This window comes from [Phormidium] sp. LEGE 05292, from assembly GCF_015207735.1.
In the GTDB taxonomy this organism is placed as follows: domain Bacteria; phylum Cyanobacteriota; class Cyanobacteriia; order Cyanobacteriales; family Aerosakkonemataceae; genus Floridanema.
Genome location: NZ_JADEWG010000024.1, coordinates 1 through 57,671 on the forward strand (window position 1 = coordinate 1; position 57,671 = coordinate 57,671).

47 protein-coding genes (1 of these 47 running past the window's edge) are annotated in these 57,671 nt (G+C 40.0%); 27 read left to right on the top strand and 20 right to left on the bottom strand.

What is annotated here, in order from left to right; genetic code table 11:
• Positions 1-91: 91 nt before the first annotated feature.
• Both IQ264_RS09475 and IQ264_RS09480 read right to left on the bottom strand, forming a co-directional pair.
• Positions 92-997, bottom strand: coding sequence for a calcium-binding protein (locus IQ264_RS09475; RefSeq protein ID WP_193980509.1), 906 nt, complete (start codon positions 995-997; stop codon positions 92-94).
• A 143-nt stretch (positions 998-1,140) separates the two neighbouring features.
• Positions 1,141-1,518 (bottom strand): histidine kinase, encoded by a 378-nt coding sequence (locus IQ264_RS09480; RefSeq protein ID WP_193980510.1) that lies wholly within the window; start codon positions 1,516-1,518, stop codon positions 1,141-1,143.
• A gap of 235 nt (positions 1,519-1,753) precedes the next feature.
• Here IQ264_RS09480 and IQ264_RS09485 point away from each other — a divergent pair, with 235 nt between their 5' ends.
• The 4 genes from IQ264_RS09485 (at position 1,754) to IQ264_RS09500 (ending at position 9,827) form a co-directional block, all read left to right on the top strand.
• Positions 1,754-1,951 carry a hypothetical protein gene (locus IQ264_RS09485; RefSeq protein WP_193980511.1) on the top strand — a complete coding sequence of 66 codons (198 nt, stop codon included), beginning with the start codon at positions 1,754-1,756 and terminating at the stop codon, positions 1,949-1,951.
• Between the two features lie 704 nt (positions 1,952-2,655).
• Complete coding sequence (locus tag IQ264_RS09490) at positions 2,656-4,857, top strand: SLBB domain-containing protein (RefSeq protein WP_193980512.1); 2,202 nt, start codon at positions 2,656-2,658, stop codon at positions 4,855-4,857.
• 135 nt (positions 4,858-4,992) lie between these two features.
• Positions 4,993-7,305: a GumC family protein gene (locus IQ264_RS09495; RefSeq protein WP_193980513.1), complete on the top strand. Its 2,313-nt coding sequence runs from the start codon at positions 4,993-4,995 to the stop codon at positions 7,303-7,305.
• Between the two features lie 104 nt (positions 7,306-7,409).
• Entirely contained in the window at positions 7,410-9,827 is a 2,418-nt protein-coding gene (locus IQ264_RS09500) for a GH116 family glycosyl hydrolase (RefSeq protein WP_193980514.1), read from the top strand.
• A gap of 64 nt (positions 9,828-9,891) precedes the next feature.
• Here IQ264_RS09500 and IQ264_RS09505 read toward each other — a convergent pair whose 3' ends face one another.
• The 3 genes from IQ264_RS09505 to IQ264_RS09515 form a co-directional block, all read right to left on the bottom strand.
• Positions 9,892-13,698: a DUF4347 domain-containing protein gene (locus IQ264_RS09505; protein WP_193980515.1), complete on the bottom strand. Its 3,807-nt coding sequence runs from the start codon at positions 13,696-13,698 to the stop codon at positions 9,892-9,894.
• A gap of 431 nt (positions 13,699-14,129) precedes the next feature.
• Positions 14,130-15,587 (bottom strand): M16 family metallopeptidase, encoded by a 1,458-nt coding sequence (locus IQ264_RS09510; RefSeq protein ID WP_413470343.1) that lies wholly within the window; start codon positions 15,585-15,587, stop codon positions 14,130-14,132.
• A 119-nt stretch (positions 15,588-15,706) separates the two neighbouring features.
• Positions 15,707-17,206: a M16 family metallopeptidase gene (locus tag IQ264_RS09515; protein ID WP_413470342.1), complete on the bottom strand. Its 1,500-nt coding sequence runs from the start codon at positions 17,204-17,206 to the stop codon at positions 15,707-15,709.
• 504 nt (positions 17,207-17,710) lie between these two features.
• Here IQ264_RS09515 and IQ264_RS09520 point away from each other — a divergent pair.
• The 5 genes from IQ264_RS09520 to IQ264_RS09540 all read left to right on the top strand — a co-directional run bounded on the left by IQ264_RS09520 (position 17,711) and on the right by IQ264_RS09540 (position 22,042).
• The gene (locus IQ264_RS09520; RefSeq protein ID WP_193980517.1) at positions 17,711-18,331 is read left to right on the top strand and encodes a TetR/AcrR family transcriptional regulator; all 621 of its coding nucleotides are present in this window, start codon (positions 17,711-17,713) and stop codon (positions 18,329-18,331) included.
• Between the two features lie 42 nt (positions 18,332-18,373).
• Complete coding sequence (locus IQ264_RS09525) at positions 18,374-19,255, top strand: hypothetical protein (protein WP_193980518.1); 882 nt, start codon at positions 18,374-18,376, stop codon at positions 19,253-19,255.
• A 141-nt stretch (positions 19,256-19,396) separates the two neighbouring features.
• Entirely contained in the window at positions 19,397-20,506 is a 1,110-nt protein-coding gene (locus tag IQ264_RS09530; RefSeq protein ID WP_193980519.1) for a VWA domain-containing protein, read from the top strand.
• Between the two features lie 27 nt (positions 20,507-20,533).
• Entirely contained in the window at positions 20,534-20,725 is a 192-nt protein-coding gene (locus IQ264_RS09535; RefSeq protein WP_193980521.1) for a hypothetical protein, read from the top strand.
• Positions 20,726-22,042, top strand: coding sequence for a site-specific DNA-methyltransferase (locus IQ264_RS09540; protein ID WP_193980523.1), 1,317 nt, complete (start codon positions 20,726-20,728; stop codon positions 22,040-22,042). It begins immediately after the preceding gene.
• On the opposite strand, the gene IQ264_RS09545 is transcribed toward IQ264_RS09540, so the two are convergent.
• Together IQ264_RS09545 and IQ264_RS09550 are read right to left on the bottom strand one after the other, a co-directional pair.
• Entirely contained in the window at positions 22,017-22,877 is an 861-nt protein-coding gene (locus tag IQ264_RS09545) for a hypothetical protein (protein ID WP_193980524.1), read from the bottom strand. The genes IQ264_RS09540 and IQ264_RS09545 overlap by 26 nt on opposite strands.
• Before the next feature lie 30 nt (positions 22,878-22,907).
• Positions 22,908-23,351 carry a DUF4332 domain-containing protein gene (locus IQ264_RS09550; RefSeq protein ID WP_193980526.1) on the bottom strand — a complete coding sequence of 148 codons (444 nt, stop codon included), beginning with the start codon at positions 23,349-23,351 and terminating at the stop codon, positions 22,908-22,910.
• 128 nt (positions 23,352-23,479) lie between these two features.
• On the opposite strand from IQ264_RS09550, the gene IQ264_RS09555 reads away from it, so the two are divergent.
• From IQ264_RS09555 to IQ264_RS09565, 3 genes are all read left to right on the top strand, one after another.
• Positions 23,480-24,889 (top strand): aminopeptidase P family protein, encoded by a 1,410-nt coding sequence (locus IQ264_RS09555; RefSeq protein ID WP_193980527.1) that lies wholly within the window; start codon positions 23,480-23,482, stop codon positions 24,887-24,889.
• Positions 24,890-25,297: 408 nt separating this feature from the next.
• Positions 25,298-25,804, top strand: coding sequence for a hypothetical protein (locus IQ264_RS09560; RefSeq protein ID WP_193980528.1), 507 nt, complete (start codon positions 25,298-25,300; stop codon positions 25,802-25,804).
• A gap of 195 nt (positions 25,805-25,999) precedes the next feature.
• Positions 26,000-26,356: a hypothetical protein gene (locus tag IQ264_RS09565; protein ID WP_193980530.1), complete on the top strand. Its 357-nt coding sequence runs from the start codon at positions 26,000-26,002 to the stop codon at positions 26,354-26,356.
• Positions 26,357-26,482: 126 nt separating this feature from the next.
• On the opposite strand, the gene IQ264_RS09570 is transcribed toward IQ264_RS09565, so the two are convergent.
• From IQ264_RS09570 to IQ264_RS09580, 3 genes are all read right to left on the bottom strand, one after another.
• Positions 26,483-26,671 (bottom strand): hypothetical protein, encoded by a 189-nt coding sequence (locus IQ264_RS09570; RefSeq protein WP_193980531.1) that lies wholly within the window; start codon positions 26,669-26,671, stop codon positions 26,483-26,485.
• A gap of 119 nt (positions 26,672-26,790) precedes the next feature.
• Positions 26,791-28,188, bottom strand: a complete 1,398-nt coding sequence (locus IQ264_RS09575) for a hybrid sensor histidine kinase/response regulator (protein ID WP_193980532.1) — start codon at positions 28,186-28,188, stop codon at positions 26,791-26,793.
• Positions 28,189-28,315: 127 nt separating this feature from the next.
• Positions 28,316-33,691, bottom strand: a complete 5,376-nt coding sequence (locus IQ264_RS09580) for a trifunctional serine/threonine-protein kinase/ATP-binding protein/sensor histidine kinase (RefSeq protein ID WP_193980534.1) — start codon at positions 33,689-33,691, stop codon at positions 28,316-28,318.
• A gap of 117 nt (positions 33,692-33,808) precedes the next feature.
• On the opposite strand from IQ264_RS09580, the gene IQ264_RS09585 reads away from it, so the two are divergent.
• The gene (locus IQ264_RS09585; protein WP_193980535.1) at positions 33,809-35,155 is read left to right on the top strand and encodes an amidohydrolase family protein; all 1,347 of its coding nucleotides are present in this window, start codon (positions 33,809-33,811) and stop codon (positions 35,153-35,155) included.
• 171 nt (positions 35,156-35,326) lie between these two features.
• On the opposite strand, the gene IQ264_RS09590 is transcribed toward IQ264_RS09585, so the two are convergent.
• The 3 genes from IQ264_RS09590 to IQ264_RS09600 all read right to left on the bottom strand — a co-directional run bounded on the left by IQ264_RS09590 (position 35,327) and on the right by IQ264_RS09600 (position 38,068).
• A complete protein-coding gene (locus tag IQ264_RS09590; RefSeq protein ID WP_193980537.1) occupies positions 35,327-36,715 on the bottom strand; it encodes an AtzE family amidohydrolase in 1,389 nt (462 codons plus the stop codon).
• A gap of 65 nt (positions 36,716-36,780) precedes the next feature.
• Positions 36,781-36,969, bottom strand: coding sequence for a DUF4089 domain-containing protein (locus tag IQ264_RS09595; protein WP_193980538.1), 189 nt, complete (start codon positions 36,967-36,969; stop codon positions 36,781-36,783).
• A gap of 301 nt (positions 36,970-37,270) precedes the next feature.
• Entirely contained in the window at positions 37,271-38,068 is a 798-nt protein-coding gene (locus tag IQ264_RS09600; RefSeq protein WP_193980539.1) for a choice-of-anchor W domain-containing protein, read from the bottom strand.
• 267 nt (positions 38,069-38,335) lie between these two features.
• On the opposite strand from IQ264_RS09600, the gene IQ264_RS09605 reads away from it, so the two are divergent.
• Both IQ264_RS09605 and IQ264_RS09610 read left to right on the top strand, forming a co-directional pair.
• Positions 38,336-39,535: a hypothetical protein gene (locus tag IQ264_RS09605; RefSeq protein ID WP_193980540.1), complete on the top strand. Its 1,200-nt coding sequence runs from the start codon at positions 38,336-38,338 to the stop codon at positions 39,533-39,535.
• A gap of 10 nt (positions 39,536-39,545) precedes the next feature.
• Positions 39,546-39,779 carry a hypothetical protein gene (locus IQ264_RS09610; RefSeq protein WP_193980541.1) on the top strand — a complete coding sequence of 78 codons (234 nt, stop codon included), beginning with the start codon at positions 39,546-39,548 and terminating at the stop codon, positions 39,777-39,779.
• A 206-nt stretch (positions 39,780-39,985) separates the two neighbouring features.
• Here the strand turns inward: IQ264_RS09610 and IQ264_RS09615 are convergent, their stop codons facing one another.
• A complete protein-coding gene (locus IQ264_RS09615) occupies positions 39,986-40,480 on the bottom strand; it encodes an ureidoglycolate lyase (RefSeq protein WP_193980573.1) in 495 nt (164 codons plus the stop codon).
• A 118-nt stretch (positions 40,481-40,598) separates the two neighbouring features.
• On the opposite strand from IQ264_RS09615, the gene IQ264_RS09620 reads away from it, so the two are divergent.
• The 3 genes from IQ264_RS09620 (at position 40,599) to IQ264_RS09630 (ending at position 43,723) form a co-directional block, all read left to right on the top strand.
• Entirely contained in the window at positions 40,599-41,678 is a 1,080-nt protein-coding gene (locus tag IQ264_RS09620) for a BMP family protein (RefSeq protein ID WP_193980543.1), read from the top strand.
• A 153-nt stretch (positions 41,679-41,831) separates the two neighbouring features.
• Positions 41,832-43,310: an ABC transporter ATP-binding protein gene (locus tag IQ264_RS09625; RefSeq protein ID WP_193980544.1), complete on the top strand. Its 1,479-nt coding sequence runs from the start codon at positions 41,832-41,834 to the stop codon at positions 43,308-43,310.
• Positions 43,311-43,327: 17 nt separating this feature from the next.
• Positions 43,328-43,723 carry a hypothetical protein gene (locus IQ264_RS09630; protein ID WP_193980545.1) on the top strand — a complete coding sequence of 132 codons (396 nt, stop codon included), beginning with the start codon at positions 43,328-43,330 and terminating at the stop codon, positions 43,721-43,723.
• A gap of 91 nt (positions 43,724-43,814) precedes the next feature.
• Here IQ264_RS09630 and IQ264_RS09635 read toward each other — a convergent pair whose 3' ends face one another.
• Positions 43,815-44,522: a hypothetical protein gene (locus IQ264_RS09635; protein WP_193980547.1), complete on the bottom strand. Its 708-nt coding sequence runs from the start codon at positions 44,520-44,522 to the stop codon at positions 43,815-43,817.
• 86 nt (positions 44,523-44,608) lie between these two features.
• Between IQ264_RS09635 and IQ264_RS09640 the strand changes: the two genes are divergently transcribed.
• A complete protein-coding gene (locus IQ264_RS09640) occupies positions 44,609-45,673 on the top strand; it encodes an ABC transporter permease (protein WP_193980548.1) in 1,065 nt (354 codons plus the stop codon).
• Positions 45,674-45,937: 264 nt separating this feature from the next.
• On the top strand, positions 45,938-46,873 hold the full coding sequence (locus IQ264_RS09645; protein WP_193980549.1) for an ABC transporter permease: 936 nt from the start codon (positions 45,938-45,940) through the stop codon (positions 46,871-46,873).
• A 199-nt stretch (positions 46,874-47,072) separates the two neighbouring features.
• Here IQ264_RS09645 and IQ264_RS09650 read toward each other — a convergent pair whose 3' ends face one another.
• The 3 genes from IQ264_RS09650 to IQ264_RS09660 all read right to left on the bottom strand — a co-directional run bounded on the left by IQ264_RS09650 (position 47,073) and on the right by IQ264_RS09660 (position 48,728).
• A complete protein-coding gene (locus tag IQ264_RS09650) occupies positions 47,073-47,498 on the bottom strand; it encodes an HNH endonuclease (RefSeq protein WP_193980550.1) in 426 nt (141 codons plus the stop codon).
• 6 nt (positions 47,499-47,504) lie between these two features.
• Complete coding sequence (locus IQ264_RS09655; RefSeq protein WP_193980551.1) at positions 47,505-47,909, bottom strand: hypothetical protein; 405 nt, start codon at positions 47,907-47,909, stop codon at positions 47,505-47,507.
• A 63-nt stretch (positions 47,910-47,972) separates the two neighbouring features.
• Complete coding sequence (locus tag IQ264_RS09660; protein WP_193980552.1) at positions 47,973-48,728, bottom strand: hypothetical protein; 756 nt, start codon at positions 48,726-48,728, stop codon at positions 47,973-47,975.
• A gap of 164 nt (positions 48,729-48,892) precedes the next feature.
• Here IQ264_RS09660 and IQ264_RS09665 point away from each other — a divergent pair, with 164 nt between their 5' ends.
• From IQ264_RS09665 to IQ264_RS09690, 6 genes are all read left to right on the top strand, one after another.
• On the top strand, positions 48,893-50,227 hold the full coding sequence (locus IQ264_RS09665; RefSeq protein ID WP_193980553.1) for an adenylosuccinate synthase: 1,335 nt from the start codon (positions 48,893-48,895) through the stop codon (positions 50,225-50,227).
• Between the two features lie 122 nt (positions 50,228-50,349).
• Positions 50,350-50,934 (top strand): 50S ribosomal protein L25/general stress protein Ctc, encoded by a 585-nt coding sequence (locus tag IQ264_RS09670; RefSeq protein ID WP_193980555.1) that lies wholly within the window; start codon positions 50,350-50,352, stop codon positions 50,932-50,934.
• Between the two features lie 226 nt (positions 50,935-51,160).
• Positions 51,161-52,690 carry an AAA family ATPase gene (locus IQ264_RS09675; RefSeq protein ID WP_193980557.1) on the top strand — a complete coding sequence of 510 codons (1,530 nt, stop codon included), beginning with the start codon at positions 51,161-51,163 and terminating at the stop codon, positions 52,688-52,690.
• Between the two features lie 60 nt (positions 52,691-52,750).
• Entirely contained in the window at positions 52,751-53,119 is a 369-nt protein-coding gene (locus IQ264_RS09680; RefSeq protein ID WP_193980558.1) for a hypothetical protein, read from the top strand.
• 13 nt (positions 53,120-53,132) lie between these two features.
• Entirely contained in the window at positions 53,133-53,921 is a 789-nt protein-coding gene (locus IQ264_RS09685) for a YdcF family protein (RefSeq protein ID WP_193980560.1), read from the top strand.
• Between the two features lie 130 nt (positions 53,922-54,051).
• Positions 54,052-54,279, top strand: a complete 228-nt coding sequence (locus tag IQ264_RS09690; protein WP_193980561.1) for a hypothetical protein — start codon at positions 54,052-54,054, stop codon at positions 54,277-54,279.
• A 122-nt stretch (positions 54,280-54,401) separates the two neighbouring features.
• On the opposite strand, the gene IQ264_RS09695 is transcribed toward IQ264_RS09690, so the two are convergent.
• Entirely contained in the window at positions 54,402-54,626 is a 225-nt protein-coding gene (locus tag IQ264_RS09695) for a ferredoxin-thioredoxin reductase variable chain (RefSeq protein ID WP_193980575.1), read from the bottom strand.
• A 453-nt stretch (positions 54,627-55,079) separates the two neighbouring features.
• Complete coding sequence (locus tag IQ264_RS09700; protein ID WP_193980562.1) at positions 55,080-56,195, bottom strand: sulfate ABC transporter substrate-binding protein; 1,116 nt, start codon at positions 56,193-56,195, stop codon at positions 55,080-55,082.
• Between the two features lie 286 nt (positions 56,196-56,481).
• Between IQ264_RS09700 and IQ264_RS09705 the strand changes: the two genes are divergently transcribed.
• Positions 56,482-57,671, top strand: partial view of a hypothetical protein gene (locus IQ264_RS09705; RefSeq protein ID WP_193980563.1) — the 5' portion only. It continues 217 nt past the right edge of the window; 1,190 of the gene's 1,407 nt are visible here — the first part of the coding sequence; its start codon is at positions 56,482-56,484; the stop codon falls past the right edge of the window.

The window sequence follows — 57,671 nt, forward strand, 5'->3', positions numbered from 1 at the left end:
AAGGGGACAAGGGGATGGGGAGAAATAATTTAATTTAACTATTTCTTCTATTCACCTTATCTCCCCACCTCCCCATCTCCTCTGCCTTTAACTAGCCTTCAGTAATAAACAAAGCGTTACTGACTTGCACGGCGCTTTGATTGAGGACAACACCAATAAAAGAGCTATTGGTACTGAGACTAATTGCTGTACCTTGAATGAGACCGTTAAAAGCAAATTTATTCAAGTCGATTAAGCCAGATTTTTGGGCTGCTTGTAGTTCAGGGGATAATTGATTGATAAAGTCACTAACCGGAGTTGGAACAATTTCTTGTAGGGCTAGCGATCCAATGTTGCCTGTAAAATTGGTAATGCCAATTTTTTCGCCAAGGGCGAAATCTAATATTAAATCTGATTGAGATAATTTATTTGTTGCCCCATCTCCTCGCAGAACAAATACATCAACATCTAGTACGCCTACGTCTGCAATACCTCCATTGAGAGCATCTTGACCGAGATCTCCAAATAGAGTATCTGAACCTTGATTACCAAGAAGGACATCACCACCTTTTCCACCACGAATGATGTCGTCTCCTAAGCCTCCTTCAACATAGTCGTTGTCCTGATTACCGTTGATGAAGTCATTTCCTTCCTGTCCAAAGATGGTGTCGTTACCTTCTCCACCGTAGATTATGTCGGCTAAATCTAATAATTGGTTGTTGATACTGCCGCCGTAGATTATGTCATTCCCAAGATCGCCGGAAATGAAGTCTTTGCCTTGTTCCCCAGCTATAGTATCGTTTCCTTGGCCTCCAAAGATGGTGTCGTCGCCTTTTCTCAAGATTAAGAGATCGTCTCCTTGGTTGCCGTAAACAATGTCTGCTTGGTCTGAGCCAGTTATTGTATCGTTTCCAGCTAAAGCTTGTAAACCACCAGGTAATGTAGCTAGCAAACCTGGGGTGATTGTAAAATTATCTGCCTGGTCTGTTAAGTTAAAAAATGGTGGGTTGGCTGGCATATTTCACTCCTCTTAATTAACTGGATCAATTTTTAAATTAATAGTAATGCGAGATCATCTTTCAAATCTCAGTAATTAGAGGGATTTTGAAAGGCAAAAAAGTAACATTTAATTAGAGATTTGCCTTTCTAGTTTAATTATGTTTAACAGCTTTCTGTAGCAAATTCGCGACAGGCTTTGATGCCCAAATTGGGATTGCTGCGATACTCATCACTGGGAATCAAAGTGTTAATTTGGCGATTCATCCGAATGAAATAAATGTATTCAACGTCTGGGGCATAATTTACTCCAACTCGGAGGTTGGAAAAATCGTCTTCGCAAATTTCATAGCCAAATCTGACGACTATTTGAGCTACTAAACATTCCGGGGTATCACCGTACTCGCCACAGGTTTCTCTCTCTTGCCAAAATTTTTCTAAGAATGGTTCGAGGATCGGTAAGACTCTGTTAGGTGCGCCATTTCTGCTAGCGTAGACGACTACGGGATTGCCTTCAACAATTATGTGACAAGATGTAACCATTTTCTTCAAATCAGGGGTTTCCCAATTTAGGGTAGCGCCCTTTGATATTCATGCGGTAGAGGAATTTTACATAAACTAGGGAATCGGGACTTTTGGATTCAACGATCCCAAAACGATCCCAAAGATTTGTGTAAAGATTTATCAAAATAAAGCATTTTGTAGCTTAAGTTACAGAATTTCCTGTTATCTTAAATAGTGAAGAGAGAACGAACAAGTTCAACGAGGAAAAAAGGTCATGTCTGCACAAGAACAAGCTCGGTCTTTGATGATGCGTCATCACCATTTGATTAAAAACCGCCAGCAATCTATGCTAGGCCGTGCGGCGGCAGAAATGGGTCTATCTGTTGATGTAGATAATTGGGTACATACGCAAGGAAAACCGGAACCTTCTTTCCGGGATACTTACGATCGCAGTAATGCTTCTTTAAGCTAGTAATTTTAATTCGGAGAACTTTGCCATTCGTTTAAGATATTCACTTACTGATTCAGTCATTCTGTTAACAATTGCCATATTACTTTGGGCGTTCTTGGAAGAAGAGAACGCCTTTAAATTTTTGGTAGTTTTTCTGGGTAATTAACAATAAATTAAATTCTTGAGATTTTTGGGGCAAAATTGGACTACTTGGCTAGAAATGTGGCAGCATATCTAGAGGTATTAGGGTGCTAGTTCCGTCAGTTTGTCAGGCAGTATAGTGGAAATTACCATTGGTAATGTGTAGGTCTGCAAAGGAGGTATAGGCATTCTGGTAATAGTACTACTCAAAGCAACTTGGCTACGCCACGAAGAGAGCGAACAGCAAAAGTTTCTACAATATGTTAATCGGCTATAATCTGGTTTGACCGGGGAACGGTTGAAGACAAGTTATATTTTTTTTGACAAATGCGCCAAAAGTATGTATTAAATGCCGTAAGTAAGAAAAAAGTTACAAAAGTTAGAGAAGTTGCAGATTCCTGGTGATTTCTGAATTCTGAACAATTGTGATTCTGCTGTCTGGAATTTGTGAGACTTGGTTTGGGCGGGTTTTGTTGTTAATTTTTCTGCTGCGATTACAAACTGATCTACTAAACCCGCCCCTACAAGTTTGACTATCTATTACTGACAACCTCTGCAAAATTTTTAGTGACGCTGCTAAAGTAATGTTGAAAAAATCGCTTTGCCAAACGAACAGCTTACAAGCAAAAAACAACACAAGTGTTAAACTGTCGTTGGTTAACCAGAAAACTTCGGTAATTGCTTTGTCAATGCTTGTGTTGACAGTTCCTCAAGTGACGTGGGCGCAAGCACCGGGAAGAACGCTGAACAATTGTCGTCCAGGTAGTGGTCGTTTTGGGCCAGAACCAGCTTATACTTTGGGTGCGGGCGATCGCATTGGCATAGATATATTCAACGTTCCAGAATATAGCCGAGAATATCAGGTTTTGGTCAATGGAGCAGTTAACCTGGCACTGATAGGGAGTGTCTCACTTAAAGGTTTGACCTTGGAACAAGCTTCTAATTTAATTTCTTCTCGCTATGCACGGTTTTTGCGAAGACCGATCGTAACTGTTAACTTGGTAGCACCTAGACCTGTACAAATAGCGATCGCAGGAGAAGTCAATCGTTCCGGTTCTTATATTATTCCTCTGGCTGCTGCTGGTGGTGCAGGTGGTACAGGTGGTGCAGGTTTTCAATTCCCAACATTATCCCAAGCCTTAACTTTAGCCGGGGGAATTACACAGTCAGCCAATTTGCGTCAAGTTAGATTGCAAAGACCTGGTTTTGGGACAATTAATTTAGATGTTTTTGGGTTGGTGACTCGAGGTGAACTCTGCGAAGATGTTACTCTGCGGGATGGAGACAGCATACTTATTCCCACCGCAACAACAATTAATTTAACAGCAGCACAGGATATTACTAGATCTAATATTGCTCCAGTACAAAATGTGCCTTTAAATATTTTAGTAGCAGGAGAAGTGATTCGTCCGGGTCCAGTAATCGTTCAACCAGACCAAACGGGAGCTTTGCCTACTGTATCACGGGCGGTTCAAGTGGCTGGTGGTGTGACGCAAGCGGCAGACCTCAGTCGAGTTCAGCTGCGTCGCTTTACTAGCGGTGGCAGAGAGCAGATTATTGGGGTAAATTTGAATCAAGTATTGCAGGGTGGCGATCGCCGTCAGGATTTGGTTTTACAACAAGGTGATACGATTGTGATTCCCACTGCACCAAGGATTAGTCCCGATCAAAGTTTCACTATCACCAATAGTACGTTAGCACCGTTACAAAATCAGCCCATCAATGTGGTTGTTGTCGGGGAAGTGACTCGTCCTGGCCCTTACAGTGTACAACCATCACAAACTGGTTCGCCGCCTACTTTGTCGCGGGCACTGCAAGCCGCTGGCGGAGTTAACCAAACTGCTGATATTACTAACTTGCAGTTGCGCCGGATTACTCGTGATGGCAGTATTCTGACGACTACGATAAATTTACAACAGTTGTTGCAGGGTGGCGATCGCCGTCTCGATATCTTTTTACAAGAAGGAGATTCGATAGTAGTGCCGACGGCAACTGCACCTTTACCGCCAGCCCAATCTTTAGAGATAGTTTCTTCTAGTATTGCAGCCGATCCTTCCCAACCTTTGAACGTAGCTGTCGTGGGTGAAGTATCACGTCCAGGAACTTATCTGATTCAACCATTTAGACCTGCCCCAGGCGTTCAGGGGGCGCTACCTTCTTTTGCGGGATTACCTACATTGTCCCAAGCGATTCAACAGGCTGGGGGAATCACGCCTTTGGCGGATATTCGCCGGATTGAAATTCGCCGTAGTACTAAGTTGGGAACACAACAAATTTTAGTATCTAATTTCTGGCAATTGTTGCAGTCGGGCGATCGCTCTCAAGATTTAATTTTGCAACAAGGAGATACAATTTTTGTCCCTACAGCGCAGAATATCGATCCATCAGAAGCGCCTCAAATAGCCTCTTCCAGCCTGTCCCCAACTAATATCACCGTCAATGTAGTTGGAGAAGTTGTGAGACCAGGAAGTTTACAACTACCACCTAATAGTTCTTTAAACCAAGCTTTGCTAGTAGCAGGAGGTTTTTCTCCTACTCGCGCCCGCACCTCTTATGTACAATTGCTCCGCTTAAATCCTAATGGTACAGTGACGAAACGTAATGTTACCGTTAACTTTTCTAGAGGCATCAATGAGGAAGCAAATCCGATTCTTCGGAATAACGATATTATTATTGTGAATCGCTCTTTGGCAGCAGAAATTACGGATGGGTTGAGAATATTCTTAGATCCGATCAGCAGTTTCTTCTCAATCTATAACTTTTTCCGTATTCCTTATCCTTATTAGGAGTGATTGAGAATTTTAATCTCAGGATGTGGAATTTCTCTTGGTCGGTAGTTGGTGATTTTTCCCTGGTACTGACTACTACCAAAAGTCTCATAATAATTGACTTAACAGTACTAGTAAAGGAAGCAGTGTCCTATGAAAATTAAACCATACAGTCAACCGATATTCCCTAACAATAATAATGGAAAAAATCTTCATTCCTTTCCTTATATTTATCCAGAACAAGTACATGAAGAAGATGCTAATAAGTTAGAGTTAAGACAGGTTTTTGGGATATTACGTCGTCGCGCTTTGGTTGTGGCTAGTGTGGCGATCGCAGTGGCTACAGTTGCGGGAACAAGGGCTTGGAATACACATCCTTTGTATGAAGGAAAGTTTCGAGTTTTGGTAGAACCAATTACTGCGGAAACTAAGGTAGCGCAAAATTTCGGCGCAATTGTGTATTCTATTTTAGATTATGATACCCAAACTGAAGTGTTACGCAGTCCTAGTGTCATGGATGGAATTATTAAGAAAATTCAGGTTGAATATCCAGATATTAGTTATGGTTCTTTGATGCCAAGTTTGGTAATTAACCGTTTGGGTAGCACAAAAATTATTGAAGTACGCTATCAAGATAGCGATCCAAAAAGAGCAGAAAACATTTTACAAATTATTGCTGATGGTTACTTGAATTATAGTCGGCAACAACGCCAAACTGATGTGCGCCAAGGAATTGATTTTGTTCAGCAACAGTTGCCGAGTTTGCAAGCAAGGGTAAATACTCTACAAGCAAAATTACAGAAGTTTAGGCAAGAATATAATTTTATCGATCCTGAACAAAAGGCGCAAGATTTGGGAAGTCGAATTTCGGGAATTCAGCAACAACAAGTGGAAACAAATACTAAGTTAAATGAGTTGCGATCGCTTTATATTTTGTTGCAAGGACAGTTGGGATTACAGCCAAGTGAGGCGATTGTAGCATCAGCTTTGAGCGAAGCTCCCCGATATCAAAAATTACTCACTGAATTGCAAGATGTAGAAACTAAATTGGCAACAGAATCTGTGAGATTCACAGAAGATAGTCCCATGCTCGATGCACTCAAGCAAAAAAGACAAAAGCTGTTACCTTTGATTGCTCAAGAAAGCCAAAGAGTTATCGGTAATACTCTTTCTCCTGGGACAATCAATACGCAAAGACTCAGCAATCAAAACTCGATTCGCTTATCTTTAACTAAGCAATTTGTTGATGCGACTAATGAAATTAAAGTTTCAGAAGTGCGGAGTCAAGCGTTAAAACGTACCGAAGAGTTATTAGTACAAGAATTTAAACAAATGCCCGTTCGCGCTCGTGAATATACAGATTTGCAGCGAGAATTAAAGGTAACAACTGAAAGCTTATTAAGATTTTTGTCTACTAGGGAAAATTTAGAAATCGAAGCGGCGCAAAAAGCAACTCCTTGGCAATTAATTGATGCTCCTAATCAAAGTTATCCCATTTCTGCTAACAAATATCGTAATTTAATGTTGGGCGTAATTGCAGGATTGCTTTTAGGTGCTGGGGCAGCTTGGTTAGTAGAAATGCTAGATAGTGTATTCCATTCTGCGGAAGATTTGAAAAATCAAACTGGAATGCCTTTATTAGGGATTATTCCCTTTAGTAAGCTTTTGAAAAAAGTTAGCCCTGGGGAAACTTCTGAGGCAGGTGGTTTATTATTACCGCAGGGAGAAACGGCAATTGCTACTGAAAATAGTCAAGTCCATTCTCGGTATAATGCTTCTCAATTTGTGGAATCTTTCCGTTCTCTTTATACTAATATCCGTCTCCTGACTACGGATATGCCAATCCGAAGTTTAGTAATTAGTTCATCGACTCCCGCAGAAGGTAAAACAGTAGTATCTTTACATTTAGCTCAAGCAGCAGCAGCAATGGGACAACGAGTATTATTAGTAGATGCTGATTTACGCCGTCCCCAAATTCACAAAAGATTGGGTGTAGCTAATATGCGGGGATTAACCAATTTGATTTCTTCTGAAGACCTAGATTTTCATGAGGTAATTCAAAGTTATCCTGAAGAAGAAAATTTATATATTATGACGGCGGGACAAATTCCCCCTGATCCGACTCGTCTGTTATCTTCGGAAAAAATGCAGAGTCTTATGGCTGATTTTCAGTCAGCTTTTGATTTAGTTATTTATGACACTCCACCTTTAGTTGGTTTCGCAGATGCTAGTATTTTGGCAACTCCTACTGATGGGGTCATCTTAGTTGTTGGACTAGGAAAAGCTGACCGTTATCCGTTAATGCAAGCATTAGATACGTTGAAAATTTCTGGAACGCCAATTTTAGGTTTAGTTGCTAATGGAGTGAAGAGTTATACTACTCGTTGGCATGATTCTTACAATCGCTACTATAACCAATCTCCTGTCAATCAAAGGGCTACTCAGCAATTTACAATCGATCGTTAGTGATTAGTCATTAGTCATTTGTTAGTTGTAATTGGTAAGGTTTTTGAGCTAAAAACCATGCTATAACAAATAACGAATGACAAATGACTAATGATAAATAACCAATGACAAATGACGAGTTAAACATTCCGCCTTATACTTGGCAACGTGCGATCGGCTTGGGTTGGGAAAATTACTACAAAGTTCGGTATTCTAGTAATTTAGATGATGGCCCTTGGCATGGTGCGCCGTTAGGTGGTTTTGGTGCAGGTTGTATTGGTCGTTCTTCGAGAGGAGATTTTAATCTTTGGCATTTGGATGCGGGAGAACACACTTTTCAAAATATTCCAGCTTGTCAATTTAGTGTGTTTGAACAAGTAGGAAATGAACCGGGAAAAGCTTATGGTTTGTGTACAAAACCGCCGGAAGATGGTAGTTTGTCAGCTTGGAATTGGTATCCAGAAAATAATTCTGGGACTTATCATGCGCTGTATCCGCGCAGTTGGTTTGTTTATGAAAATGTATTTAGATCGCAGTTAATTTGTGAACAATTTTCGCCTATTTGGGCGGGTAATTATCAAGAAAGTTCTTATCCGATCGCAATTTTTGCCTGGAGTATTCATAATCCTACTGACCAGCCAATTACTATTAGTATTATGCTAACTTGGCAAAATATTGTTGGTTGGTTTACTAATTATTTGAAAACTAAAGAAGTGCGGGTGCGAGATGATGGTAGTCCCGTTTATGATTATCAACCAAGGATAGGCGATAGTACTGGTAATTTTAATCAATGGATTGAAGAACAATATCGAGTTGGTTGTTTGTTAGATCGGGTAAGATTGGGTGAGGAAGTGCGAGAGGAAGAGGGACAATGGGCGATCGCAACTCTGGCTAATCCGAGTTTAGAAATTTTCCATCACACTCGTTGGAATCCTGCTGGTGATGGCAATGATATTTGGCAAAGTTTTGCCCAAGATGGTTCTTTGCCAGATATAGAAAATGAAATACCCGCAGATCCCGGAGAACAAATTGGCGTAGCAATGGCAGTTAGGGTAACAGTTAGGCCAGGAAAAACACGCCAAATTCCGTTTATTTTAGCTTGGGATTTTCCCATTACTGAATTTGCTGATGGCATAACTTATTATCGACGTTATACAGATTTTTTTGGGCGAAATGGCAAGAATTCTTGGTCAATGATTCGCACTGCTTTAAAGCATTACGACACTTGGAAAGAGAGAATTGTAGATTGGCAAGAACCAATTTTATCGGGGGAAGATTTGCCCAATTGGTTCAAAATGGGGCTATTTAATGAGTTGTACAATTTAACTAGTGGGGGAACTATTTGGACAGCTGCTTCGGAAACAGATCCAGTTGGTCAATTTGGGATTTTAGAATGTATTGATTATCGTTGGTATGAGAGTTTAGATGTACGTCTTTATGGTTCTTTTCCTATAGTCATGCTTTGGCCTAAACTAGATAAAGCAGTCTTGGAAGCTTATTCTAGGGCAATTCCGACTTTTGATGATAAAGAGCGAATTATTGGTTATAATCAAGCGTCAGCTGTGCGGAAAATTGCTGATGCAACACCCCATGATTTAGGCGCACCTAATGAGCATCCTTGGGAGAAAACTAATTACACTAGTTATCAAGATTGTAATTTGTGGAAGGATTTACCCTGCGATTTTGTCTTGCAAGTTTATCGTTATTTTGTGTTTACTGGAAGAAAGGATATTGAGTTTTTAGAGGAAAGTTTTCCGAGTATTGTTAATACATTGGCTTATTTGAAAACTTTTGATTTAGATGGGGATGGGATACCGGAAAATTCTGGTGCGCCGGATCAAACTTTTGATGATTGGCGGTTACAGGGTGTGAGTGCTTATTGTGGTGGGTTGTGGTTGGCGGCTTTGCAAAGTGCGATCGCAATCTGCGATCTTTTAATTCAAAACCGCAGAGACGCAGAGGACGCAGAGAAGAGTTGGGAGAAACAAAAGTTTATTTATGAGAGTTGGTATCAACAATCTCAAAAAGTATATCAACAAAAGTTGTGGAATGGTGAATATTATCGCTTAGATAGTGAGAGTAATTCTGATGTAGTTATGACTGATCAATTGTGTGGTCAATTTTATAGTCGTTTATTAGGACTACCGGATATTGTCCCACAAGAATGTACTATTAGTGCTTTGAAAAAAGTTTATGATTCCTGTTTTGTAAAATTCAATAATTTACAAGCAAGTAAGCTATTTCCTCATTCACCTCTTGGTGCTGCTAATGGTGTTAAACCTGATGGGTCGCCAGAAAACCCTAAAGCTACTCATCCTTTAGAAATATGGACAGGGATTAATTTTGGTGTATCTGCTTTTATGTGGCAAATGGGAATGCAGCAGGAAGCATGGCAAATTACCGAAGCAGTTGTTCAGCAGATTTATCAAAATGGTTTACAATTTCGTACCCCAGAAGCTATCACTGCTGCTGGTACTTTTCGCGCTAGTTACTATCTGCGTGGGATGGCAATTTGGGCGATATATGCAGTAATTAGATGCTGATTCTGTTGCCCAGATCCCCGACTTCTTGAAGAATTCGGAGATCTAGATTTAGCTCATCTTAGCCCTATAAAACATTGGTTCCAACAACCAGATTGTTAGCATTTACATTGTTTAGAGTGACTAGCGTACTAAAGCCTGCCCCTCCATCGATACCATCCCGATCGATCTGGACTAAAGTATTGGCACCTGACTGGGCAAATCTCAGGAAGCCATCAGTAACGGGATTTGAACCCGCATAGTCGAGACTGTCAAACAATGTACTTAGATCCAGTATGTCCTGGCTGGTGTTGAAGTCTGTGATGATATCGGTGCGGTTATCAAAGGAGTTATAGACAAACCGATCGCTCCCTGCACCACCAGTCAGGGTGTCATTTCCTGCACCACCAGTCAAGATGTTATTGGCTAAGTTACCTACGATCGCGTTATTGAGGTTGTTACCCGTACCTTTAATGGCGGCAGTTCCAGTCAGGGTCAGGTTTTCCACATTGCTACTCAGCGTCCAAGAGATCGAGGACTGTACCAGATCGATTCCAGAATTGCTGGCTTCAACCACCGTATCACCTGTGTTATCGACAATGTAGGTGTCATTTCCCGCATTACCTACCAAGCGATCGGCCCCAGTACCACCATCCAGGATGTCATTGCCATCACCCCCGTTCAGGGTGTCGTTGCCTGCACCGCCATTCAGAGAGTCGTTACCCACACCACCAGTTAGGATGTTTTTGGCTGAGTTACCTGCGATCGCGTTATCGAGATTGTTACCTGTACCGTTAATCGTGCCAGTTCCCGTCAGGGACAGATTTTCCACATTGTTACCAAGGGTGTAGGTAACAGATGACTGTACTGTATCGATTCCCTCGTTGAGGTTCTCAACAATAACATCACTAATGTTATCGACTATATAGATGTCGTTGCCCGATCCGCCGATCAGCGAGTCAGCACCCAGTCCACCGTCGATCGTGTCATTGCCAGCTAGACCCTGAATCGTATCAGCACTGCTGCTACCAACCAGGTAGTCGTCCCCAGCAGTTCCAGTAGTGGCGTTTGTACCGCTTGTAACCGAATTTACTGTCAGGCTGAAGCCAGTGGTGGTAGAGAGTCCGCCGCGATCGGTAGCTCGAAGTAGTAAATTTACCGTTCCAAGGTTGGTGCTCGTCGGAGTACCGCTGAAGGCACGGGTGGTGGGATCGAAACTCAACCAGGTGGGCAGAGCGCTACCATCACTGAGGGTAGCACTGAGCGTTATCGCATCTCCGGCATCGGGGTCGCTAAAGGTAGTGGTAGGAACAATATAGCTAAAGGCTGTTCCAGTAGTTGTTGTTTGATTGGCGATCGCCGCAGTAATAAACGGAGCTTCATTTAGGTCTTGAATGCCGATGGTGAAGGGTTTTTCAAAAATGCCACCCTTGCCGTCATCTGTCCGTATCCGAATGCTGTAAGCTGACTTGGACTCAAAATTAAAGGATTGAGCAGTTTGCAGGGTATTACCAGCGATTTGGAAGGCGGCATTATCGGTGCTGCCTGTGCCTGTTACCAGCGAGTAGGTAAAGGTATCGCCAACATCAGGATCGATCGAGCTAAAAGTTCCAACGATCGTATTAACAGCGAGATTTTCGGCAACGTTGGCACTGCTCAAGCTGAGGTCTATTGGCGCACTGTTGATCGCCGTAGTATCAGGAAGGTCGTAAACTGCTACCGTCAGTGCTTTATCGAAAAAGCCACCTTTGCGATCGTTTGCCCGCACTCGCACGCTGTAGCTCGACTTGGTTTCAAAATCAAAAGTCTGCAAGGGAACTAAGAGATCGCCATCAATTTTAAAGACAGCGTTATCGCTATCACCAGCCCCAGCAACCAGCGTGTAAGTATGAAGATCGGTGGTATCGGGGTCAGTCGCGCTCAACTTCAGTGCTACCGAGTAAGCGTTCTGAATGGGCGTTACTAGAACATTCTCTGGAATAAAGGTGCGATTAGCGAAATTAATATCGGTTGGGGCGTAATTCACGGTATTGATGCTACCCCCGCCTTCATAGCGAGCCATCACAAAATTACCGTTGGCGGTTCCCGTCAGCACAATTTTGCCGTCAGGCTGTGTTACCAGTTGAAGAGGGTTATCGGTGGTGGTGCCAAAATCAGTGGTTACTTTGCCGTTGTTGCCAAAACTAGTATCCAGGCTACCTGTGCTACTATAGCGCATTAGGACAAAATCACCGTTGGCTTGCCCTGCGACGGAAATCCTGCCATTGCTGTCGATCGCAACTCCGGCAACAGTTGTTATGGCAGAAGTCGTGATTCGACCGCCGATGCCAAAGTCAGGATCGAGGCTACCGTCGCTGTTGTAGCGGAGCAAGATAGACGTGGCACCCTGGCTACTGGTGCCATCTGCCGCAACCACGATCTTGCCGTCGGCTGTCAGCGCAAATTTAGCTTGGGAGTAAAGACTGAAGGAAAAATCATTTGGAAGAATTTGGAAAAGCGATCTGGTAATTCCCAAGGTGCCAAAAGTATAGTCAAAACTACCATTTTTAAACCGCAGCAGCGTTAAACTTCTAGAAGTATCCGGCCCACCTGTGAGCAGATTGGTACCAAATCCCAGAACTACCAGTTTGCCGTCGGGTTGGAGTACAGCATCTCTAGCGGAATTTATATTGTTGACCGAAATAGTGAGAGAACTTCCCACCATATAGTCAGGGTATGTAGGGAGAGAACCAAAAGTAGTATCAAAACTGCCATTACTATTAAAGCGCTGCAACACAAAGGGGCTTATTCCACTCGACGAAGTAGCATCTTCAACTAAAATAATCTTGCCATCGGGCTGAAGGACTGCTTTGCCCAATTCAGCCCCAAGGTATCCAGGTCTAAAAAGCGCCTTACCATTGTCGCCAAAACTGGTATCCAGGCTACCATCACTGTTATAACGGACAAGGGCGAAGCTATCTAAATAAGTGTAAGCGGCAGGGAGTTTGATAGTTGTCGGACCTGCTACGACAATTTTGCCATCTGGCTGCACTAAAACCACTTGACCTCGGTCTCGATCGGGAGCGGTTCCACTATAAATATCTGTGGTGACTTTGCCACTATTACCAAAGGTGGTATCCAGACTGCCATCAATGTTGTAGCGAGTCAGAGAAAATAAATTGCTACCGGGTGATAGACCAGACCCAGTTGATAAAATCTTGCCATCGGGCTGGAGGGTAATCCCGTATGTAGACACAAAACCGCCGCTGGTTATCACCTTACCACCACTGCCAAAGCTGGGATCGAGACTGCCCGGAGCAAAGATAGCAGCGTAGGTCTGGATAATTTCATTCTGGAAGCAGAGTCCTACTTCCATGTCACGGGTTGTGACATCTAACTGCCAGTTACCGCCCAGAAATGAAGCTCCTATGGGGGTGGTGGAGGCGGCGATCGCTACTCCCGTTAACTGCTGCAAGCGATCGATGAATTCACTGCCTGCATCCCCTGCTGCTACATGACAGCCATAGAGGAAAAGCTGACTCTCTGGGCGAGCAAACCAGTTTTGCACAGCCGGAGCATAGTGTGCCAGAGTATCTAAATTAAGTTGACTATTACCTAGATACAGACAACCGGGTTTCCCATGAGACACAATATGCAGGGTCTGGACAGGGGGCAGATGATTGAGCGTGGTGGTAATCTGCTCAACTCCATCCTGGTAGGAATTGAGAATCAAGATTTGCGAGCCTGGTAAAACTCCCGCTGCTAAAGTTTGATAATCGGGCAAACCAGGGTCTATTACCACCAGTGCCGGGATTGGGTTCAGAAAGGGGTGATGAACCGGAACTAGCTTTGCTTCTTGTCTAGATGAAGTAAATTGCGGTGTTGCACCTGTCTCGATCGAGGAAATAGTCTCCATAGAAAAACCTGCTTTATATGTGGTTCAAGGGAAGTAAATTACAAAATTGCATAGCTACGAGAAAACACGATGCTATTAAAAAACACCCCGTCAATTTCTGTGTAATTTCCGATTTCGTAACAAGTTTTTTTGGCTAATTTTAAGCATATACTTAAGAATTTACACTGAATATATAAATATCCAAAATTTACTGAATCTTTATATACAGGAATTATTATTGACACTAAATATGGTGGGATGGTGCGTTACATGGTGTTAACGCACCCTACCCATAGAGGTATTGCGTAAATCCTGAGATATATGAAGTAACTGTAAACTGTTATTTGGCATTTGTTTGCTTAGTGAAATTAGCAACAATGCGTAAGCCCTAATAAAAATAAAGGGAGAGGACAAAATCAACCTCTCCCAAAATCTTTGATAATTTTTTGAATTTATTGTTTTGATGCAGCCGTTGTTGGTGGTGGAATTGTAATATCCACGTTGGTAACTTCTGCGGCTAAAGTTGTTAGTGGAGGTTGAATTGCAGTCGCATTTCCTACTACTAAAGTGGCTAATTTTTCAGGTTGGAGGTATTTTTGAGCGACACGCTGGACATCAGCTGCGGTAGTTGCTTCTACGTTGCGCTGATAGCGGAAGAGGAAGTCGGGGGGATAGCCGAAATACTCGTAGCGAATTAGCCGGGAAAGAGTTTGGGCGGGTTTTTGGAAGTTAAAGACGAAGGAGTTGAGTACAGAATCTTTGGCGAGGGCGAGTTCTTCTGGGGTGACTGGTTCAGTTTGGATGCGCTTAATTTCTGCGAGGATTGCTTTAATGAAGGGTACGGTAGCGTCGGAACGAGTTTGTCCGCCTGCGACAAAAACACCAGGGTAATCAAAGCGGGGACTCCAGGCACCATAAACACTGTAAGCTAAACCTTGGCGCGATCGCACTTGGTTAAACAATCTCCCACCGAAACCATTCAAAACGCCACTCATCACATCTAGGGCTGGATAATCAGGATTGTTAAATAAACCTCCTAAATGTCCGATTTGCACATAACTTTGGGTCATTTGGGGCTGATTAACCAAGAAAATTCCGCTGGTTTTTGCTTGGGAAACTTCTGGTAAAGGAGGAACTTTCAGCTGATTATTTTTTTGCCAATCACCAAACTTACTTTCAATAAGTTGACGCATGACTTTGCTATCAAAATCTCCCACTACGCCTAAAATTATGTTGTTGGGATAGAAATATTGTTGATAGAAACTCTGCAAATCTGCACGGGAAATATTGTTAACAGAGGCATATTCTACCGTGCGGGCGTAAGGGCTTTTTTCCCCATACATGAGTTTTTGAAATTCCCGACCAGCGATGTCTTCTGGGTCATCATTACGCCGAGAAATATCACCTTTAACTTTAGTTTTTGCTAACTCCAATTTGTCTTGGGGAAAAGCTGGTTCGCGGAGTACTTCTACAAACAAACTAAATACTTCGGGCAAATCTTTGGTTAAACAATTAAAGCTAGCACTACCAGATACTTCCCCAATAGAAGTTTCTACAGAAGCGGCGCGTTCTTCTAACAATTGATTTAATTCATCGGGTGGATGTTTTTTAGTTCCCCCACTCCGCATTACTGCACCAGTGATTCCAGCTAAACCGATTTTATCAGCGGGTTCCCAGCGATCGCCAGTGCGAATTGTTGCCGATCCACTGACCAAAGGTAGTTCGCGATCTTCCATGAGATAGACGATCATACCATTATTTAATTGAAAGCGAGTGTATGCTGGAACTTTAATTTCTGGCAGGGATGGAAATGTCAATTCCGTATAATGTTTAGCTGTAGTTGCTGCTACTGAAAAGTCAAAATTAACAGCTAAAAAAGCCAAAGTTACTCCCAAGCCCAAAATTCCCATTAACCATTTATAACGGATACTCAACAAAGAAAAACCTCTCTCTCTTTTACCTGTTAAACTTTTCCTAAACATGAAAAAAATTCCTCTGTGTCCTCTGCGCCTCTGCGGTTTCATCATGTTTAACTCTCCTTGGGTAGCAGACGACCAATAGTGCGATTTTCCGGTATAAACGTTGCTTGAGCTACTCGTTGAATATCAGCAGGAGTCACGGCTTGTATGGTTTCCAATTCTTTAAACAGATTTTTCCAACTACCTGTTTTTACATCGTATTCTACTAACAAAGAAGCCATACCAGAATTAGAATCTAGCGATCGCAACAATCCTGCTCTAGCCTGAGTTTTTACCCGTTCTAATTCAATTGTCGAAACTGGCTCAGTTTTCAATTTAGTAATTTCCGATTGTAAAGCTTTAGCGACTTCATCAACAGAATGACCTGGTGCTGTTAAAGCATAAAACAGCATCATTGAAGGATATTTTTCCCCCGGAAACCCACTAAAACCTTGAGCAGAGAGAGCTATTCTTTGCTGTTCTACCAACGACTTGTATAAACGAGAAGTACGTCCTTCACTCAACAGACTACCAATTAATTCATAAATCACGTAATCAGGATTATTCATTGCAGGTTGATGATAACCTTCTAAGTACCAAGGTTGGCTAGGCAAACGCAAAGTTACTTCCCTAGTTTCTGTTTGTTTCGGTTCAACTGGCAAAGCATTTTTTGGCTTAGGTTTAGCTGGATAGCGACCAAAATAAATTTCGGCTAGTCGCTTTACTTCGGCTGGTTTAACATCACCAACTACCGCCAATGTCAGGTTACTAGGAACATAGTAAGTTTCAAAAAATTCTTCAACATCTTCCCTGCTTAAATTCCGTATATCTCGATCGTATCCAATGACTGGACGGCGATAAGGATGAACTTTGTAAGCTTTATCAATAAAAGCTTCAATCATCATACCAATTGGGGAATTTTCTACCCGCATTCGGCGTTCTTCCAGGATGACTTCTTTTTCTTTAAAAAACTCGCGAAATACGGGTTCTAAAAATCGTTCTGACTCCAAAGACATCCATAATTCTAGTTTGTTAGCCGGAAAACTATAGAAATAGCGAGTCTCATCGTTAGAAGTAGTAGCATTTAAACCGACACCGCCAGATTTCTGTACAATTTGACCTAGTTCGTTTTGGTTGACAAGTTCAGCTGCTTGAGCTTCAACTTTCTGAAATTCACCTTGTAATTTGGTAACTTCTGCTTGTTTACCTGCGGCTTTAGCTGATTGAATTTGTTGCCATAAACTATCTAACTTTTCTAAGATAGGTTTTTCGGCTTGGTAATCTTTGGTGCCAATGCGTGTGGTTCCTTTAAAAGCTAAATGTTCTAAAAAGTGTGCTACACCAGTTTTACCTTCTGGTTCATTTGCACCACCGACATCAGCATAAGTAAGAAAGGAAACTACTGGTGCTTGGTGTCTTTCCAAGACTATGAATTTCATGCCATTATCTAGTTTAAACTCGGTGATGCGCTGCATGACTCGATCTAGATATGGTTGAATTGAATCAGCTGTTGCTGCTGGGTTTTGAGTAAGTGCCAGGGCGATTCCTGGTGTAATTCCAAACCATAGCATTATGGTGCATAGAAAGGAGATGAGCCTAAGCATAAAAGAGGATAGAGACATTGTTTTCCCAGATCAAATTATTGGGGATACTAGTTTAATAATTTCTCCCCTACGGATGTTTTTTTGGTGACTATTTAGTAATTATGCTGATTTTCTGTGTTATTAACAACATCAGTAATTTAAAATTTAAATCAGAAAATGGGAAAATCATATTTTTATATATTTAACAAATTTATAATTAGCATAATTTTTGAGCAAAATACATTGAGTTAAGATGTTTTTTCATAAAAAAAAGTAAAGTTTTGTGCGATCGCTCCTGTTTTTAGTTAAAGATTATTTTTATAAAATAAAGGCAATTAGGGCAAGGACAGGTTAATATTAGGTAACTATAGCTCGCAGAAATCCTAATACTTCTCGATAGTTTACTTGTAACTGGGAAATTTCCCTACTAAAGGCCGATCTCAGCCATTTATCACCAGTTTTCACTCCAGTTAAGATAACAGATTACTCACTATGGGAATTTTGCAGAAAAATCTTCAGCCTCAGTCAGAAGATGCCACGCGCACTCGAATTATTAAGGCTGCACAAAAATTATTTGCTCGTCAGGGATATGATGGCACAACGACTCGCGATTTGGCAGCAGCAGCAGGAGTAGCTGAAGGAACTGTGTTTAGGCATTTTCCTAGTAAGAAGGCAATTTTAATCGAAGTAGCGACTCAAGGTTGGGTAGAAATTCTTACAGATTTGCTGACAGAATTAAGTGAGATGGGAAGCTATGAAGCTGTAGGACAGGTGATGCGGCGAAGGATGCTAAATTTCCATAAAAATGGCGATTTAATGCGAGTTTGTTTTATGGAAGCGCAGTTTCATGAAGATTTGCGCGATCGCGTTCAGTCCGAAGTAATTGATAAAATGACGAATGTGGCAGAAGCTTTCTTTGAAACAGCAATGGAAAAAGGGATTTATCGAAAGATGAATCCGCGAATTGTAGCACAGGTATTTGTGGGAATGTTTGCGATCGCAGGTTTCAGCCACAATACAATTATGGAGCCCCAAGCTTCACCCCAAGTTATGAAAGAAATGGCAGAAGGTATTGCCGACATTTTCTTAAATGGAGTTTTAGCGAAAGGTTAATTTTCAAAGCTTATAATTCATCAGATTGTTGACTCTAATCTAATGACTGTTTTTCGTTATGACCAATTTGCCAAAGATTATCTTAAAGAATTGTTATCACCTTTAGGAGAGGTGGAAACAAGTCGTAATATTGCGGGTGAAGTGCGGGAAATTGATGTTTGGTTTGCCCCAAGGGGGGAGGTTGCACCTGCTACTCAGTTGGGATTATTAGGACGCTTGGCGGCTACTGCGGCGATTTTTGAACCTTATCGGAATGCGATTAATTTGGGTGATGTTCGTAGCTGTATGGGCAAATTGTTTGATGTTTTTGCTTTTTTAGAACGTCAAGCAAGACGAAATAATACTCGTATTGAGGAGACAGATTTACCTTTTCTTTGGATAGTTTCTCCTACAGCATCAGAAGCTCTATTATCAGGTTTTGGCGCTACACTTGATGCAGAAAACTGGGGCAGCGGGGTTTATTTTTTCCCAGCACATTGGAAAGCGGGTATTGTGGTAATTCACCAATTACCGAAAACTCAAGAAACTCTTTGGTTACGCCTTTTAGGTAAGGGGAGAGTGCAGCAAGAAGCTATTGATGATTTGGCAAAAATTCCCGAAAACGATCCTTTGCGGGTTGTGGTGTTGGAGTTGTTAAGTAACCTCAAGACTATATTAGAAGTAAGCCAAAATTTGGAGCCGGAGGAGCAGGATTTAATTATGCGTTTGTCACCACTTTATGAGCAACGTTTGGCTGAAGCTACTCAGCAAGGTATCGAGCAAGGACAACGAATTTTTGTGGAAAATTTGTTGCGTGCGAAATTTGGAGAGTTGGATGATGAACTAAGGGGAATTATTCAGCCTTTGTTAGCTTTACCGCCCGCAGATTCAACTGCTTTGTTGTTACAGTTATCCCGTGAAGAATTGTTATCTAGGTTTAATTAGGTTTTGTTGTTTGAAAAAAAAGAAACCCGGTTTCTTGAATAAATCGGGTTTCTTGATTGATGAATTCAGTTAAAATGTAACTGAATATTTAAGTTACATTCGCAAACGATACTATTTAATAGAGAAAATCAGAAAACCATTATGCAGAAACTCTCTCGAATTCTCTTTTCTATAGCCCTAAGCTTGAGCATCTTATGTTTTCCTAGTACGGCTTTGGCTAAAGCTAAAATTCAGCTCGCTATTCTGCTAGATTCTAGTAATAGCATGGATGGACTGATTGACCAAACTCGGACTCAAATTTGGCAAATTGTTAATTCGTTAACTAAAGTCACCAAAGATGGGGAAATACCAGATTTAGAAGTTGCTCTCTACCATTATGGTAATGATAGTATACCTTCTCAAGAAGGGTTTGTCAGATTATTAACTGGATTTACTTCGGAATTAGATTTGGTTTCAGAAAAGCTATTTACGATCCGAACTAACGGCGGTCAAGAATATGCTGGTTGGGTAATTCGATCGGCTATGCAACAATTAAATTGGAGTAAAGATCCAGAAGATTTTCGAGTGATTTTTATTGCTGGTAACGAACCATTCGATCAAGGTCAGGTTTCTTGGCGTGAAGCCATTACTCTTGCTTCTGGAAAAGATGTCGTAGTTAATACTATTTATTGTGGTTCAGCAGAAAGTCAAGAGCGACAACTTTGGGCTTCAGGAGCTAGTTTAGCACGAGGTAGTCATTTTAATATTAACCAAGATAAAAAAGTTGAATTTATTAAATCTCCTTATGATGAGCAAATTGCTAGTTTAAATTCTCAACTCAATCAAACTTTTATTCCCTACGGTACACAAGGAGAAATTGGACAACAACGACAGACTAGAGAAGATAGTAACTCTGGGCAAAATTTAGCAATGCGTAGTATTTCAAAAGCTTCAGGATATTATAATAATGCTTCTTGGGATTTAATTGATGCGATCGATCAAGGAATTGTCAACCTCGAACAATTATCAGATAATGCTTTACCGCCAGTTATGCGGGGAATGACTTTAGCTCAAAAGCGCGAATATGTAGCTAACAAGAAGGCTGAAAGAAACAGAATTCAAGCTGCTATCCGTGACTTATCGCAAAAACGTAATCAATATGTTGCCAATCAACGCCAAGCTAATAGCAATAATGGCGAAAATACCCTTGATATCGTAATTATTCAAAGTCTCCGCCAACAATTAGCAGCTAAAGGTTTTAAACTTCAGTAGACAACCATCATCGCTGAAAAGTTTGTAATGGATGCTTTAACTCAAGAACTTGATATGAAACAGCGTCAATGGCAACCTGATATTGCCCAGCAAGTGCGGCAATACCTAACGGAGATTATTGAATTAGCAGATCGAGATAGGTTGGATTTGGTGCGATCGAGAATTGTAGAACAAGAAGTGTTAGATTTAATTGATGAATCCAAAAGAATTAACAGTTAAATGGCAACAGGAATACCAGGTAAAACTAAAGCCAAAAGCAACTTGAAGAATAATCCTAAGCTATCATTTCGCTTAGAGTATGAAGGAAAAGCTTCTATTGATGAAATATTTAATACTCCTCCAGCCAAACTACATCGAGTTCTCAGCGTAGATAAACAACCAAAAAATCGACTCATTTACGGAGAGAATTTAAGAGTTATCCGCACTTTATTAGATGATGCTGATATTGCCGGAAAAGTTGGATTAATTTATATCGATCCGCCTTACGCTACAGGACTAGGCTTTGAGTCTAGAAAACAAACTCATGCCTATCACGATTTTTTAGATGGAGCAGATTATTTAGAATTTATTCGTCAACGTTTGATTTTACTTAGAGAACTATTAGCAGATCATGGATCTATCTATCTCCATTTAGATGAAAACATGGCTTTTCCTGTCAAAGTCTTAATGGATGAAATTTTCGGAGCTAAGAACTTTCGGAATTGGATTACTCGAAAAAAATGCAATCCGAAAAATTACACCCGCAAGCAATACGGCAACATTTCTGACTATATTCTTTTTTATACAAAAGGTGATGATTATGTCTGGAATCAACCCTTTGAAGCTTGGACAGAGGTTACAGCTAAAAAAGAATATCAATATATAGAAGAAGAGACAGGAAGACTCTACAAAAAAGTTCCTGTTCATGCACCAGGAGTGAGAAAAGGCGAAACAGGTCAACCTTGGCGCGGTATGCTTCCGCCACCTGGTAAACATTGGCAATACCCACCAAAAGTTTTAGATGAAATGGATGCCAGAGGCGAAATTTATTGGTCACAAACAGGCAATCCTAGAAGGAAAGTGTACTTTGATAATAGTAAAGGTATTGGAGTTCAAGATATTTGGCTTGAATTCAAGGATGCTCATAATCAAAATATTAAGATTACGGGTTATCCAACCGAAAAAAATCCAGAAATTCTCAAGCGAATTATACTTGCCTCTTCCAATAAAGGGGATCTTGTATTAGATGCTTTTTTGGGAAGTGGGACTACAGTTGCAGTTGCAGAGGAACTAGAAAGAGAGTGGATCGGTATAGATAATTCACCATTAGCAATGGACATTACAGTTCATCGTTTAGCTAATGGAACTGAAGCAATGGGTGATTTTGTTAATGGTAATGGAAGTACACCGAAACAGGAACCTTTGATTAATACAAATAGAATTTTGCACGGCGGACTGGATATGTATTTTGAGCTTGCTTCAGATTTAAAACCTATTCCAGAAAATACAGTTGAAGTTTGGAAAAATAAACTTAACTTTCAAGCCAATCTTTGGTGAATCTTTCATCTAGCATTTTTAGAGTACATACCATTACTTTTCCTTGTCCATTGTCTTCCAAATCTGCATAATCATTCCACATTGAACCAAGAGTTAGTCCTGGGCCATCATTAAGAAAAAGTATTTTTAGGGGAATTTTGTAGGTTTCGGCATATTCAAGAATTTGTGTAACTTTATCTCGATTTCCACTGATGCGATCGTCCTCCTGTCCTCCTCCTCGGTCTGTATCGTAACGAGCAAAACCTACAACTAGGGGAGTGCGATCGTTACGAGAAATAAAAATGTCTGCTGGAGTTTTAGATTTCCAATTCTGCAAAACTTTATTGAGTAGCACGTCTTTTCCCGCACGTACAGGGCCTTGAATAAGATATTCTGAGCCAAAATGAGCCTCAAACCATAAGAAAAAAGCCTCAGTTAATTCATATCCCTTTTTGCCACGATCCTTATATTCCATGAGGATAGCCATTAATGCTTCATCTGGTTTTGGACGACTGGCAAATTTTTCGCTAACTTCTTGTATATCTCGAAATCTATTCCCGTAATCTTTGATTATGTTGGGAATATTTTTCTTGATTTTTAGCATTTCGACAGATGTATCTGGTGAGGCATATTTGCGAAAGATTCTGAGTAGTTGAATACGTAATGGATCGTTTAATTCGGTGATGTTAATCAGGAGATTGGCAGAACTATTAGCAGTCTGAACTAATTCAGCAAATTTTTCTAGTAGGCTACCGTAAAGTGCTGGTGCTTGAGCTAAATAGTCTGGATAAAACTCTGAATCAACAAAAGTGATGTACTGAGAAGCTCTATTTTTATAATCACGAAATGAGTTCACTGGATACCCCCTTAGCTTGCTTGTTGTACCTCATTTTCGCAAAAGAGTTTTCGCCTGTTGAATCCAACAAGAAACTTCTTCGACAGGGGGACAAAGGTCACGACGCTGCATGGTGGAAACTTGTAATTTTAAAATTTGTTGATGTACTTTGTGGGCGGAACTTTGGGCTAATTGGTTGACTGAAGCAATGCCAGCGTGTAAGAGTAAGCCACAATATTGACAACCGACGCTGGGAATGCGGGCTAAATCTGCTAATGCTACCCATTTTTGGACGTGATGTATGGGTTTCTGTAGTTGATTGGCTAAGGCTAATTTTTTTTCTGAGGTATTTGCTTTTACTAACAATTGCACAGTAGTATTAATCCCACATTCCGAGAGTTGGGCGCAGTCTTGGGCACTCAATCCCGGTAGTTGTACAATTGACCAATCACTAAACTTGATGCTGTTTTGGGCAGTATTGGGTTGAGGAGTCATTCTTTTGTCCTACTCTCAAACTTAACTCTTTTGTTATTCTGACAAAGAGATATGCTCCCGGAGGGTTAGTTCAGATAATGCAACTCACGATCGAAAGGCCAGCGGAGTCAATTAACAATTTTCCTTTTATGCTGACACAAACAGCTTCTTGGGCGGAGACTAATGGCAGTCGGGTTTCCCTTGCTGATACTCTCCGCAAAAGACGGCAAAAACTCTTTAAGATGATTAATTTTCCGGTCGTCCTCTGGTCAGGGGTTCGCAGTTCGCGGAATTTTCCGGGAAATAAGTTACCTTTTCGCGCCAGCAGTCATTTTCTTTACTTTGCTGGTATACCCCTGGAAAATGTGGCGATTCGCATGGAACCACCAGGGACGCTGGAACTGTACATGGATGACCCCAGTTTAGATGATGAACTGTGGCATGGGAAAAAGTTACTCAGGGAAGAAGTTGCGGAACTGATTGGGGCAAATATTGCTTTCCCAATGTCAGAATTATGGTCGAGAGCATACAGTAGTGCTACGATTCCGGTTCAGGATGTTTACCTGCAACAGCAACAGTCAAATATGCTACATCGTTGGCTGTATTCGGCTAGTTCCTTGAGTTGGATTGACTGGGAATTGGCTTATGCTATTGTCCAATTGCGCCTTTGCCATGATGCTGGTGCTATAGCTGAGTTACGCAAAGCTGCTGCTTGCACGGTACAGGCGCATCGGACGGGAATGGCGGCGACTCGTCACGCCAAATTTGAGGCGGAAGTACGGGCGGCAATGGAAAATGTGATTTTCGCCCAGCAAATGAACTGTGCTTATAACAGCATTGTGACTGTTCATGGAGAAGTGCTACACAACGAACAGCATTACCGGGCTTTAAATCATGGGGATTTGTTGCTGGTGGATGTGGGCGCGGAAACGGCGCTGGGGTGGGCTTCTGATGTGACGCGCACTTGGCCTGTTTCTGGTAAGTTTTCACCAACGCAACGTGATATTTATGAGGTGGTGCGATCGGCCCATGATGCTTGCATCGCTAAAATTGCTCCAGGGGTGGAATACAAGGATATTCATCTTCAGGCGGCGACAACTCTTACTTATGGGTTGGTACAATTGGGCATCTTAAAAGGTGATGTGGAAGAGTTGGTGGAAAATGATGTTCATGCGGCATTTTTCCCGCATGGAATTGGGCATTTAATTGGTTTAGATGTTCATGATATGGAGGATTTAGGCGATTTATCGGGTTATGAGTTGGGGCGGACAAGAAGCGATCGCTTTGGCTTAAAATTCCTCCGTTTGGATCGTCCTTTGCAAGCGGGAATGTTGGTCAGTATTGAACCTGGTTTCTATCAAGTTCCTTCACTTTTGAATTATCCCGATCGCAGAGAATCTTTCCAAGAATTTGTGGATTGGGATCGCTTGGCACAATTCTCTGATGTTCGGGGAATTCGCATTGAAAACGATGTGTTAGTTACGGATTCTGGTTGTGAGGTAATTACTGGTGAATTGCCAACTCATCCAGATGCGATCGAACATCTGGTTAACAGCTAAAACAATTTTAGATTTTGGATTTTGGATTTTGGATTAGCAAATTTTAAATCTAAAATCTAAAATCTAAAATCTAAAATTAAACTCAGTAAATAGTTAATAGCTACAATTGGGGGGATAAAGTTGAGTAAAATCCTCCCTTACACAAATGAAAAAACATTAAATTTGACTGCTAAAATAGCTAATACTTTCCCAAACTAGTTATATTACATAATAAAAATAAAAAACTTATAGGAAGTAAGTAAGTCAAAAATAACTGTTTACAAACAGGGCAGCCTATAGTAATATTCTATGCAGTTAGCTAAATTAGTTTAACAACAGCTTTTTGTAATAACTAACCTCACCAAAGCAGTTTGATGAGTGCAAATGATGCACTTTAAGAAAAATTTTTCATGGAGATAGATTTTACTTATGAAACAAATCGCCAAGGTATTAACCATTGTTGCTCTAACTGCCTATACTGTAGGATTTACTAAATCAGAAGTAGTAAATGCTCAACCTACTGAACCACAACTTCTAGCCCAAGCACTCATTACTTACCAGGGATCGGGAGAAATAACTTTAGAAGAAAATGGGGAAAATAGAACTGTCAAAATCAGCCGCGTCACCGTTGATACCAGACAAGCTAAAACCGCAATTTTGAACATTACAACAGATGACGGACGACGTTACGCTTTGGTTGGTCGGATTACGGAAAACACAGAAACCGGAGGATATAAAGTATCTTTAACTACTATCAGAGCAGGTCAATCTCAACAGATTCCCGCAGAAGGAGTATTAGCAGTTACTCGTACTGGTGAAATCTCTCCAGAAGGCGACTTAACATACACAGGAACGAAGAAACTTTTAGCGATTTCATTTACACCTACAACTAACACAAGTACAGGTACTACTGAACCAGTCAGAGGTATGTGGTAAACTTCAGATCTTGCACCAGGGTCAGAAGCCGGGATTCATAGACTTTGTAATTTTAAATTGCTTAAAAGTTTGACATCTTGTACCGCTATGAAGTTAAATTCGTAGCGGTGATTTATCATATTTAGGCAAGGAACTGGGAACAAAGCTACTCTGAATGCGATCGTTAGTTTAATTAACTTAAAGCCCAAACTGGATATGAAAATAGCCCTGATCAGCGCAATTGCTATTACTTTGAATAGTTTAGTTCTCCCTATCTATGCTCAAACAGAGCCATCAGACAGAAAAAATGCCGAGCAAAGTCAAGAGGAATTGTTAGCCTGTACTGCGAGGAAAGATGATAAAAATCCGCGTTTAGGTGGTTGGCAACAACTCATTGGAAGACAGCGTTCTGAAGCAGAAAGTAGTGCTTATCAAACAGGTGGTTTGTTTACTACTGTTTCTCCAACCCAAGCTACTATTGTGACAAAAACTGGAGAAATTATCAATATCAGTTATGGTCAGCAAGATCAAGTTATTAAGGGAGTTTGTCGTAGTCGTAAAGTAGAAAATTAAACTGAAGTTTCCTTTAAGTTAGGAAACTTCAGTTTTTGCCTGTTATATTATGTCCGGTTAATTAGACATACTATCTTTAATGGAAAACTTTGTAGAGACGTTATATATAACGTCTCTACATTATGCTTAATTGAAGAAAGTAAAACTGTCTGCTGTTGGTGCTACATCAAATTTAGCAATGTTTGTGGCATCACCAACTTTGTTGACAATTGGATCGTAACCTAAATACTTTTCTTTGCCAGCCGAGTAGACGAAGTACGCTGGGAAATCAGAAGTACCATTTTGTTCAGCTAATGCTGAATCCAGGGGTTGCATTAGCGCAATCAGGCTATTTTTTTTATATTTAGTGATAAATTGATTTGGGATTTAAGGATGAAAAATCCCAAAATCGAATGGAGAACTTTTACAGATTTGCAGCGATCTCATGCAGCTTTCTAATTGATTGGCAGGACGATCGCAAACTCAGAACCTTCTCCTGGGGATGATGTCACTTCTATACTGCCGCCATGTTTTTCGACTATAATTTGACGTGCGATCGCTAATCCTAATCCGCTAGCCTGTGCATTAGGTTTCGTGGTAAAAAATGGTTCAAAAGCTTGTTGTTTAATTGCTTCGGACATCCCCACGCCGTTATCTTTAATGCGGATGACAATATGTGTTTCATCTTTCCAGGCTGTCTGAATAGTAATGCGATTGGGATTTGCTTGAATATCTGCAAAACTGCGTCCTTGATTAGATTGTTTGACTGCATCAATAGCATTGTTGAGCAGATTCATCAATACTTGATTTAATTGTCCAGGAACGCTTTCAACCAAAGGTATATTGCCATAATCTTTCACTACTTCAATTACCGGATGATTGTTATTGGCTTTCAAGCGATGTTTAACGATCAGCAGAGTGCTGTCGATACATTCATGAATATTCAGTGGAATCTTAGTACCTGTATTATTTATGGCAAAGGTGTGTAAACTGTGACTCAACTGGTGTAAGCGATCGACTCCTTCCTTTGTGGAAGCAATCATTTTAGGTAAGTCATCGCCAAGGTATTCTAGGTCAATATCGTCGATTTTTGATTTAATATCAGCGCAGGTGTTAGGACATTTTTGATGATGCAACTCAACTACGTTCAATAAATTTGTTACTGTTTCTTCTAGTGAACTCAAGTTACCAGAAATCCATCCCAAGGGATTATTAATTTCGTAAGCAATCCCAGTGATTAAATGACCCAAAGTAGACATTTTTTCGCTTTGAATTAGCTGAAGTTGAGTCTTTTCTAAAGTATGCAAAGCTTGAGCTAAGTTTTTAGCTTGGGTTTCTAGGGCGATCGCATTTTGGTAAGTACGTAAAGCTGAAATTACAGTGGTAATCAGTTTTTGTCGGGTTAGTTCTGTTTTAAGTTTATAATCGTTGATGTTGTAGGCAACAATCACCGATTCCTCTGGCGCTTCCCCTGGTTGACCTGTACGTAAAATAATTTGAACGTTCTGATTATTTAATTCCTCGCGGACATACCGCACCACCTGTAACCCAGCATCGTTGGTTTCCATAACCACATCTAGCAAAATGAAAGCAATATCAGGATTTTTCGCCATTAATTGCTTTGCTTCCAAACCGGAATATGCTGAGAGAAAATTTAATGATTTATTCTCAAAAACAAAGTTTTTTAAGGCTAACTTTGTCGCTTGGTGGACACTTGGATCGTCATCTACGATCGCAACTTTCCAAGCATTAACTTCGGTATCGACTAAAGTAGTCTCATCTTCTAATATCAAAAAATCGTCATTGCAATCATCTGACTGAACTTTTTTGTTGTGATCTTGATGCAACATCATCGACTTATCCTCTACAATAAATGAGATTTTGATTTTTAAAATTTGGATATGTTCTGAGTTTTGAGAAACCCTGTAGAGATGTTGCACGCAATGTCTCTACAGTGGGGGTAATTGACCGGACATGATATCAAAGAGGGAATTTCATAATAAATAGTGTTCCCAAACCAGGTTTGCTACTAACATCGATCGTTCCTTGGAGTTTTTGAGTAACTAAATTGTGAACGATATGTAACCCTAAACCGCTACCTCCTTGGTTTCTGGCTGTAGTAAAAAATGGATTGAAAATTTTATCCAAATTTTCTTCAGGAATACCACAACCATCATCACTGTACTGAACGATTACCTCTTGATTCAGTTGGGAAATTTCTAATCGTAGATTTCCGCATTCTCCCGGTTGATAGGCGTGGGTGAGGGAATTTACTACTAAATTGGTAACAATTTGTGCCAATGCACCAGGATAACTATCAATGGCGATCGTTTCGTCGCCTTCTATTGTTAAAACATGATCGGCTTGTTTAAATTGGGGTGCAAGGCTAAGTAAAACTTCCTCTAAATAAGATATTACGCCAAAAGTACGTTTTTCTAAATTAGTTTGATCGACAGCTACTTGTTTGAAGCTTTGAATTAATTCTCCCGCACGTTGGAGATTATGTAAAATCAAATCTGTACTTTCGCTGGCTACCTCCAAATAGTTGTTTAAAGTCGATCGCTTTAATTGTCCTTGTTCGACGGCATTCATAAATGATTGAGTAGCATCAGCTAAGGTAGAAGCTACGGTAATGCTAGTGCCAACTGGGGTATTAATTTCGTGTGCTACTCCCGCTACTAAGCTACCTAAAGCTGCCATTTTTTCCGATTCTACAAGCCTTTTTTGAGTTGTTTTCAAATCTTCTAACGCTTGAGAAAGTTCTTGGGTACGTTCTGCTACTTTTTGTTCTAAAGTGCTGTAAAGGATGGCATTTTCTAAAGAAATGGCGGCTTGGGAAGAAAGTAGTTGGAGGACTTCTAAGCGATCGCTCGTAAATGCTCCACAAGTTAGGTTATTTTCTAAGTAAAGTATACCAATTAATTTGCCCTGATTGAGTATCGGAGTACACAAGAAACTCTTAGGTTGATGATCCATAAAATAAGCATCTGTGGCAAAGGAAGTATGGCTCAGAGGATCGTTAATTAATAGAGTTTCTTGGGTGCGTTTAACGAAATTGATTACAGGCAAAGGGATCTCAAAACTTGATTCAACAGGTACACTTAACTGATAGAAATCTCGTGAACCAAAACAACGAGCGACTATTTCTAAACTTCCCTCTCTGTTAAGTATTAAAATTCCTTGATCTGCACCTGCGTTTTCCATTACTACTTGCATCAATTTAGCCAATAAGCGATCGAGTTGGATTTCTCCAGACAATGCTTGAGAAGCTTTAACCACTGCTGCTAAATCTAGTAAATCTAGAGATTCAGAAGTACTAGAACTTTCTTGTGTAATTAAGGTTTGAGTATTAGTATCCTGGACAAAAGAGTTATTATTTATGGTGGTTTGTACTGACTGAAGATAGAGTTTTTCTGATTCTAGGATTGAGCTAATTAGTTGCGGATATCGTTGTTCTAAATCCTGAATTTTTATCTTTGCTCCCCAGCGTTCATAAGCATAGTAAGCATCAACTAAATAAACTTGAGCCAACTTGTCACGTCCTTGACTGAAATAAAACTCGGCTGCAAGTTCATTAGCCAAAGCTTCTTCTTGCAGATAGTTTTGTTGTTTTGCACCTAGAATCGCTTGGTCATATAATTCTGCGGCTTGCCAATTTTTTCCCAAAATTCGTAACTTTTCTGCTTCGATCAAAGCATATTTATGTTGATAGTTCATCGGTGCAGAATTTGCCCAAACTTGCATTTTTTCTTGATTATTTTTGACTTGTTCTAAATAGACGCTAAGAGTATCTTCTGCTGCTGTATTGGCACAAGCTAGTAAAGTAAGGGAATAATAAAAGTAGTGTTCAGCAAAGACATTCATACCGCCAACAGCTATGACATATTCATTTGCCGATCGCGCATTTGCCAAAGCTTGCTGAAAGTCTTTTAGGAAATAACAAAGCATCGCTTTGCAGCTGTAGACAGAAAAGATGGACATCACTGTTTTCTTTTCTATCAACTCTGGCATCATCCTCACTTCATGAAAACTTTCGCCAATCAGTTGATATTTTGCTTCAGATTTTCCTTGGAATTGTAACCCTAACTGACGAATAATACTGGTGTGACGAATCAAGAATTCTTGTTTATTTTTCCGCATTACATTAATATACTTTTCTTGTTCCTGAGTCACAGAATCCAAAGGTTGACCGAGAAAAAAGAGATTGTGGCAGTAAATAGTGGCGCTGTAACCTGCATATTCCAAATCTCCTACATCAATTCCAGCTTGAAATGATTTCAGCAAAGGATCGAGAGTTGTTGATAAATGATCTTTCCAATGTTTAACAAATCCATAAAATACTTCTTCAGTGCGACAATTAATTTCGCTGATACTAAATTGCGATAACAAATTCACACCTAATTGACCAAATTTATATCCTGCTTCGATATCTCCCAGCACACCACAAAGTAACCAACCATAAAAAACATAAGCAAAGGTTGCTAATGGTGAATTGCCATATTTAACGCACAAATCCACCATTTTAAAACCTAAAAGTGGCATCAGATGAGGATAGCCAATCAAAACTGGAGCAAACAAAATCATGAGAATTCGCATTGCTTCCAATTTAGTGGGATCGGTCATCAAATCTAAGCGAGATAAATCTTCAATTTGTTGAATTCCCTGACTAATCATATCTTCCTGAAGTTTGCTTACCAAAGTAGATGGCGCATCGGGATTTTCTGGTAAATCAACTCCTAAAATTTGCAAAGCATTTGTTGCTGTTTTTAATACTTCAGCCAGCCGATTTTGAGTGATTAAAAGTAACAATTGTTTGGCATAAATTTTTACTTTATCTAGCTCTTCTTTAGCGAATTTGTGAGCTATTTCTGCTAAAGATTCCGCTTTCTCAAAGTTAGCGGTTAAATACTCTGCTTCGATCGCTTCTAAATAAACATTAATTGCCCGATCGTATTCTGTTTCCCAGCAATCTTCACTCAGCAAATCTAAAGCCATATTTAAATACTTAGCAGTAAGTTCATACGCTGTAGCTAATTTTGCTTTGTGTCCAGCAACACGATTAAGTTGAATTAATTCTGCTTTTTCTGATTCAATTGTAATTTCATTAGCACCGATGTTGAGATGGTTGACAATTTCAAAAATATTGTCTTCCCTTTCTGCAAGGGGTATATTTTGTAAAAGCAGTTTGCCTATTTGCTGGTGGGTGGAATTTTTCTGAGCTTGGGGAATCAAAAAATAAGCGGCTTGTTGTACTCTATCATGTAAAAATTTATAAGTAGCCGCCTTATTTGAATTAATTGATAAAGCAGAATTGACCTTTTCTAATTCATGTTGTTGGAAAAATTTGTAAACTTCATTTTTGGGAACGATCAATCCTTCTTGTAGTGCTATCCATAAATCAGTGGCGATTTCTGCGGAGGTTTTTTGGGCGACGATCGCTAATGTATGCAAATCAAATTCGTTACCAATACAAGCTGCAAGTTTCAAGGCATTTTGGGTATTTTGGGGTAATTTTTGTAGTTGTTGTCCCATAAATTCCACAATATCATCTGTTGGCGCTAATGCCCTGACTTCCGCTATGTTACATTGCCAATAGCCAAGTTCAAAATTAAAACTAATTACCTGTTCTTCATATAAATATTTGATAAATTGATTGCTAAAAAATGGATTACCTTGAGTTTTTTGATACACTAGTTCTGTCAGGGGAAGTACTAAGTCTAATGGACAGTTTAGGGTGTCAGCAATCAACTGATTCAAGTCTAATAAAGTTAAAGGAGACAGAGTAATTGTGTTGACGGTTACTCCAAGTTTTTGCAATTTTTCTAAAGTTAAAATTAACGGATGTGTCGGATTAACTTCATTATCTCGATAAGCTCCAATTAATAATAAATAACCAGTATCACTTTCGCTCATTAATAATTGGATTAGTTTCAAGGAAGCGGAGTCTGTCCATTGCAAGTCATCAATAAAAATTGTCAAGGGATTGTTTTGAGTTGCGAAGACTTGAATAAACTTTTTAAATAGGAGATTGAAGCGATTTTGTGCTGCTTCACCTGATAGTTCGGGAACTGCTGGTTGTTGACCAATAATTTGTTCTAGTTCGGGGATAACTTCAATAATTACTTGACCGTTTTCTCCCAAAGCTGCTAAGATTTTTTTCTGCCATTGTTGGAGCCTTTCATCACTTTCACTGAGCAATTGTTCCATTAAATCTCGGAAGGCTTGCACAAAGGCAGAAAAGGGAATATTCCGCTGAAATTGGTCAAATTTTCCTTTGATAAAATAGCCTTTTTGTCGGACAATTGGTTTGTGAATTTCGTTGACAACGGCTGTTTTACCAATACCTGAAAATCCCGCGACAAGTATGAGTTCGCTATTACCTTGACTCACGCGATTCTCGAACGCAGCTAATAATGTGTTAACTTCTTCTTGACGACCATAAAGTTTTTCGGAAATGACGAAGCGATCGCAAATGTCCCGTTTACCTAACTCAAATAATTCAATCTTCCCTGTTTCTTGCCATTGATTTAAACAATTTTCTAAATCATGTTTAATTCCTAAAGCACTTTGATAACGATCTTCGGCATTTTTTGCCATTAATTTGTCAATAATGTTTGATACTACCAAGGGAATTGTCGGATTTAAAGTTTGGACTGCGATCGGTTGTTTGGTAAGATGAGAATGAAGCAATTCCATTGGATCGTGTGTGGGAAAAGGAAGTCTCCCAGTTAGTAATTCGTAAAAACTTACTCCTAAGGAATAAAAATCGGTACGATAATCAATTCCTCGGTTCATCCGTCCAGTTTGTTCTGGAGAAATGTAGGCTAAAGTACCTTCAAAAACGTTAGTACCTTTGATTTCCTGAGTTTCTCTGGGAAGTAGGGAAGCAATACTAAAATCAATAAGTTTAACTTGTTTGGTATTTGGATTAATCAGAATATTTGCAGGTTTGATGTCTTTATGAATAATTCGCTCGCTGTAAAGACCATCTAAAGCAGTAACAATTTGTAAAGCGATCGGCAAAAACTCGGCTAAATCAAGCATCCGATGTGATATGTATTCTTTTAAAGAAATGCCGCCAAAATCCTCCATTATCAGGAGATAACTGTTGCGGTAGTTTTCTAAACTGTAGCAGCGGATCACTCCAGGCAAATCCAGATTTTTGGCGATCGCGTACTGATTCCGAAATAGCAACAACTCCTTAAAGGTAGGGTATTCCTGCCTGAGTTGTTTGATAACTACAGGTTGCTCGTCTAATTCCCGAATTGCTCTATATACCAGAGTTTTAGAGCCTACATACAATGGCTCGGTAATGCGATAGCCAGGAATCTTAGTGCTAATATTAGTTAATTCCATATTTATCAACTCAACTCATCAACTCTTTAATATTAGTGTTCCCATAGGAGGATGACAAAAAAACATTAAACATTAGTTATTGATCAGAAGTTAAGATTTACAAAGGACAAATGACAAATGTCTAATTGGCTAATTTCCGGGGGAACGATTCTAACTAGCGATGATGCTGGGACAATCATCGACAATGGATATATTTTAATTGCAGAAAACAAAATTGTTGCTGTTGGCAGCGGTCAACCTGAAATTAGCGATGTTTATCAAGAAATAGATGCAACAGGAATGTTAGTTTGTCCGGGCTTCATCAACGCTCATACCCATTTGTGTATGATTTTAGGGCGTTCTTTGGGCAGCGATCGCACTTTGTTACACTGGCTTTCAGAAGCGCAAATTCCCCTCATGCAAGCTTTTGAGCCAGAAGATTACGCTGTTAGTATGGAATTGGGCGCGATCGAAAATTTGAAAGCAGGCAACACTACTATTTGCGAAGTGTTTTTTACCCCCCATTACAGCGACGGTGTAGATGAAATTGCTGTCAATAGTTTAGATAAAACGGGTATTCGTTCCATCTTATTTCGTTGCACAAATGACGAAAACTTTTTTGACGGTTTTTTGGAAACTCGTTCCGAGAGCGTGCGCCGTTCCGAACACTTAATTTGTCATTGTCAAACTAGCCGAACTCGCGTTGGTGTAGGCCCTTTAGTTCCTTGGAGTTCCAGTCCCCAAGCTTTTGAAGATGCCGTCCAAATTTCCCAAACTAAAAATGTTCCCCTTCACCTCCATACTTCCGAAACTCCAGAGTACAACGACTTAGTAAGAAAGCGCACGGGCAAAAGTAACGTTGAAATGTTAGCAGATGTGGGAGCATTGGGAGAACAGGTAATGTTAAATCATTGCGTTCACCTTTCTGACTCCGACATTGAGTTAATTGCTGAAACTAATACTCACGTCATCCACGACCCCACCAGTAATATGATTTTAGCTTCTGGAGTAGCGCCAATTCCTCAATTAAGAGCCAAAAATATTAACATTGGATTGGCGTGTGATGGGCCTGCTTGTAACAACACTCAAGACATGATTCAAACTATGAAAGATGCGGCACTTTTGCACAAAGTTGTTACTCGTCAGCCAGATATTTTAATAGCAAAAGATGTGTTTCGCATGGCAACGAGAGGTGGTGCAAAAGCGATCGGTATGGGTGATTCTTTAGGTGCGATTCAACCAGGTTTTTTAGCTGATTTAATTTTAATTGATACCCAAGTTCCACACATGACCCCGTTGCACGATCCGATCGCAATTTTAGTTTATTCAGCTAGAGGCTCAGATGTACATACTGTGATGGTAGACGGGGAAATTGTGATGCAAAATCGCCAAATTTTGACAGTGGATGAAAAGGAAGTTTTAGCCAAAGCGCGGGAGAGAGCGAAGAAAGCTTGCGATCGATCGCAGGACAGAAGAAAGTCTTGATCGGGATTTGATGATTTACAGGATAATCAGGATTAATTAAGAAAGCCTTGCTCAGGATTTTATGATTTAGATGATGAGCAAGATGATTAATCAAGAAATCCTGTAAATCCGTAAATCCCGATCGAATTTTGCGTTGATTAACTTCCCCCATCCCCTTGTCCCCTTATTCCGTTACTGTACAACTGGCGCAGAAACAATGCCTTGAGCTTCTAAGTATTTTGCAACTCTTAAAATCAATGCTTCTTTGTAAGGTGCGCCGATAATTTGTACGCCTAAAGGTAGTTCGCCGGGACGTTGTAGGGGTACAGAAATTATTGGTAAACCGACAAAAGATAAAGGTTGAGTAAATAATCCTAAGTTAGGACGAACTAACATTTCTTCCCCAGCAATTACCATTTTTTGTTGACCAATTTGCGGGGCGGCGCAAGGTGTGGTCGGGGCGATAATTATATCTACATTGGTGAAAATTTCTCGCAAACGATCGCGATACCAACGTCGAAATTTCTGGGCTTGAATGTACCAATTAGCAGGAATTAATGCCCCGGCAATAAAGCGATCGCGTGTGGCAATATCAAAGTCTTGGGGGCGAGATTTGATATTTTTTAAATGTAAATTTGCACCTTCACTAGCAGTAATAATAAATGCCGCTGCCCTTGCCCGATGTGGTTCGGGAATAGTTACTATTTCAGTAGTATTTAAAGCGATAGCAACTTTGGCGACTGCTGCTAATACTTCGGGCTCCGCATTTTCGGCAAAGTATTCGTCAGCAATGGCAATTCTTAAACCTTCAATTCCCCGATTTAATTGCGGTAAACAAGGTTCTGGAGGTCTTTTCGTGCAAACGGGATCGCTGTTGTCTTCGCCTTGCAAAACATCAAAAATGGCGGCAAGGTCTCTGACCGATCGAGCAAAAGGGCCAATGTGATCGAAGCTAGAAGCGAATAAGAACGCGCCAGACCGAGACAAACGACCATAAGTAGGCTTTAAACCAAAAATTCCACAAAAAGCGGCAGGTACTCTAATCGATCCGTTGGTGTCAGAACCTAAAGTAATGGGTACGAGTCCAGCGGCGACAGCAGCAGCGGAACCGCCAGAAGAACCACCAGCAACACAGTTAAGATTGTGCGGGTTTCGAGTAGGCCCATAGTGGCTATTTTCGGTGACAAAACCGTAGGCGTACTCGTCCATATTTAATGCGCCAACAAGTATTGCACCTGCTTTTTTTAACCTAGCAACTGCGGTAGCATCACGGGTAGCTGGAGGATTTTCCGCGTTAATTTTTGACCCAGCTAAAGTTGTGATTCCGGCAACATCAAAAAGGTCTTTAACTGCAAAAGGAACTCCGGCTAAAATGCCAGGGTCTTTGCCTTCAGTAATAGCTTGGTCAATTTTTTCTGCTTCTACCAAAGCGTTTTCAGCTATGACCTTAGTAAAGCAATTATACTTGTAATTTCGGTCAGCAATTCTGGCTAAAGATGCTGCGACAATTGATTTTGCGGAAACTTCTTTTTGTCTAACTACTTCAGCGATTTGGGTAGCATCAGGAAAACCGTAAGCCATTCGATTTTAAATTTTAGATTTTAGATTTTGGATTGATTCTACAGATAAATCTAGATTGCTTTTGATTATGGTTCAAATATGGGTGCAGCTTCGAGATCTTCTGGTATCGGGAATTCTGTAACTAATTTAGCGATCGCCATAATTCGCTCAAAGTTTTGGATTACACCTGGGCGATGTTCGGGGTCGATCGACAAATCTACCAATTGAGATATTGTATCAACATATTCAGCCGCCGTGAGTATTTTTTCTTCCATAAAGCTGTTGTTGCTGTTGGTTTTGATTTTCTTATTTTAACAGCTAATCAGGCAAATTTCACTATTTGATAGTTTGCCTGATTTTAGCTACTAACTCAAGTTGCTAGTTATAAGTCTGACTCTTTCTTAGCCCCCCTTAATAAGGGGGGTTGGGGGGATCTAAATCTAGTAATCACAGCCGAAGATCCCCCCTCCGCCCCCCTTAATAAGGGGGGAACCAGCGGAAGCTTCGCTATTAACATCACGGGGGAACTCCGAAAGAATTAATAACTTGCAACTTGCGTTACTATGAGAATCTCTTTTAACTTAGGCTGCGGCGTTTAATTAGTGAACTAACACCAAAAGCACCAAAAGCTAATAAACTTAATGTTGAAGTTGGTTCAGGAATGGAACTTTGTCCCTGAAAATCGTAACCTTGAATTTGAAAAGAAACGCGAGAACGAGCTTTAATTTCATTGGGATCAATATTTAACCAACTCATCTTCACCGTTCCCGTTAAAGATGTAATTGCTTCAGGACTAGAAAAGAATTTTTGACTCAAACTTTTGGCTTCTGCTGCTTGTCCAATAGAACTGCTAAAAACGCTATTTAATATTCCTGATGTATCAGTTGCATTTTGACCGTTAAGGGTTTTAACTATTAAATCGATTTGAGTTCCCTCTTCTACTCTTTCCTTTCCCAAAACCGGAGCATTGTAACTTCTGGTATCAACATTTGTCAGCAAAGAAAAGGCATTAAAAATGTTAGGTGAAGGATTAGACAAAGAGTAGGAAATGTTTTCACCACCTAGAGTAAATTTAGCAGTTTGACCATTCCAATTAAATGACCAATCTACTAGTTCGCCATTGTTCCAATCTCGGTAAATTTGTCCGGTATTGTTCGCTTGGGCACCATTTGGGCCGATCGCAAATTCATAATCTTCTCCAAAAGGTGCGCCTGCACGACCTTCCACTTTCCATCCTAAATCTGTCCAGCTGCTTAGTTCTACAGGGTCTTGCACTAGTGTTAACTCAACAGCGAATGCAGGTATTGCTAGTCCCAGACTACCTGCGGTAACGCCAAGTGCTGCCGACATTGCTAGCAAACTTGCCCTACTCATACTCTGACTCCTTACGGTTGTTTTTGCCGCGCTAGAGAAATTCGGTATTACTACACAAGCTTAACCTTAAATTCATAAATTCTTGATGATAACTTCACATTAAAAACTAATTTTAGATAAAATTTACGTAATACTACTAACTTCTTAGCCTTTGAAACAATCAGTCTCAGCTTCGATCGCGATTGCCATGCAAGAACAATCAAGGAAACAACTAAAATAAGATTTGATGCTATAAACAATGATTAAAAATAATCGGAGTATTTACGAGTGAAAATCGGTGTATTTTTAAGCGATCTAGGCAAAACAGCAGTTTATTATCCAAGATTAGCAAAAGTAACTGGTAGCGTGACATCTTGTATATTTTTTTGTCACCTTTTGCAATGGCGATCGCGATCAAATAATCCCTATGATTGGCTCAAAATTAGCGTCCAAGAAATAGAACAAGAAACTGGGTTAAATAGCAGAGAACAGGAATTAGCACGAAAAGAATTAATTGAGCGAAATTTGCTGAAAGAAAGATTAGTTGAACAGCAAAGTAATGCTTTAGAATTTTGGCTAAATTTAGAAGCGTTAGAGGAAAAGTTACATGAACTTTTACATGAGTTAAAGAGCAATACTCTTGAGGAAACTGTTATTTTTAAAACAATTCAACCAAATGCGGTGAAAAAAACCGAACTAAATGTACCGTGGCAACGTCCACCCATTGCCGTAAAAGTTACACCTAACTATCAATTTAATGGCCCTTGGAAAAGTCATGAACAATTTGCCGAATTTCAAAAACTTTTGTTAGAATATGCCAAGGAAAAAGGTTTTTACAATCCGGCGGATTGGGTGTTTAAAATAATAGATGGGATAACTAAAGGTATAGTATCGCCATTTTGGGATGAATTTGTCCAAGGAATTCCGTTAGGAGAAAGTCAAAAAGTTAAGCGCGATTGGGAAATTGAAATAGGAATAGCTTATCCGGCTTTTGAAGAAGAACGCATCCAATATTATGTCCAAAAAGGTGAACCTTTAGAAGTTGCTGTATCTAAAGCGCGTTCTGATTTGCGAAATCCGGTTTTGGGTAAGGATTTGTGGGAGGGTTTTTTAAGGAAATGCGATCGCATTGCCGACGAAGCAATTAAAGCCAAAAAATCAGGAATAAAAACCCCTTATTTACCACCATCTTTTACAGATAGACCTGCTATTACAAAAGAGAGTGTCATGCAAAAACTGACAGCAGTATCACCCCAATTTTCCCTAGAATCTTCTAGCTACCAAAGTCTCGCTCAAATAAATCATAATGAGCAAAAAGTTACCCAAAAAAAGCCAGATTCAGCCAGCGATGTTCCTAATATTGATACTCTAAAAGCAGTTTACAAAACTCCTATGGGTAAAAAATTAGTGGAAAAGCAAATTACGGAACACCCGGAATGGGGATACGCAATTGTTGATGGTGAATTAGTAGACTTAATTCCTTTTTAGAGCTATAAAGATGAAACAAATTAACCAAATTGATGCCTTGGATTTAGGACGCACTCCCCTTTCAGATGATGAAAGAGAAAAGTTGCGTCGGGAAAGACTGCAAAAGCAGAAAGAAGAGGGATATCAACTGCTAGCAGAACTTTGCTATTTAGGTGAATATGACGCAGCGAAAAAGCTTGCCAATCAAAATCCAAATTGGGGTTATGAAATTGTTTGTGGGGAAGTGATAGATAGGGAAGACTAGTCTAATAATCCAAGTTGCTAGTTATAAGCTTAAGCGTTTTTGATCCCCCTCCCGTCCCCCTTAAAAAGGGGGAAGCTAAAAGATGGTTCGCTGTTTATTTAGCGAGGGATCGTAAATCCGGTTCCCCCCTTATTAAGGGGGGTTAGGGGGGATCGAATTAAATACTACTCGGTTAAGTATTTTTGGCTTTATAAAAGCGAAGCAATTTAAACAAACTCGAATTCTAATTGATGACTTTGGGAAAAATTATGAGTGAAATGATCGATTACATTGGTATTAGTAAGTTCTAAATTATAAAAGTCTACAAATTCATGATCAAAATATGGCCCTGCGTGCCAAGTTCCTACTTCTAATTTAATAAAACAATTTCCGGGAATGCGAAAAGCAGCAATTTGTTCGATCGCAGGTTGATCGGTGTTATTATTAGGAGGAGCTACTGCCATTAACCAATCTTTTCCTGCTAAAGAACCAAGACATTGAGTACATTGAACATGACGAGTAATTTTATGAAATTTGCGTCCTCTGTGAGTTAGGCGCATAATATAAAATCGAGGAGTGCCATTTCGTAAATTTAACTGTGCGTCCTCTGCATCAAAAGTTTTGCCATCTTGACTAGGAAAAATCACTTGTCCGAAAGGAAGAAAATTTTTTACAGTAATTAATTGTGTCGGTATTTGTTTTAAAACTAGCGATCGACTCATTGTTTTAGCTAAATAGATGATATTGTTAATGTATCTCAGAATACCGTCTAATTCTGCACAAAGATTTACCAGTATAACTAGTTGAGTCTCTAAAGTTGGTAAATAAGGCGATCGCAATATGTCTCAAAAACTTCCCAGACGACAATTTATCTACTACGCTTCCGCTGCTTTTGGTACTAGTTTACTACTAAAAGCCTGTGGTAACAATCCTAATTCTACTCCACCAACAGCAGGTAATACAACTAGCAATACTAACGCTGTTACTGATGCCAAAAGTTTCAAAATAGCGATGGTACTGCCAGGAATTACTACTGATAAAGCTTGGAATCAAGCTGGTTTTGAAGGGTTGAATACAGCGAAAACTAAACTAGGAGTAGAAACTGCTTTTGTCGAAAAAATAGCACAAGCAGATCAAACAGAAGCTTTATCAGATTTTGCTAGAAGAGGGTACAATTTAGTATTTGCTCATGGGGGACAATTTGATGCAGCAATTCAACAAGTAGCACCCCAATTTCCTAAAACATTTTTTGTCGGCGTAAATGGTGCAATACAAGGTGCAAATATGGCATCTTTGCGAATAGATCATTTACAAGCAAGTTATATTTGCGGCATTATTGGCGCTAATATGACAAAATCAAACAAACTCGCATATTTATCAGCACAATCTTTTCAAGCAACCGATGAAGAATTGAGAGGATTTCAGTTAGGTGTTAAATCAGTTAAACCGAATATTCAAATAATCCCAAGTTATACTGGTGATTGGAATGATGCGGCGAAAGCAAAAGAAGCATCTTTAGCTTTAATTTCATCAGGAGTTGATGTAATTTATCAGTGGTTAGATAATGCTTCTCCGGCGGTTTTACAAACAGCTGCGGAAAAGGGAGTTTTTACTTTTGGCAATACAACCGATCAATTAAATATAGCACCAAAATCAGTATTAACTAGTGCTGTGAAACGAATTGATTTAGCCATTGCTTATCTGGCTGATTTAGCAATAAAAAATAAGCTCAAAGGTGAAATTTATACCATTGGTTTAGAAAAACCGGAAATTCTCTATATAGGAAAGTTTGGCGAGATGGTTCCTCAAGATTTACAACAAAAAGCATTGCAAACAAAACAGGCAATTTTAGCCAAAAAGATACTGTTTGAAGCTTGTCAAGAAAATGGGAAAAGTACGCGCTGTGTAAAGCAAGCATAGTATTATATCTTGCAGTAGGGGAGGTAGAACCTCCCAGATATCATTACCAGGTTGAACCTGGTAACGAGAGAAAAAACTTATAAACTTCTCTCTTTTTTCTCTATGTGTCCTCTGCGTCTGTAGCGGTTTAATAAGCTAATTATCAGCAAAAAAATGACTTACTTGCGACTCGAAAGTATTACTAAAAGCTTTGGCAATTTCATTGCTAATGATGATATTAACTTAATACTTAATAAAGGTAATATTCATGCTTTATTAGGGGAAAACGGCGCTGGTAAAACTACATTAATGAATATCCTTTGCGGACTTTATCAACCAGATGCTGGAAAAATTTATTTAGAAAATAAACCCGTGCAAATTTACTCACCTGCGATGGCAATTCAGCGGGGAATTGGCATGATTCACCAACATTTTATGTTAGTACCGCAACTAACTGTCACCGAAAATATTATTCTGGGGACTAAGTTAGATTTAAGGTTGAACTTATCAGAAAAAAGTCGGGAAATTTCCCAATTAGCTAAATCATTTAATTTAGATGTTGACCCTTTAGCAAAAGTTGGAGATTTACCTGTAGGAATTCAGCAAAGAGTAGAAATTTTAAAAGCACTTTATCGACAAGCAAAGTTATTAATTTTAGATGAACCAACAGCGGTATTAACGCCGCCAGAGGTGAAAAATTTAGCGAAAATTTTACGGCAATTAGCCGATCGCGATCGCACAATCATCTTCATTAGCCACAAGTTAGAAGAAGTGATGAACCTCTGCGATACGGTAACAGTTTTGCAACGAGGTAAAGTAGTAGCAAATTTAAACATTAAAGAGACAAACTCTCAGGAATTAGCACGATTAATGGTAGGAAGAGAAGTATTATTTCAATTAAATAAACCTCCTCATTCTCCTGGAGATGTATTGTTAGAAGTGCAGGGTTTACAGGTGCGAGATGAAAGGGATTTACTGGTAGTAAAAGATGTTTCTTTTCAATTGCGTTCTGGGGAGATTTTGGGAATAGCTGGAATAGATGGAAATGGACAGCGAGAATTAGCAGATGCGATCGCCAATTTACGCCAAATTTACGCCGGAACAATTAGCAAAAAAACAACCAAAAAAAGCATTGCTTACATTCCTGAAGATCGGCAAAAAATGGGTTTAGTGATGGGTTTTAGCATTGCCAAAAATTTGATTCTCAAAGCATTTAAATTTCTCCCTTTTTGTCGGAGTTGGTTACTACAATATTCGGTAATTAATCATCATGCAAATTCAGCAATAGAAAACTTCGATATTCGCGCCGAAAACCCCGCAATTAAAGTTAGTCAACTCTCAGGAGGAAATCAACAAAAAGTAGTTTTAGCGCGGGAACTTTCGGGAAATCCCGATCTAATTATCGCCATGCAACCAACTAGGGGTTTAGATGTAGGTGCGACAGAATACGTACAGCAAAAATTGTTAGCTGAAAGAGAAAGAGGTGCAGCAATTTTGTATATTTCCACCGAGTTAGAAGAAGTGATGGTGGTGAGCGATCGCATTGCGGTAATGTATGAAGGTAAATTTGTGGATATCCTAGATGCAACTACCTCTACTGTCGAACAAATTGGTTATTTAATGACTGGTGGTAAGGTTTTAGATTCAAAATGATCGGAGGTAAACACCCAATGATACTTTTAAAAAGCCTGGTAATTTGGGTAATTATTATCTGTGGTGAAATAGCAAATGGAATCGCACGCACCCTGCTACTTGTACCCTACATCGGTGATTTTCACGCCAGACAAATCGGAGTTTTCACAGGTGCAGCGATTATTCTAACAATTACCCTTATTTTCATTAAATGGATTGGTGCAAAAAGCCTCTTTGAGTTGTTAGCTATAGGCTTACTTTGGCTGCTGTTAATGCTAACTTTTGAGGTGACATTTGGACTGTATGTAGCAGGTTATTCCTGGGAAAGAATCGCCGCAGATTATAACTTATTCAAAGGCGGACTTTTACCAATTGGTATGCTGATATTAACACTTTCTCCTCTAACCGCTGCTAAAATTCGCCGCTTAATTTAACCATTTCAATTCACCTTTAAACCCCTCATTCTCTCTGCGTCCTCTGCGTCTCTACGGTTTAAAAAACACCAAAAATTCCCGAAAAAACAGGCTATTGAGGATTTAGTTTCGGTGGATTTGAACCATCCGAATTATCAATTGTATTTTTCCATTCCACAGAAACCACCTTCGCATCACCCCTAATTCTTTGATTCACACTTCCCTCAAAATTAACCTGTCCTCCAGGGGGAATAGTACCAGCAATTTCCTGTGAACCTGTTTCAACAGCTCGCTCTTCAGTTGGTTCTCCATCTGCTGTAGTATTGCGGACAATTGCAAAATTAATTTTGACATTTGTCACCGGATTATTAGTATTATTTACCACTACACCCCGCACAGTTCTACCCCGAAATACAGCACTAATTTCATTAACAGCAACCTCGCCTTTAACTGCGGAAATTGTTGGTGTTGTTGCTGGTATTGTTGGCGGGAGAGTAGGAGTAGTTTGTGGTGTAGCTGCTGGAGTATTTGTAGCAGTAACAGTACAATATTGGGGAGGCCAATTTTGTTGAATTCTCGTTCTAGAATTAGCTAAAGTTTGGATTTGGCGGCGATAACTAATTAGCTGACTTTCCATTTGTGGTACTCTCGCTCTCATGCGATTTAAAATGTTAATGGCTTTTCGCCATTGTTGAGTACAGACTGCTTGTTTTAGTTCGGCATTTAGTTCAGCATTGATATCAGTTTGAGATAAACTCGGACTTGCTAATAATCCCATAATAGTGATAGTGGCGGCGCTAGCTAAAAATTTCAGTTTCATAGTGTTTTTTTTCCAGTAACTAGCATTTGAAACATATTATAAATTAAATTAAATCTAGAATGTAAATTTGCTCATTCCTACGCTTAATGATGACAAAAAAACAACCAATTTTACCAATTCTGCTACCAATTTTATCTCCAATTGTGGCGATCGTATCTGCCTTACTCGTCGGTGCAATATTAATCGCCTTCAGTGGAAATAATCCTGTCACCGCTTATACAGTCCTCTTCAACGAATCACTGACAAACTATTATGGTTTTGGCAGCACCCTGACGAAAACTGCACCTTTATTATTGGCAGGTTTTGGAGTGTTAGTCGCCTTAAAAGCGGGACAATTTAACATTGGCGCAGAAGGGCAAATTTACATGGGTGGACTTGGTAGCACCTTAGTTGGGTTATATTTACCGGGATTACCTGCGTGGATTCACCTACCCTTAGCGTTATTGGGCGGGTTTTTGTTTGGCGGAATTTGGGGTGGAATTCCCGGCTATTTAAAAGCAGTACGAGGTGTAAATGAAGTAATTACTACTTTATTACTTAATTATGTTGCGTTGAACTTGGTGGGCTACTTGGTGCAACAACCTTTAATAGAACCAGGTGCGCCCAGCCCGTATTCACCCTTACTTGCAAAAACATCATGGTTGCCGATTATACTACCTGAAACCCAAGCCCACGCCGGAATTTTAGTTGGGTTAATAGCGGCGATCGTTTTGTGGGTAATGTTGGCCCGATCGCCTTTAGGATACCAAATCGCAGCGGTAGGAATGAACCCGACAGCGGCGCGATATGCGGGAATGTCGGTGAGGCGCACAATTATCCTGGTGATGGCGTTGGCGGGTGGTTTAGCGGGGTTAGCAGGTGCTTCGGAAGTGCTGGGGTTGAGACATCGCTTGTTCGATCAGTTTTCCCCTGGATATGGGTATGATGCGATCGCGATCGCCTTTTTGAGTCGCGGAAATATTGCCGGAGTTGTGGCGACTTCGCTATTTTTTGGCGCACTTCGTAGCGGCGCAAATGTCATGCAACGCAGTGCAAATGTTCCGGTGACAGTGGTTTATGCAATTCAAGGTTTAACTGTATTATTTATTGCAATTAGTTTTGCTTTGGAAAGAAAGTTTAAGTTTCAGGGATTTTTTAAACCGCAGATGTAGGCGCAGCCTTCCTGTGGGGTACGCAGATGAGGTTTAAAATTATGAATTATCGATTTTTATTGAACCGCAAAGAACGCAAAGAACGCTAAGGAAAGATAAGAGAGGTTTATGATTATTGACTTGTAAAAGTAGACAATATCTATAATATATCTGTGTTCATCTGTGTTCATCTGTGGACATCTGTGGTAAAAAGAAAGAATTGTCAACCCTGCCAAAATGTAAAGCTAACATCTGCCTTTATCTGCGGTTAAATTTATTTAATTTATGGACAACCTAAACTTTTTCACCGACTATCTAATTGCCAGTTTACGCCTCGCAGTTCCCCTAGCTTTTGCCGCTTTGGGAGGACTTTTTTCCGAACGTTCAGGAGTAATTAATATTGCCTTGGAAGGAATGTTATTATCTGGCGCATTTGCTAGCGCCGTCGGAGCATTTTTTACAGGTAATGTTTGGGTAGGGTTACTATTAGCGATCGTCATCGGTGGAATAGTCGGACTTTTACACGCTTACCTCTGCGTTAGTTTAAGAGTCGATCAGTTAGTGTCAGGATTAGCAATTAATCTCACTGCTGTTGGTTTAACTTCCTTTTGGGCAAGAATCTTATTTAATAGTGGACAAGCACAAAAACTTCCCGGAATAGATGCGATCGCCATTCCCGGATTAAAAAATATCCCAATCATCGGTTCTCTGTTCTTTAATCAAGACCCCTTAATTTACCTCTTATTCCTCTTAGTTCCCCTCACCACATATCTAATATTTCGCACTAGTTTAGGTTTATCTTTACGGGCGGTTGGAGAATATCCACGCGCCGCCGATACTGCGGGAGTTTCTGTTAGTTTAGTGCGTTATGTAGCTGTGATAATTAGCGGTTGTCTTGCCAGTTTAGGCGGAGCATATTTAACTTTAGTTCATGTAAACTTCTTTGTGGAAGGCATGAGTGCTGGTAAAGGTTTTATTGCCTTAGCTGCATTAATTTTCGGCAGATGGCATCCTGTAAGTGTTGCTTTAGCTTGTTTATTATTCGGCGCTACAGAAGCTTTGCAATTACGAATTCAAGCGTTTAATTTGAATATTCCTTATCAATTTTTGGTGATGTTACCTTATATAATTGCCCTGTTAGCTTTAGTAGGATTAGCTGGAAAATCTACCCCTCCCGCCGCACTTGGTAATCCTTATATTCCTGAAAGTCGCGATAGTTGAACCAACAAAAAACCCCACTCATTCGCGGGGTAAAAGTTGCTGTTTGTTGTAGTTTCTCAGAGAAGATAGAGTTAAAAATATTTAATTTCTCTATATGACTTTAGTTTCTCACTCTAAGGTAAGTTATTACTTCCCCCATTCGTTTCACCCAACTGGGTGATATTGAGAAATCGGTATCAGTAACTACCAAATAATAAATTTAGTTTGCCGGAGGATGCCAACCGCTAATTGCCCATCGTCGCCTAGCTGCAACTATAACTGAATTGTTCATTCGTAAACGTACAATTGTTGCTCTTCCAATATTAGTTAAACCTTCAATTTTTGTACTGTCATAACTCCAAGCAAAATGCTCATACCAATTCTGTGTGCGAGGGTTAAAAAGAGGTACAGTTTCTCCTGTCACAGGGTCTACAGCTTCGGTTGCATCACTCTTAAATTCATTGCAAGAACGACAGGCTAAACAAACATTTTTAAAGCTAGTTTCTCCACCTTTAGAGACAGGTTGAATATGATCGTAAGACATTGGAATGCCACTATTGGCTTCACTAGTTAAACAATAACAGCATCGCTGGCGATCGCTTTCTGCAATCAAATTTCTTAAACTTTCCGAAATATATGTAGACATGAGTTCTTAAAGCATTGGTACGAGATTTCCCCGCCAACGAAGTAACACTGCTGCCTGTGCTTTTTTTAACATAAAAAGGTCAGCTTCTTGTCGCAATGCCATCAATTCTAAACGTTCCGCTTCTGTGAGTGTTCCCTTAGAATTTCTTTCTAAAAGAGCGTCGTATCGTTCCATTTCTCCTGCTGTTTTCCGACTATTAACAATCTGCCATAAAGTATTGTCGTCTAGTTTATCAAAAGCAGCAATATCAGCTTGAAACTCTTCTGGTACATCATCCCATTGAGGAGGGCTCCCAACTTGTAAGGCATGGAGGATAACTTCTTCAATCGATCGCTGTGTCGCATTAGCAGTATTCACCAAGCGTTGATAAAGTATTTCTGGAATTTCCAGGGTAATAGTTTCAGTTGACATATTTATTCCTGACTTAAGCTAAATCTTCAACCTATGCTCTCCAATTCAAGAAGTAAAGTAAAATTATGCCTTACTTAATAATTCCAAAAACTCCTGCACTACTTTTTGTGACTGGTTATAACAACGTTCTGCATCAAATCTTTGAATCCAAACGATACCATGATAATGAAATAAACGATCTTGCTCATGTTCCTCCGCAGAACGGGACGCTGGATGATAGGGTTGACCGTCCACGTAGAGAATACCCCACTTACCATTATGGCAAATCAGAAAATCAGGTTCTCGATTCTGTCTGTTAGCTAAACTTCCTAACCGTCCTTTACAATTGGGGAAAAATAGAATACCTCTCTCTTCTAATGCTTCTGCAATTTTAATTTCAGTTTTTGAGCGGAAACGTAAGTTATTCCATCTAAGCTCTGCTGAGATCCCCTGATTGTTTATTTCTTCCTTATAAATGGGTATATTTTTTATATTAGAAATCATATATTTATAACCATTTTTAATAATTATATATCCATCATACTTAAGGAATTCGTTAAGATAATCTACAGCTGTTTCAACTTTAAATTCAGTTTCTAGAAAGTCTCGTTCGTCTAGTAAGGCACAAATCATTCTTGCCATTTTTGAGTTTCCATTAAGTTCTTTGATTTTTTCTTCTGCATAAAACCGACGAGATGGAAAACCTTGTCCATATACATCCGCAGACCCAAACTGGTTGAAAAAGTCCACAAGGTTAGAACCAGACCTATAGGGAGAAATCTTCTTGTCGCCTGTGACAACTTGGGCTAATGCAGAAATTGTTTTATCAGAGATTTGCATATACTGAAGGAGTTTAATAAAACTAATTAATTAGCATAATCCAGTCACCAATCCCCTATCCCCAAAACCAAGCTTAGACAGAAATTATCTATTCACCTTGACAACAGTCCCCATTTCTGCTAAAAATAGAGATTTGTGGAAACTTTAGCAATTTTAATAAACCTTTGGCTAACGTTATTGTAATTGGTGCCCAGTGGGGCGATGAAGGGAAGGGCAAGATAACAGATTTACTAAGTAAATCAGCAGATGTTGTAGTACGTTATCAAGGGGGTGTCAATGCTGGACACACCGTTGTAGTTCAAGGACAAACCTTTAAACTACATTTGATTCCTTCTGGCATATTGTATCCAGAAACCCAGTGCATCATTGGTTCTGGCACCGTCATCGACCCCAAAGTGTTAATTGGAGAGTTGGATCAGTTAAAAGAACTGAACATCTCCACCGAAAATTTAATGATTTCCCAGACGGCGCACGTCACGATGCCTTATCATCGCATGATTGACCAAGCATCGGAAGAACGGCGTGGAGATTTTAAAATTGGTACTACAGGTCGGGGAATCGGCCCTACTTATGCCGATAAATCCGAGCGAACTGGTATCCGTATTTTAGACTTAATCGAGCCAGAGACACTGCGCGAACAGTTGCACTGGACAATTACTTACAAAAACGCCATTCTGGAAAAACTATACAATTTGCCGCCTCTTGACCCGGAAGCGGTAATAGAGGAGTATTTAGACTATGCAGAGCGTTTGCGACCTCATGTAGTCGATTGCTCTTTAAAAATTTACGATGCAGTGCAGCGGAAGCGCAATATCCTATTTGAAGGAGCGCAAGGCACGCTGTTAGATTTGGATCATGGTACTTATCCTTACGTTACCTCATCCAATCCGGTAGCTGGTGGGGCTTGTGTGGGTGCTGGTGTTGGCCCGACAATGATCGATCGCGTCATCGGCGTATCCAAAGCTTACACCACCAGAGTCGGAGAAGGGCCTTTTCCCACCGAATTAAGCGGTACACTAGGAGAGTTGCTGTGCGATCGCGGTGCGGAATTCGGCACAACCACAGGACGGAAACGCCGTTGTGGTTGGTTTGATGCTGTGATTGGTCGCTATGCCGTGCGGATCAACGGCATTGACTGTCTCGCCGTTACCAAACTCGACGTTCTCGACGAACTCGAAGAAATTAAAGTTTGTGTTGCTTACGAAATTGATGGTCAACGCTGCGAGGACTTTCCTAGCAGTTCTCGTCTTTTTGCCAATTGTCGCCCAATCTATAAAACTTTACCAGGTTGGCAACAATCAACGGCAGACTGTCGCACCCTAGAGGACTTACCTAGCAAAGCATTGGACTATCTGAAATTCCTTGCCGAATTGATGAAAGTGCCAATTGCGATCGTCTCTTTAGGCGCAAGTCGCGACCAAACAATCATCGTGGAAGACCCCATTCACGGCCCAAAAAGAGCATTATTGCATCCTGACGGCACCCCCGTATCTGTCTGAAAATCTCATTTCTAAAATTCCCCAATTAGATCTGAATTTTCACAGAATCAAAATCGGCAAATCACAAATTGCCAACCCAATCTGACCTCGAAAAATCTCAAATTAAACTCTAAAATCGGAAAATGGAACTCACAGTTGAATGTCAAAAGCGTACAGCAGAATCTAAACCTAATACTCTGCGTCGCAACGGTTTAACTCCCGCCGTTTTATACGGTCACAATGGTACAGAATCAGTTGCTTTAACCTTGGATGCTAAAGCAGCAGAAACATTAGTCAAAAAAGCCTCTCTGAATAATACGCTGATTAATGTGAACATCCCTGATGTGTCTTGGAGTGGTAAAACTCTGTTGCGGGAAGTACAAACTCATCCTGCCAAAGGTTTTATTTATCACCTCAGCTTTTTTGCTGTAGCGTCACAAAAGAGTTTAGAAGTAGAAGTACCTCTGCATTTTGTTGGTGAAGCAGCAGGCGTAAAACTAGGTGGTGGAATGTTAGATCCTGTAATGACAGAAGTGACAGTACAATGTCCTCCTGACAGCATTCCTGATGCCATTGAAATCGATGTTTCTGCTATGGATGTTGGCGATGCACTGCATATCCGGGAAGTACCTTTACCCGCAGGCGTTAAAGTAGTTGGCGATCCTGACCAAGTAGTTGTTAGCGTTCTTCGTGCTCAAGGTGGAACGGAAGAAGCATCAGCTGAGTAAATTTTACTCAAATAAAGGTATGATTTGTTTACTAGACCAGGGTTCTATTCCCTGGTTTTTTTCTGTTTGTGACAGTGTAAGGTGTGTCAGATATAAAAACTTTAAATGAACAGAGGGTTTAGCTTTTCTGACACACCTTATAAAGTTGTAAATATGTATGAATGGTGCGTTACGTTATCACTAACGCACCCTACAAAATCTGTGATTTGTAATTTGTAGGTGACAAATGAGTGAAACTAACTTGCCTCCTGTGATTCAAGAAATGTTAAACCCTGGATTTTATCCTCATCCAGTACAAGAACCAATAAAGTTAATTCAAACTCATGTCTCTTATGTTTTATTGACGGGAGATTATGCTTATAAACTGAAAAAAACGGTGAATTTTGGCTTTTTGGATTATTCCACTTTGGAATTACGAGCTCATTTCTGCCGTCAAGAATTGGCAATGAATAAACGCGGCGCTGCGGAAATTTATCTGGAGGTTTTACCGATTACTCAAACAGATAATAAATTAGAATTGGGAGGAAGTGGTGAAGCTGTTGAATATACATTAAAGATGTGTCAGTTTCCCCAAGATAATCTGTTGATTAACTTGTTCCATCAAGGAAAATTAACGGAAGAAATGGTAGAAGATTTGGGTAGATTAGTGGCACAATTCCACAGGAAATGTCCAACTAATGATTATGTTCTTTCCTTTGGAGAAGTTGCTAAAGTTCGGCAGGCTTTTGATGAAAATTACGAACAAACAGCAAAATATATTGGATTAGCTCAAACTCAAGAGCAATTTGATGCTACTAGAGAGTTTACAGATAAATTTTTTGCTACTAAACAAGAAGTTTTAAATAGCAGAATTAAAAAGGGTTGGATTCGGGAATGTCACGGAGATTTACACTTGGGAAATATTTGTCTTTGGCATGACAAAATTCTCTTGTTTGATTGCATTGAGTTTAATGAACCTTTCCGGTTTGTTGATGTAATGTATGATGTGGCTTATGGGGTAATGAATTTTTTGGTGGGAAATCGCCCTGATTTAGCTAATGCTTATTTAAATACTTACCTGGAAGAAAGTGGTGATTGGGAAGGTTTACAAGTTTTGCCTTTATATGTGAGTCGTCAAGCTTATGTTCGGGCGAAAATAACTTCTTTTCTGTTAGATGATTCGGGTGTTCCTGATGCTGATAAAGAGCAAGCTAAGGTTACAGCTAGTCAGTATTACAAAATGGCTTTGGATTGTACTAAGCTTGGACAGGGAAATTTAATTATAATGTCGGGTGTTTCCGGTTCAGGAAAGAGTACAGTTGCGAAAAAAATTGCTCGCCAAAATAATGCTATTCACATTCGTTCTGATGCGGTGAGAAAACATTTTGCTGGTGTTTCTTTGTCAGAAAGGGGAGGAGATGAATTATATACTCCAGAAATGACGGAAAGAACTTACTCTAGGTTGTTGGAGTTAGGAATTTTGCTGGCTTCGGCGGGTTATTCGGTGATTTTGGATGCGAAATACGATCGCCAATCCCTCAGAAAACCAGTAATCGCAGCCGCCGAAAAACATCACTTACCTTTACAAATTTTACACTGCACTGCACCGGAATCAATTTTGCGCGATCGTCTTAATTCCCGCACAAGCGATATTTCTGATGCAACTGCTAATCTGTTAACGAATCAATTAGCTACTGCGGAAGCTTTCACGGAAGAAGAGAAAGTTTTTGTGAAAACTTTGGATACTACCCAAGATTTAACAGCACAATTGAAGTAGGGAAATGGTTAAAGGGGAAAGACAAGTTTAAAGCTTTTCCCTTTATTTAGGAATTTTTTTATGAACCGCTCCAGGCGCGGAGGACACAGAGAGGAGAAAAGGAGGAGTTTACAACTGAATAAGATTCCTCTATCTGCACTTAAAGTTAGTCTGTTTTTTCTAGTGGCTTTCTTGTTACTAGGAAAACCTTTACTTTGGAGTTTCAGTTTAGCTGTTTTAGCGGGAATCGCTACGGGATTGATCGTTACGGGATGGCACAGCAAAGAGTTACCTACTGAGCAAAAATTTTCTCCTGAACTCACCAAAGTCCTGGAAGATAAAGTAGAAAAAGAAACTAAGAAACGGCAACCTAAAAGATCCCGTCGCCAACCTCAAAAAAGTTGGTTTTTCTGGAAAAATCCGCGCCGTCCTCCTAAAAAACGTCGTTAAAATTGAAGTGAAAATGTTTTTGTTTTTCTCGAAGTTACTGCCAATTTTCATTTACCCTTTAGGATTAGTTTCCCTGTTGCTGATTATAGCTTTAATGATGATTTGGCGGCGACCAAAATGGGCGGCAGGGTTAATTGCTGGGGCGTTGATTATCTTATTTTTATTAAGTAATTATTGGGTTTCTAGCGCCTTAATTAGATCTTTGGAATGGCAAAATCTTCCTAAAGGTGAATTACCAAATGTGTCAGCTATTGTGGTTTTAGGAGGCGCTGTTTTGGCAAAAGTACCTCCCCGTCCTTGGGTGGAAGTTAGCGAAGAAGGCGATCGCATTCTCTACGGCGCTAAATTATACCGAGATGGCAAAGCCCCAAAACTTATCTTGAGTGGCGGACGCATTGATTGGAAAAATACAGGCGATCCAGAGTCTAAAGATATGGCAGAACTTGCTCAATTTATGGGAATTCCCAAAACAGCAATTCTCGAAGATCCGACTTCCTTAAACACTTATGAAAACGCCGTCAACGTCCGAAAAATTCTCGATTCCCAAGGCATAGAGCGGCGGGTTTTGTTAGTTACTTCGGCACTTCATTTACCGCGATCGCTTGCCATTTTTAAACGTCAAGGAATAGATGCTATCCCAGCTCCCACCGATTTTATTACCATAGAAAAAGACTCAGAAGAAGTTACCTGGCAAGGAACATTACTAAATTTCCTCCCAGATGTAGGAAGATTAGCCTATAGCACTCGTGCTTTAAGAGAGTACATCGGCATCATCATCTACCGACTGCGAGGATGGCTTTAGTAATTTTAGATTTTGAAATGGGAATAGAGCGAATTTAGAAAATTATTGGTAGTTTGGTAACAAGTGTAATTTGCTAAACCTACGCCTACTTCTCTATTTTCAAGAGAAATAATATTACCTCCTAACCATTATGACAGAAGAATTAAGACGCATTATTCCTACTCCGCCACCACCAGCAGACGAAGTGTTTGCTGTTCAACAGGTAAGCGGAGAGTTTTACCGGGAAGTACAATATCGCCAAGAATTTGAGCGCTACTGCCAATGGTATTACATGACAGCTGAGCGCCACCGACAAGAGTTAGAGCAAATGCGAGGTGAATTATGTATTTTTAGATGGTTCCTCAGAGGTCGCCGTTAGTGCAGTGCAGCAGAAATGATTGAAGCAATTGAAAGCAGGTAAAAAGCTGAACAGAAAAACCTTCTTCCCTTCTGCCTTCTGCCGTTCGGCTGACGCTCACGGAAGCCTTCTGCCTTATGGCGCTAGTCTATTAGTTCAACCTCATTTTCGCGGAAATGAGCTTTAAATTTTTTGTCAAACTTGACCTGTACAGGAAGGTTCGCACTCACAGGTCTACCTTGCCACTCATGTATGATCGCGGTAATTTCTCCTTCCAGACCCTGGATATCAAAGGGTTGACCCCGATGTTCAGGATGATGGTAAACAATGACTGACTGTTTAACCCGTATGCGATCGCCAATTTTCATAAACTCCTGTGTTTCCTTTTGAGGTACCTTCACCATGACTTTTAGTTAATTAAGCAATCACAGGGTCGCAATGAACCCAATGACAGCTTCAATGAATAACGACTTTGTTAATCTTTGCACAGAAGCGGCCTCAGATCGTTCGAGTCTAAATACTCATTGTTAAGTTCACACAGGAGTTTGGCACTTACTTATAATTATTTACTAACTCAGCAAATTCAAAGGATTTTAGCAATATATAGTCTACCTAGCATTAGAGAAATTTATTAACAAAAAAATTGGTCATAGGTAATTGATATGTGCTATTGGGTGGAAAAATTAAATCAACTATCAGCTATTTATTACTGAGATCTTACACTCCTGAGCAGAGCCTCTGTTTTTCGTTCCCAGGTTGAACCTGGGAACAAGTCAAATCCATGCTGCAAGATCTGAGTATTACCAAAAACTTAACTCAAATTATTTCTTACCAATGGAACTTTGAATTTGATCGAACATAGCACCATCAGCGAAAAACTTAGTTTGGGTGCCATTCCAACCCCCTAGCTGACTAACTGTAAATAAGTTGCCAATTTTAGGGAATTTATTACTAAATTCTGCGGCTACATTGGTGTTAACTGGTCGAAAACCCACCTGTGCAAAATCTCTTTGAGCTTCAGCAGAGAAGAGGTATTTGGCGAACGCCTCTACTACCTTACGATTTTTATGTTTGTCTACATTTTTATCAACTACAGCTACAGGGTTGTCGATCGAAATATTGACTTGAGGAATAATGTAAGGTTCGGTTTCACCTTGTTGTTTTGCTAAGAGAATTTCGTTTTCATAGTTCAACAACACATCCCCTTGTCCCTGCTTGTAAAAAACATCTGAAGCTTCACGCGCATCTCTGGGCAAAACAGGTACATTTCGATAAACTTGGCTGACAAAGTTACGCGCTGCTTGGTCATTTCCCCCAGTTCTAGTTACTGAGCCCCACAAAGCTAGGAAATTCCAACGCGCCACACCAGAAGTTTTCGGATTAGCAGTAATCACACTCACACCATTTTTGGCTAAATCTTGCCAACCTTTGATGCCTTTAGGATTACCTGGTTTAGTTACCAATGCTACTACTGACCTGCTAACGATCGCATTATTCGGTAATTTTCCTTCCCATCCCGGTTGAATTAAACTCGCTTGTTGAATGCGATTAGTATCTAAGGCCAAGGCTAAGTGTACAATATCAGCCTCCAGACCATCAATCACCGCACGAGTTTGCGAACCTGACCCACCATAGCTTTGGCTAAAGGTGACATTCTGACCAGTTTCCTTTTTCCACTTCGCCACAAATTTGGGAATGATTCGATCGTAAGCAGATTTAGTAACCGCAAAGGAAACTAAGCTAATTTGCACATTTCCCGGTTGTTGACTAACAGCTGGGTGAGACTGCAATACCCAACCGAAACTCAAACCAAAAGCTAAAAACAAAGCCAGAATCCGAAAAACAGGTAATTGGAACCACCGCCGTAAATTGGTTTTGCTAGCCTCAATGCTGCTAAAACGCCGTCGTACCAACTCTAAAAGACGACCATACCCCATTGATTAAATTCCCTCCGATGTAACTACGGTAATACAGTAGGAATACCGTAGTAAATAATCATAGATAAAAGAATTACACAAAAATCCCTGTAAAACAAGCACTAAACTGTTTTAATTTCGATCAGGTTATGTATAGCAACCGCCAAAGCGGTTAAGCCGGGATTAAGAGTTAGAACCCTTGTTTTTAAAGCTTTTCCCTTCTGCCCTCTGCCTTCTGCTATAGATGAAGGCAAAAGCTGCTTAAGAGTGCGATACTCTTTAAGTTGGGAATTCTCTGCACTCAGCTATGACCTCAACTCTTACTCTCAAAAAATCCCCGCGTCGTTTCCTTTGGTTGCAACGCATTCTTGCTATCATCGCCTTAGTCAATTTACTTTTAGTTTTCTTTGACTTGAGTTATATTCATTGGCGCGACTTTTACTTCCGTCACTTTCCCGAAGTTACTCAATTTTATGACCAAGTAAAGGGTATTGAACCGAATCGAGATACTCAGAATTATCTTAAGCAAGTAAATCAATTAGAAGCATTGGTAGCGGCGGAAGGTTTGCAGTCCCCGGAAGTGGAAACAGCATTAGCAGAATTACGTTTGTTGAGTAATCAAATGATTGAGGATAATCCATTTGCGATCGCTAATAAAAGCGGTTTGTTGGAGAAGATTAAAAATCAGATGCGCGATCGCCTCGTCCAAAATTCCGCCCATCAAGCTTTTAATAAATTTTGGAGTTCAGAATATTTTTCCCAAGTCGGTTGGTCATCAGAAATTAACTTTTTTAATTCCTCAATTCGTCCTTTGTTAGAAACTAATTATTATCGCCATATTGATATTAATAGTAAATTTGTCGATGATTTTTGGAAACTTGACCTACCGTTTATTATTTTATTTGCTCTCGACTACCTAGTGCGGACTTTTGCTATTAGTAGTCGTGACCCAAATCTCACTTGGTTAGAAGCCATGCTTAGACGTTGGTATGACCTATTTTTACTTTTACCTTTTTGGCGATGGTTGAGAGTAGTTCCCGTATTAATTCGCTTGAATCAATCAGAATTAGTAGATTTCAAACCGTTTAGATCGCAAATAAACCGAGATTTTGTCGCTAATTTTGCCCAAGAAATGACCGAAGTTGTCGGAATCAGAATGATTGATGGAATGCAAAACTCAATTAACCGAGGTGATGTAGCAAACTGGATGTTTAATTCAGAAAGTCGTCGTCCTTATGTTGATATTAATAATATTAATGAATTGAGAGCGATCGCATCCCGTTTAATCTGCATCAGCGTCTACGACGTACTTCCCCAAGTTCAACCCGATGTCGAAACATTACTACAATACATCATTAAAAGCGTCCTCAATCAATCCCCCGTTTACAGACAACTACAAAACATTCCAGGTGTTAATAAAGTACCCAATCAACTAGCAGAAAATTTAGCCAAAGATATCTCGCAAACAAGTTACAAAACCCTCAAAGCCGCCCTTGA

What these genes read in the sequence shown, in the direction of transcription:
- IQ264_RS09475 (WP_193980509.1), bottom strand. Translation starts at nt 997, where the DNA reads ATGCCAGCCAACCCACCATTTTTTAACTTAACAGACCAGGCAGATAAT.
- IQ264_RS09480 (WP_193980510.1), bottom strand. Translation starts at nt 1,518, where the DNA reads ATGGTTACATCTTGTCACATAATTGTTGAAGGCAATCCCGTAGTCGTC.
- IQ264_RS09485 (WP_193980511.1), top strand. Translation starts at nt 1,754, where the DNA reads ATGTCTGCACAAGAACAAGCTCGGTCTTTGATGATGCGTCATCACCAT.
- IQ264_RS09490 (WP_193980512.1), top strand. Translation starts at nt 2,656, where the DNA reads ATGTTGAAAAAATCGCTTTGCCAAACGAACAGCTTACAAGCAAAAAAC.
- IQ264_RS09495 (WP_193980513.1), top strand. Translation starts at nt 4,993, where the DNA reads ATGAAAATTAAACCATACAGTCAACCGATATTCCCTAACAATAATAAT.
- IQ264_RS09500 (WP_193980514.1), top strand. Translation starts at nt 7,410, where the DNA reads ATGACAAATGACGAGTTAAACATTCCGCCTTATACTTGGCAACGTGCG.
- IQ264_RS09505 (WP_193980515.1), bottom strand. Translation starts at nt 13,698, where the DNA reads ATGGAGACTATTTCCTCGATCGAGACAGGTGCAACACCGCAATTTACT.
- IQ264_RS09510 (WP_413470343.1), bottom strand. Translation starts at nt 15,587, where the DNA reads ATGGGAATTTTGGGCTTGGGAGTAACTTTGGCTTTTTTAGCTGTTAAT.
- IQ264_RS09515 (WP_413470342.1), bottom strand. Translation starts at nt 17,206, where the DNA reads ATGCTATGGTTTGGAATTACACCAGGAATCGCCCTGGCACTTACTCAA.
- IQ264_RS09520 (WP_193980517.1), top strand. Translation starts at nt 17,711, where the DNA reads ATGGGAATTTTGCAGAAAAATCTTCAGCCTCAGTCAGAAGATGCCACG.
- IQ264_RS09525 (WP_193980518.1), top strand. Translation starts at nt 18,374, where the DNA reads ATGACTGTTTTTCGTTATGACCAATTTGCCAAAGATTATCTTAAAGAA.
- IQ264_RS09530 (WP_193980519.1), top strand. Translation starts at nt 19,397, where the DNA reads ATGCAGAAACTCTCTCGAATTCTCTTTTCTATAGCCCTAAGCTTGAGC.
- IQ264_RS09535 (WP_193980521.1), top strand. Translation starts at nt 20,534, where the DNA reads ATGGATGCTTTAACTCAAGAACTTGATATGAAACAGCGTCAATGGCAA.
- IQ264_RS09540 (WP_193980523.1), top strand. Translation starts at nt 20,726, where the DNA reads ATGGCAACAGGAATACCAGGTAAAACTAAAGCCAAAAGCAACTTGAAG.
- IQ264_RS09550 (WP_193980526.1), bottom strand. Translation starts at nt 23,351, where the DNA reads ATGACTCCTCAACCCAATACTGCCCAAAACAGCATCAAGTTTAGTGAT.
- IQ264_RS09555 (WP_193980527.1), top strand. Translation starts at nt 23,480, where the DNA reads ATGCTGACACAAACAGCTTCTTGGGCGGAGACTAATGGCAGTCGGGTT.
- IQ264_RS09560 (WP_193980528.1), top strand. Translation starts at nt 25,298, where the DNA reads ATGAAACAAATCGCCAAGGTATTAACCATTGTTGCTCTAACTGCCTAT.
- IQ264_RS09565 (WP_193980530.1), top strand. Translation starts at nt 26,000, where the DNA reads ATGAAAATAGCCCTGATCAGCGCAATTGCTATTACTTTGAATAGTTTA.
- IQ264_RS09570 (WP_193980531.1), bottom strand. Translation starts at nt 26,671, where the DNA reads ATGCAACCCCTGGATTCAGCATTAGCTGAACAAAATGGTACTTCTGAT.
- IQ264_RS09575 (WP_193980532.1), bottom strand. Translation starts at nt 28,188, where the DNA reads ATGATGTTGCATCAAGATCACAACAAAAAAGTTCAGTCAGATGATTGC.
- IQ264_RS09580 (WP_193980534.1), bottom strand. Translation starts at nt 33,691, where the DNA reads ATGGAATTAACTAATATTAGCACTAAGATTCCTGGCTATCGCATTACC.
- IQ264_RS09585 (WP_193980535.1), top strand. Translation starts at nt 33,809, where the DNA reads ATGTCTAATTGGCTAATTTCCGGGGGAACGATTCTAACTAGCGATGAT.
- IQ264_RS09590 (WP_193980537.1), bottom strand. Translation starts at nt 36,715, where the DNA reads ATGGCTTACGGTTTTCCTGATGCTACCCAAATCGCTGAAGTAGTTAGA.
- IQ264_RS09595 (WP_193980538.1), bottom strand. Translation starts at nt 36,969, where the DNA reads ATGGAAGAAAAAATACTCACGGCGGCTGAATATGTTGATACAATATCT.
- IQ264_RS09600 (WP_193980539.1), bottom strand. Translation starts at nt 38,068, where the DNA reads ATGAGTAGGGCAAGTTTGCTAGCAATGTCGGCAGCACTTGGCGTTACC.
- IQ264_RS09610 (WP_193980541.1), top strand. Translation starts at nt 39,546, where the DNA reads ATGAAACAAATTAACCAAATTGATGCCTTGGATTTAGGACGCACTCCC.
- IQ264_RS09615 (WP_193980573.1), bottom strand. Translation starts at nt 40,480, where the DNA reads ATGAGTCGATCGCTAGTTTTAAAACAAATACCGACACAATTAATTACT.
- IQ264_RS09620 (WP_193980543.1), top strand. Translation starts at nt 40,599, where the DNA reads ATGTCTCAAAAACTTCCCAGACGACAATTTATCTACTACGCTTCCGCT.
- IQ264_RS09625 (WP_193980544.1), top strand. Translation starts at nt 41,832, where the DNA reads ATGACTTACTTGCGACTCGAAAGTATTACTAAAAGCTTTGGCAATTTC.
- IQ264_RS09630 (WP_193980545.1), top strand. Translation starts at nt 43,328, where the DNA reads ATGATACTTTTAAAAAGCCTGGTAATTTGGGTAATTATTATCTGTGGT.
- IQ264_RS09635 (WP_193980547.1), bottom strand. Translation starts at nt 44,522, where the DNA reads ATGAAACTGAAATTTTTAGCTAGCGCCGCCACTATCACTATTATGGGA.
- IQ264_RS09640 (WP_193980548.1), top strand. Translation starts at nt 44,609, where the DNA reads ATGATGACAAAAAAACAACCAATTTTACCAATTCTGCTACCAATTTTA.
- IQ264_RS09645 (WP_193980549.1), top strand. Translation starts at nt 45,938, where the DNA reads ATGGACAACCTAAACTTTTTCACCGACTATCTAATTGCCAGTTTACGC.
- IQ264_RS09650 (WP_193980550.1), bottom strand. Translation starts at nt 47,498, where the DNA reads ATGTCTACATATATTTCGGAAAGTTTAAGAAATTTGATTGCAGAAAGC.
- IQ264_RS09655 (WP_193980551.1), bottom strand. Translation starts at nt 47,909, where the DNA reads ATGTCAACTGAAACTATTACCCTGGAAATTCCAGAAATACTTTATCAA.
- IQ264_RS09660 (WP_193980552.1), bottom strand. Translation starts at nt 48,728, where the DNA reads ATGCAAATCTCTGATAAAACAATTTCTGCATTAGCCCAAGTTGTCACA.
- IQ264_RS09670 (WP_193980555.1), top strand. Translation starts at nt 50,350, where the DNA reads ATGGAACTCACAGTTGAATGTCAAAAGCGTACAGCAGAATCTAAACCT.
- IQ264_RS09675 (WP_193980557.1), top strand. Translation starts at nt 51,161, where the DNA reads ATGAGTGAAACTAACTTGCCTCCTGTGATTCAAGAAATGTTAAACCCT.
- IQ264_RS09680 (WP_193980558.1), top strand. Translation starts at nt 52,751, where the DNA reads ATGAACCGCTCCAGGCGCGGAGGACACAGAGAGGAGAAAAGGAGGAGT.
- IQ264_RS09685 (WP_193980560.1), top strand. Translation starts at nt 53,133, where the DNA reads ATGTTTTTGTTTTTCTCGAAGTTACTGCCAATTTTCATTTACCCTTTA.
- IQ264_RS09690 (WP_193980561.1), top strand. Translation starts at nt 54,052, where the DNA reads ATGACAGAAGAATTAAGACGCATTATTCCTACTCCGCCACCACCAGCA.
- IQ264_RS09695 (WP_193980575.1), bottom strand. Translation starts at nt 54,626, where the DNA reads ATGAAAATTGGCGATCGCATACGGGTTAAACAGTCAGTCATTGTTTAC.
- IQ264_RS09700 (WP_193980562.1), bottom strand. Translation starts at nt 56,195, where the DNA reads ATGGGGTATGGTCGTCTTTTAGAGTTGGTACGACGGCGTTTTAGCAGC.